Source organism: Paenibacillus sp. J2L1-98, assembly GCF_056269405.1.
The window spans coordinates 115343-173013 of sequence record NZ_JBWDNW010000011.1 but is presented as its reverse complement, the minus strand read 5'-3'; the positions used below and the strand labels follow the sequence as shown (position 1 = coordinate 173013).

The following is a 57671-nucleotide window of genomic DNA, read 5'->3' as shown; positions in this document are numbered from 1 at the left end:
GGCGCGATTATCGGTGCTTTCATTTGCGGATTTTTCTATTTCCGCTACAAGGGCTATAACTTCTGGCGATTGGTGGACATTTGTGTTCCAGGTCTGCTTGTTGGTCAAATGATCGGCCGTTGGGGCAATTTCATGAACCAGGAGGCTTACGGCGGTGAAGTAAGCGAATCCTTCCTGCGTAATACGCTCCATCTGCCGTCTTTTATCGTGGATCAAATGCTTGTTGAGGGCGTATATCGCCATCCGGCATTTTTGTATGAATCGGTATGGAGTCTGGTTGGTCTCTGCTTATTGTTCGTACTGCGCCGCCAACGATTTTTACGTGCGGGCGAGCTGATGGCCAGCTACTTTATCTGGTATTCAATCGGCCGCTTCTTCATTGAAGCGCTTCGTACGGACAGCCTTGCATTCATAGGGCCGTCTTGGTTGGCATCGTTCATTAACGGTCTATGGACGCCGATGGAAGTTTTATTCAAACCAGGCTATTTGGATCCGGCTTACGGAAACATAAGAATATCACAAGTACTGGCCCTGCTTCTCATCCTCGGAGCTATCGCGCTTATTATCGTGCGACGCAAGACAGGCCTGGCATCAGCGTATTACCATGATCCGATTGTAACCAGCAAGCCGGAGAGAAACGGCGGCAATGATGCAGCGACAGCGAAATTGGATGATGCTTCTTCTATTAAAGAGGATGAAGCCAGCAAACAATAAGAGTAATGTAGGGAGGATTTACAATGACCGGCAAAATCAAAACAATGCTGTTCGATTTGGACGGCACGATTATCGACACCAATGAGCTTATTATTCGCTCGTTCATAGAAGCCCTGCAGGGCGTAACGCCGGAAGGCTTTGGAAGAGAACATATCATCCCAAGCATGGGACAGCCTCTGACGGATCAGATGAAATTATTTTCGGGTCTGGAAGACGTCACTCATCTTGTAGCAGCTTATCGTGAAGTGAATTTGCGATTGCATGATGAGTATGTTAAGGCGTTTGATTACGTAAATGAAGTCATCGAGAAACTGCATGGACAAGGCATTCAAATCGGAGTCGTCACGACGAAAATGCGTCTGACAACGGAACGCGGCTTAAAATACACAGGTCTGTTTGATTACATAGATGCTATCGTTACGATTGATGACGTTGTTAATCCTAAGCCGCATGCTGAGCCGGTGAGCAAAGCGATCAAGCTGCTCGGAGCCGATCCGTCTTCGACGATTATGGTTGGCGACAGCATTGTCGATATCCAATCCGCGATTGCGGCGGGTACGATCGCGGTTGGCGTCGCATGGTCGCTGAAGGGTGAGCAGATTCTGAAGGAAGCGGGAGCTCACCATGTCATTAACGACATGCGCGATCTATATGCATTTGTAGGATTGGAGCGGGAGACGCTTGCGTAAAGTTGAACGATATCCGGTGGAAGGACCAAACGCGTTATGGCAGGTATATTCGACGGTAAGCCGAGTCAAATCAGTCCGTAATTTTATTTTTATCCAGCTCGCGCGTTATTGCCCGGTCCTTCCGCTCAAAAATTGGATTTACCGCCGCTTGCTCGGCATGAAGGTCGGAGAGCATACCGCATTTGCGCTTATGGTCATGGTCGATGTCTTCTTCCCCGAACGCATTACGGTCGGTAATAATACGATTATCGGATATAATACAACGATTCTGACCCATGAATATTTGATCAAAGAGTACCGGCTGGGCGATGTCGTCATCGGCTCCCATGTCATGGTCGGTGCGAATACGACGATACTGCCGGGTGTAACGATTGGCGATCATGCGGTAGTAGCCGCCGGCTCTGTCATCCATAAGGATGTGCCGGCTTATGCATTCGTAGGCGGCAATCCGATGCGGGAGATTAAGCGGAGCGAGACGGTTATGGCAAGCTTGTCCGATGAGAGCGTGCACAGCATTATAAACAAATAGAATAAGCTGCAGAAAGCTTCGTCCAGACGAGTTCGTTTCGTAACGGGACGGGGCTTTCTTTTTGGGCAAACAGGATGGCTTTTTGCTTGACGAGGAGAAGCTATTCATGCTAAGATTACGACTAAACTCTTTAATTTGTTAGTATGGTAACATGGTAGTACTTTAAACCACTAAAGTAAGTGAAGGTGAAAATACATGTCTAAACCAAAAGTATTCGAGAAGCCGATAGGCGTTAAAGATTATTTACCGAGCGCGGTTGCGAAGCTGCGTCATATTGAGCGCCAAGTGCTGGCCTGTATGCAAGGCTGGGGCTATGAGCAAATTATAACACCAACGATGGAATACTACGATACAGTGGGCGTTGCCAGCTCAACGTCGGATCAGAAGCTGTTCAAGCTGCTCAATAACCGCGGTACGACGCTGGTATTGCGCTCCGATATGACTGCACCAATCGCCCGCGTTGTGTCATCGCTATTGAAGCAAGCGGATTTCCCGCAGCGCTTGTCCTACCACTCCAATGTGTTCCGCGCTATTGAGGAAGAGGCTGGCCGCGAGGCGGAGTTTTTCCAAACGGGCGTAGAGCTTGTCGGCGACTCATCGGCGGAAGCGGATGCGGAGGTCGTCGCGCTTGCGATAGCATCACTGAAGGCGGCAGGCGTTGAACGCTTCAAAATAGCGATCGGGCATGTCGGGTTCCTGAACGGCTTAATGGAGGAAGCGCTGCCGGGCCGTACGGAAGCTCAGGAGCAGCTTAAGAGCTGCTTGCTTGGCCGTGATTTTGTAGGCTACCGGCAGCAGCTGCGCGAGCTTTCCATCGATGAATCGGTGCAGCGCGAGCTTGAAGGGATTTTGCGCTTGCGCGGCGGTCAGGAGATTTGCGATCAGGCGCTGCAGCTAAGCGTGGATGATCACGCACGGGCATCGATCCGGCATTTATGCGAAATTTGGGATGTGCTTAAGGAGTATGGCGTATGCGAGCATGTGCTCATCGACCTGACGATGATCGGGGATTTCTCCTATTACACAGGCATGACATTCGAAGGCTACGCAGCTGATTTAGGGTTCCCGGTTGTGAGCGGCGGACGCTATGACAATCTGCTGGCACAGTTCGGCAGACCGGCGCCTGCAACGGGCTTTGCGCTAAAGACGACACGCATCCTTGAGCTGCTTGGCGATAACGATGAGAACGAAACGGAGCGTACACTGGTCGTCTACAACACGGCGGGACGAGGCGAAGCGCTTGTTAAAGCGCAGGAGCTGCGCGCGCAGGGCGTTAGCGTTGTAACGGAGCGTTCAGATGAGAAGATCAATGCGCTGGATGAAGTGCTGGTATCGAAAGAGCAGCGCTCTTTTACACATAAAGGCGTGACTTATACAAAATTGCTGTCGTTTAACGGAAATGGAATGAAAGGAGGAAGCGTCATATGAGCGGAGAGACAAAAGATATTTTGAAAGTGGCGATGCCGAAGGGCCGCATTTATAAGGTGGCATCGAAGCTGTTTCGCGAAGCGGGACTGCCGATTCCAAATGATTTTGATGATACGCGCAAGCTGATCATTGAGCTTCCAGAAGCGGGCATGGAGTTCATTATGGCGAAGCCGGTCGATGTGCCGACTTATGTGGAATATGGCGTAGCTGATATCGGCATTGTTGGCAAAGACGTGCTGATGGAGGAAAATAAGGACGTTTACGAGCTTCTCGATCTAGGTATTGCCAAATGCCGCATGTCGGTAATCGGCATGCCCGACTGGAAGCCGACGATTAATCCGCGTGTAGCGACCAAATACCCGAACGTGGCTTCAGCGTATTTCCGTGAGCTCGGCCAGCAGGTTGAGGTGATTAAGCTGAACGGATCGATTGAGCTTGCGCCGATGATCGGCCTTGCGGACCGCATCGTCGATATGGTGGAAACGGGCCAAACGCTGCGCGAGAACGGACTCGTGGAGATGGAATCGATCTTTGGCATTACGAGCCGTTTAATTGCGAACCGGGTTAGCTACCGGATGAAAAATGACGTGATTCAGAGCCTGTGCGATCGGCTGCAAGAGGCGCTGGCTGTACGGGCGTAAAATTATAGATATTCAAGCACGTGGAAGGAGTGGGCAATATGCGCATCATGCGAGCGGAGCAGTTTGGTTTGAAGCGCGAGGTGGAGTATGGCACACCGGAGCAAAATGAAGCGGCCCTGCGGATCGTTGCAGACGTGAAGGCCGAGGGGGACGCGGCGCTGCTGAGGTATACGGAGCAGCATGACCGCGTTAAGCTGGATGCGGCGTCGCTGCGCGTGACGCAGGAGGAGATTGAGGCGGCATATGATCTTGTCGACGCCGATTTTCTCACGGCCATTCGCGAGGCGGCCGTGAACGTCCGCGTATTCCATGAGAAGCAAATGCGGAACTCGTGGATGGATCTGCAGCAGGACGGAACGCTGCTCGGGCAAATTATGCGGCCGCTGAAGCGGGTCGGCGTATACGTGCCCGGAGGCAAGGCGGCTTACCCGTCGTCCGTGCTGATGAATGTCATTCCGGCACAGGTAGCCGGCGTGCCGGAGATTGTGATGGTGACGCCGCCTGCAACCGGCGGCACAGCGGGCATCGACCCGTATATTCTCGTTGCCGCCGCAGAAGCGGGCGTCAAGGAGATGTACCGGGTCGGCGGCGCTCAAGCCATTGCCGCGCTTGCGTACGGCACGGCCAGCATTGCCCCGGTCGACAAAATTTGCGGACCGGGCAACATTTACGTGGCGCTGGCTAAGCGCGCCGTGTTCGGTGCCGTCGATATCGACAGCATCGCCGGGCCAAGTGAAATCGTCGTGCTTGCTGACGATTCTGCCGATCCCGCGTATGTAGCCGCGGACCTGCTGTCGCAAGCGGAGCACGATGAGATGGCTTCGGCGATTCTCATTACGCCGTCGCAGCAGCTTGCGGAAGCGGTCGCAGCGGAGGTCGAGCGTCAGCTTTCCACGCTGCCGCGCCAAGCTATTGCCCGCAGCTCCATCGACAGCTACGGCGCTGTCCTGCTCGTCGATTCGCTGGAAGCGGGTATCGACGTTGTCAACCAGCTGGCGCCTGAGCACCTTGAGGTGCTGACGGTCGATCCGATGCGTCTGCTCGGCTTCATTCAGAACGCCGGCGCGATTTTCCTCGGGCCTTACAGCTCGGAGCCGGTAGGGGATTATTTTGCAGGACCGAATCACATCATCCCGACCAATGGCACGGCACGCTTCTCCTCGCCGGTTAACGTCGACGATTTCTTGAAAAAGTCGAGCCTGATCTACTACAGCAAAGAAGCGCTGCTTGCGAATGGCGACAAAATTATGACGCTGGCGCGTCACGAAGGGCTTGAAGGACATGCTCGCGCGATCGGGATCCGCCTTGAGAAGGAACGCGGGTAACACGGTCGGTCGCAGCGCATTGAACGATGCAGCAACAATACAACGGTAAAAAAGGGCGCTATAGTGTATAAAGCCCTTTTTACCGCTAACTAATCAGCTGAGGAAACAACCATAGAAACCATTAATAAATTGTAGGAAGAGGGAATGGAAATGTCGGAAAATCGGGTACGTGAAGCATCGGTGGAACGTAAAACCAGCGAGACGGATATTAAGCTTAAATTTGCAGTAGATGGTACAGGCGAGACGAAGATTGACACGGATGTGCCTTTCCTTAACCATATGCTTGATTTGTTTACGAAGCATGGCCAATTCAATCTGGAAGTTGAAGCGCGCGGCGATATCGACATCGATGATCACCATACAGTAGAGGACATCGGGATTTGCATCGGGCAGACGCTTCGCGAGGCACTCGGCGACAAACGCGGCATTAAGCGTTACGCCAGCGTATTCGTCCCTATGGATGAGGCGCTCGCACAGGTTATTATCGACGTCAGCAACCGTCCGCACTTTGAATACCGCGCAGAATATCCATCTTCTCAGGTAGGCAGTTTCTCAACGGAGCTTGTTCATGAGTTTCTGTGGAAGCTGGCGCTAGAATCGCGCATCACGCTGCATGTCATCGTTCATTACGGCGTAAACACGCATCACATGATTGAAGCGGTGTTCAAGGCGCTAGGACGTGCGCTTGATGAAGCAACGAGCATTGATCCCCGCGTGCAAGGAGTGCCTTCGACGAAGGGAGTGCTGTAGTATGATCGCGATTATTGATTACGGCATGGGCAATTTGCACAGCGTAAGCAAAGCGGTCGAGCGTCTTGGCTACGAGGCGGTTATTACGGCCGATCCGCAAACGATCGCGGCAGCAGACGGGGCAATCCTTCCGGGCGTTGGCGCTTTCGGGGATGCGATGCAAAACCTGCGCGAAACGAAGCTGGACGAGGTGGCAAAAGCGTATGCGGCCTCCGGCAAGCCGATGCTCGGTATTTGCCTTGGTATGCAGCTGCTCTTCAGTCAAAGCGAGGAATACGGCACAAACGACGGATTAAATCTGCTGCCGGGCAAGGTCGTTCGCTTCGCAGGCGATTATAAAATCCCGCATATGGGCTGGAACAAGCTATCGTTTCTGCAGGAGCAGTCGCCGCTGTTTAGCGGGCTGACGGAGGGGCATGTTTATTTCGTGCATTCGTTCCACGCGAAGCCGGAACTGGCCTCCGACCTGCTGGCGACGACGGATTATTATCAGCAGGTAACGGCGATTGTCGGCCGCGGCAATGTGTACGGCATGCAGTTCCACCCGGAGAAGAGCGGTGAGCTCGGCATGCAGCTGCTCGGCAACTTCCTTGCGCTGACAAGCAGCGAACGCTCTTAGTCTTTAAGTAATATTAAGTATTACCGAGTAACACCGAATATATAGATTAAGCTCGGCTAAACGGGCATAAAGGAGAGGGCAACATGCTGGCGAAACGTATCATTCCGTGTCTTGACGTGAAGGATGGCCGCGTTGTGAAAGGCGTTAACTTCGTGAACCTGCGGGATGCGGGCGATCCAGTCGAGCTGGCGGCCACCTATGACCAGGAGGGCGCTGATGAGCTTGTATTTTTGGATATATCGGCTTCCGTCGAAGGGCGCGCCACGATGATAGAGGTCGTCAAGCGGACGGCTGGAGAAATTACGATTCCGTTTACGGTAGGCGGCGGAATTTCCCATGTTGACGATATGAAGCGGCTGCTGCGCGCAGGCGCGGACAAAATCGGCATTAACACGGCGGCTGTCTTAAACCCGGCGCTCGTGCAGGAAGGCTCGCGCAAGTTCGGCTCGCAGTGCATCGTGGTGGCGATTGACGCCAAGTTCAATGCCGAGTGGGGCGAGTGGGAGGTTTACACGCACGGCGGACGCAAGACGACAGGCATTAAGGCGCTGGAATGGGCGCGCGAAGTGGAGCGTCTCGGCGCAGGCGAAATTTTGCTGACGAGTATGGATGCGGACGGCACGAAGGACGGCTTCGACATTAAGCTCACGCAGGCAGTGTCGGATTCGCTGGGCATTCCGGTTATTGCGTCAGGCGGAGCGGGAAGAATCGAGCACTTTAACGATGTATTCCAGCAGGCCCATGCGGATGCGGCGCTGGCCGCTACGATTTTTCACTATAAGGAAATGACGATTCGTGAAGTGAAGGACGACTTGCGGTTGAAGGGAGTAGAGGTACGGTGACGGAAATCAGCCAGAGCGAGATTATCTCAAAAATCAAATGGGACGACGCAGGGCTAGTGCCTGCCGTTGTACAGGATGTGCAGAGCAAAGAAGTGCTTATGCTCGCTTATATGAACAAGGAGTCGCTGCAGCTTTCCGTAGAATCCGGCGTAACCTGGTTTTGGAGCCGTTCGCGGAATGAGCTTTGGAACAAAGGGGCGACAAGCGGCCATACGCAGCGCATCGTCTCAATGGCTTATGACTGCGACGGCGACACGCTGCTTGTTAAAGTAGAGCAAAAGGGGCCGGCTTGCCACACAGGACGTTACAGCTGCTTCTTCAATCCGGTTGAGGTGAACGGAAATGCGCCAGCATCCGCAGAAGCCGTACCGGCTTCTGCAGACCGGTTCGCTACGCTGGGACAGCTGGAGAGCGTTATCGCCGAGCGTTACGCAGAGCGGCCTGAGGACTCTTACACCTCCTACTTGTTCGATAAAGGCGTAGATAAAATTTTGAAGAAGGTTGGCGAGGAAGCGTCGGAGGTCATCATAGCTTCGAAAAATCAGGATAATGACGAGCTTCGCAGCGAAGTCGGCGATCTTATTTTTCATCTGATGGTATTGCTCCGCGAGCGCGGACTGCCTCTGGATGATGTAATCAGTGAAATCAACAGCCGTCACGGCAAGCCAACCACGAACAAAATGAGATAAATGAAAGCTGGTTATAAATTTCCTTAGAAAGGCCGGTATGCATATGTTTATCGATTACCATACCCACCATGCCCGCTGCGGTCATGCCGTCGGCGAGCTAGAGGAATATGTACGGAAGGGAATAGAGATCGGACTCGTGCAGCTTGGCCTCTCCGACCATATGCCGCTGCTCCATGTTGATCCTGCCGCTTACTATCCGGAAATGGCGATGCCGATGGATGAGCTTCCGCGTTATGTGGAGGAATGCCTTGAGCTTAAACAGAAGTATAAAGGGCAAATCGACATCCGCGTTGGGCTTGAAGGCGATTATATCGAAGGCTGCGAGGAGCAGATCTCAGCGATCGTGAATGCTTATCCTTGGGATTACGTCATCGGCTCCGTTCATTTTCTCGGCGAATGGGACATTACGGATTTCCGGCAAACGGGGGGCTGGGAAGGCCGCGACCGCATGGCTGTATATGAGCAATACTACGATGCGATCGGCAAAGCGGCTGCGACCGGTTTCTATGACTATATAGGGCATATTGACGTGATCAAGCGTTTCGGCTTCCAGCCGGACGGCGATGTTACGCATTTGGAAAATGCTGCGCTGGATGCGGTTAAGCGGCACGGGCTCGCTATCGAGCTTAATGCTTCCGGACTCCGCACGCCTGCCGCAGAGATGTTCCCAAGCCGCAGAATGCTGGAATATGCGCGGCAATTAGGCATTCCGCTGACGGTTGGCTCGGATGCTCATCAGCCTGAAAGACTGGGCCAATATTTGGATCAAGCCTATGCTTTGTTGAAAGATGTCGGATTTTCGCAGCTGGCGACATTTAATTGTCGAAAATTAGTGATGATTGATTTTTGAAATATGGTAAAATCCATGTATAATATAGATGATCAAATAAGCCTTGTCGAATGATCTGGCAAGGACGAATACTTGTTCCGTAAAATTAATTGGTTTTAACGCTCAGGAGGGTATCATGTTAAGCGACAAGGTGCGTATTTTTTCGGGTTCGTCTAATCCGGTATTGGCTCAGAAAATTAGTGCAGAGCTTGGTCTGACGCTAGGCGAGATCAAGATGTCCCGTTTCAAAAGCGGTGAGATTTACGTGCATTACGAGGAAACGATTCGGAATTGCGATGTCTTCCTCGTGCAATCATTCTCGCATCCGATCAACGAGCATTTTGTCGAATTGCTTGTCATGATTGATGCGGCGAAGCGTGCTTCCGCAAGAACGGTCAACATCATCATGCCGTATTACGGTTATGCGCGTCAGGAACGCAAAGCAGCACCAAGGGAGCCGATTTCAGCGAAAATGCTGGCGGATGTGCTCACTACAGTTGGAGCGAACCGCGTAATCACAATCGACCTGCATGCTCCAGCAATTCAAGGCTTTTTCAACATTCCGGTCGATCATATGACTGCGCTTGATCTGATCAGCGATTATTTGAAGTCCAAAAACATCAAGAACCCGGTTGTTGTATCGCCGGATGCAGGCCGCGCTTCAACAGCAGAGAAGCTGGCAAACTACTTGGATACATCATTTGCGATCATGATTAAGAAACGCCCTGCGCACAATGAATCGGTTATCACACACGTAATCGGGGATGTCGAAGGCCAGACTCCGATTATCATCGAGGATCTGATCGACACGGGATCTACGATTATCAACGTTGTGGAAAGCTTGAAGGAGCGCGGAGCTGAAGATGTTTACGTATGCGCTACGCACCCGTTATTCTCCGGCTCGGCCATTGAGCGTTTAGATCATCCAAATATTAAAGAAGTTATCGTCACGGACTCCATCAAGCTGCCGGAATCGACGCCGGAACGCTTCAAAGTGCTCTCAGTTGCGCCGCTGCTTGCGGAAGCAACCCGCATTATTTTGGAAGGCGGATCCATCAGCACCTTGTTCAAAAGCAGCGGCGTATAAGCGTCCGAACGATGCTTAATATGCGAATTGAATAGTATTGCCGCGGGAAATCGCGGGCGGTGTATTTGCCGTCCGCGATTTTGCCACATATTCTTTCGTGTTCTGATGGGTAGTGCTATGGTATAATCGTAGAAAATCGGAAGTAACGGGAGGTGCCTTGCCAGTGAAAGGGAAGAAACGTGTTGCCGTAGATCAACAGACGAAAGTCATACCGATTCAATGGGACGCCACGTTTTTTTTCGAACGTGCGGTTCGGTCGCTTGATCGATTCCATTATGACAAGGCACTTAAATATTTTCGTCGCGCCGTAGAATACGAGCCGGAAAATCCGGTAAACCATTGCAATATGGCCGGCATTCTTTCTGAAATGGGCAATTATGAGGAATCGAACCGGATCTTAGGTTGGATTGTGGATGAGCTCGATCCGACAATGACGGAATGCCATTTCTATATGGCGAACAATTTTGCCAATATGGAGCAGTATGAAGCGGCCGAGAGCTCGCTGATCCGGTATTTAGAAGAGGATTCCGAAGGGCAGTTTCTCGACGAAGCGGAAGATATGATGGATTTGCTGCATTTTGAGCTGGAGCGCCCTACGCGTCTGACGAACATTAAATCGCGTGAAGGCATGGTCGAGCATGACTTGGCCCGGACGCTTCTTGAGGAAGGCAAATTCACCGAGGCCGTACGCATATTGGAAAAGATCATCGAGGGCCAACCGGATTTTCTGGCTGCGCGCAACAATTTGGCGTTAGCCTATTATTATATGGGCATGTTCGATAAGGCGATGGACACTATTCATGAGGTGCTCGAAATCGAATCCGGCAATTTGCATGCGCTGTGCAACCTTGCCATTTTCTATCAGCATAAGAATGACGAACAAAGCTTGAAGCCGCTCGTCGAGCTGCTTACGAAGACGGTGCCGTTCCATCAGGAGCATGTGTTTAAATTGGCAACTACAATGGGCATCTTAGGAGAGCATGGGGCTGCTTATAAGCACTTTATTAGGCTGCTTAAGGACGCCGAGCTGCATCAGGATCCTAGTCTGTATCATTATGCGGCTGTCGCCGCATGCAATATCGGGCGTTTACAGGAAGCCGAGCGGCTGTGGAAGCAGACGATTAAGCTCGATCCGACATCGGGTATCCCCCATTATTACATGGAACAGCTTGAGCTCGTCCGAAACGGGCAGCAGACTGGATCAATAAGCTACCACTACCATTTGCCGTTTGAGGAGCAATTTAAGCTATGGGAGAAGTCTTCGGACGGCATTCCCGATCACCTCAAGCGCGATCCGCTTGTTCGGTCGTCGTTTTTCTGGGCTCTGCGCCATGGCGACCAGCATACGAAGCTCCAGGTTATTCAAGCGCTCGGCATGATTGCCGACAGTGAAGTAAAGGATGTGCTGCAGACATTCCTGCTGGAGCGGGATGAGGATGATTACTTAAAGCGCATTGCCATCTTCGTACTGCGGACGATAGGCGTTCAAGAGTCTTTGCGTGTCGTGCTGGAAGGGAAAGAAACGGTAATCGAACCGAATCGCGTACCCTCGAGACTGCCTGTGTGGGAAGAGAAATGGCAAGCTGTTGTTGAAATGGCGCTGGGCCGCATGAGCAAGCAGTACGATTTGGTTCAGCAGCATGATTTGATGACCTTATGGGTAGAGTTTTTGTCGCGGGTGTATCCGGACGTTCCGAAGCTGACAAAGCCGGAGGGCTGGGCAGCCGCGTTGGAATATTTGACAGCTAAGATGCATCGGCGGGCGATTTCGTATCATGAGGTATCGATACGTTACGGCACATCGATCGCTACCGTAAGCAAGAACGTCAAGTTGATTGACGAGGTATGCGGCATAAAAGAAAAGATGAGAACGATAAGCTCCGTCTTCTCGACACAGGAATTGCAGGACGAATAAAATTTTACGAGGTGAATGTGATGTACAAATCCATTATTATCGGTACCGGACCGGCAGGACTTACAGCGGCTATTTATTTGGCTCGCGCCAACATGAACCCGCTTATTATTGAAGGTCCTGAACCGGGCGGACAGCTCACGACAACGACAGAAGTTGAGAACTTCCCCGGTTTTCCGGAAGGCATCATGGGCCCTGAGCTCATGGAAAACATGCGTAAACAAGCAGAGCGCTTCGGCGCTAAGTTTATCACCGGTTGGGTGAATAGCGTGGATATGTCAGAGCGTCCATTCAAGCTTCAAGTGGAAGGTCACGGAGAGCTTGTAGGAGAGAGCGTTATTATCTCTACCGGTGCGTCGGCCAAATACCTCGGCATTCCAGGGGAGAAAGAAAATGTTGGACGCGGCGTAAGCACATGCGCAACTTGCGACGGCTTCTTCTTCCGCGGCAAGAAAATCATCGTAGTAGGCGGCGGCGACTCCGCGATGGAAGAGGCTGGCTTCCTCACTCGCTTTGCAACGAACGTTGAGCTCGTTAACCGCCGTGACGAGCTTCGCGCTTCCAAAATTATGCAGGACCGCGCTCGCGAGAATGAGAAAATTAGCTGGAGCCTGAACCGCACGCCTGTTGAAGTCGTTGCAAGCGGAATGGGCGTTACCGGACTTAAAGTTCGCGACAACACAACGGGCGAAGAGGACGTCATTGAAACAGACGGTATCTTCATCGCGATCGGCCATACGCCGAATACGAAATTTCTTGCGGGCCAAATCGATACGGACGAACATGGTTACATTCAAGTGAAACCGGGTACCTCCGAAACGAATATACCGGGCGTATTCGCATGCGGCGATGTTCAAGACAGCAAATACCGTCAAGCGATCACAGCAGCTGGTAGCGGTTGTATGGCTGCGCTGGATTGCGAAAGATTTTTAGAAGGCGCCGTTACACATGATTGGAGCAAATCGGTTTAATCATAGCGAGCAGCAGTATAAGATACAGTAGGAGGGCTATACCAGCAGAGCGATATGCTTGACGGTATAGCCTTTTCATTAGCCGATAGCGCACGATTTCCCTGTATTCCGCTATCTTGACCGGAAGATAAAGGTCGCTTATAGTGTTACAGAGAAGATTAACATATTGATGAGGTGGACTAGTGATGTCTGAAAAGATTTACGTTGGGGTCGATGTCGGTGGAACTGCTATTAAGGTAGGCATTTGCAATGCGGATGGACAATTGCTCCAAACGTATGAAGGGCCGACGGAGTCAAGTAAAGGAACGGACACTATCCTACAAAATATTGCGAAATATGCACAGCAAATCGTAGTTGAATCGGACTACGATTGGGAGCAGGTTGACGGGGTGGGCGTCGGTATTGCCGGATTCCTTGACATTCCGAACGGCATTGTGAAATTTGCGCCGAACTTGGATCTTGAGAATGTCAATTTGAAGGGTTATTTGGAGCAAAAGCTCAACAAGATGGTTAAGGTCAATAATGATGCAAATGTTGCCGCACTAGGCGAAGCTTGGGGCGGAGCGGGTAAAGGCATCGCGCACTGCGTATGCTACACGCTCGGAACAGGCGTAGGCGGCGGCATTATTATAGAGGGTAAAATTGTCGAGGGTTACATGGGAATGGCAGGCGAGTTGGGCCATATGGCAATCGTGCCGGATCTAGAAGCCATTCAATGCGGATGTGGTAAGATGGGCTGCTTGGAAACGGTATCTTCGGCAACGGGCATTATCCGTATGGCAAAGGATGCTGTGGAACGCGGCGATCGTACGTCGCTCTCACAGGTAGAAAACATCATGGCTAAGGACGTTCTTGATGCAGCGAAGGCTGGAGATGAAGTGGCAACTCGCATTGTTAATCGCGCAGCTTATTATTTGGGTAAATCGATGGCGATGATCGCGATCGTGTTGAATCCGCAATATTTCATTATTGGCGGCGGCGTGTCGAAAGCGGGAGATTTCCTGTTCGACCAAATTCGCGAAGTATTCGAGAAGTATACTCAGGATCAAGCGAAAGAAAACGTGAAAATCGTGGCAGCAACGCTCGGCAACAACGCTGGCGTAGTAGGTGCGGCAGGTCTTATTCTAAGAGGTTAAGCTGTTAGGTTAATCCTTACGAAGTAGGTTTGCATTAGCAAACCTTATCGTATCCTGACGAAGTGACTTTGCATCCGCAAAGTCTTTAGGAGGTTTATTCATGGAAAAGGCGGCAACAGTAGCGAAGCTTGTCATTATAACCGGGATGTCTGGCGCGGGCAAGACCATTGCTGTCCAAAGCCTGGAGGATCTCGGTTTCTTCTGTGTAGATAATTTACCACCCGTTCTTATCCCTAAATTTGCGGAATTGATCGAACAGTCGAAAGGTAAAATCGGAAACGTGGCGCTCGTTATCGATTTGCGCGGGCGGGAATTTTTTACGGCGCTGTCCGAATCTTTAGCTTACATCAAAGAGCATTATACGATCAGCTGCGAAATATTATTTTTAGATGCAACCGACTCTGTACTTGTTCAGCGCTATAAGGAAAGCCGACGTCGTCACCCGTTGGCGCCGGAGGGAATGCCGCTTGAGGGTATTCGCAACGAGCGCAGGCTGCTTGAGGATTTAAAGGGCTGGGCATCGCAGGTCATTGATACGAGCATTTTGAAGCCGGCTCATTTGAAGGAACGTATTATTACACACTTCACGAATTTGGAACAGAACAGCCTGTCGGTAAACGTAACCTCCTTCGGCTTTAAATACGGCATTCCGATTGATGCCGATCTTATCTATGACGTTCGCTTTCTGCCTAATCCGCATTATGTGGAGCATTTGCGCCCGAATACCGGTCAAAACCCGGATGTATACGATTACGTAATGAAATGGCCTGAAACACAGCAGTTTCTGACGAAGCTGCTGGATATGCTGCAATTCCTTATTCCTCTTTACCGAAAGGAAGGAAAAAGCCAGGTTGTTATCGGCATTGGCTGTACAGGAGGGAAGCATCGTTCCGTTGCCATTTCTGAATATTTGGGACGCATGCTCGGCAGCAGTGATACGGAACGTGTGCGTGTCAGCCATCGCGATGCCGAACGTGACAAGCATTGACGGGGTGAGAGAATGCAGAGTAGACACAAGATAATGAGACGCCCGAAGATCGTCGTCATTGGCGGCGGTACAGGTCTCTCCGTCATGCTGCGAGGGCTTAAGGAGAAGCCGCTTGATATTACGGCTATCGTTACGGTAGCCGATGATGGCGGCAGCTCGGGTATTTTACGCAACGAGCTTCAGATTCCTCCGCCCGGCGATATTCGCAACGTGCTGATGGCATTAGCCGATGCAGAGCCATTGCTAACCGAGGTGCTTCAGTACCGTTTCAAATCAGTGCCAGGACTTGCAGGGCATAGTCTCGGAAACCTTATGCTTGCGGCGATGACCGATATTTCCGGCGACTTCGTCACCGGCATTCGCGAGCTAAGCCGTGTCCTCGCCGTTCGAGGGCGGGTGCTCCCGGCTGCCGGCCGGGCGATTGTGCTTAAAGCGGAAATGGCCGACGGATCGATTGTCACCGGGGAATCAATGATTCCGAAAGCGGGCAAGGTAATTAAGCGGGTGTTTTTGGAGCCGACCAATGTGGAGCCGCTGCAGGAGGCGGTCGAAGCGATTGAGCAGGCGGACGCCATTTTGATTGGACCCGGCAGCTTATATACAAGCATTATTCCGAATCTGTTAGTTCCGAAGCTTGCGAATGCGATAGTGGATTCGGAAGCGGTAAAGCTGTTTGTTTGTAATGTTATGACGCAGCCTGGAGAGACTGATAACTATTCGGTAGGAGATCATTTGGACGCGATTCATGCTCATATCGGCCATCATTTATTTGATTACGTGATCGTGAACGATGGCGAGATTCCGCCGCAAATCGAAAGCAAATACGCAGAGATGGGTGCGAAAGCGGTTCATCTGGATTTGGACGCGGTGACCCAAAAGGGTTATGAGGTAATTGCGGACCGTCTTGTTTTATTCCGTACTTTTTTGCGGCATGATGCCGAACGTTTAAGCCATCATATATATAAATTAGTTGAGAATTGGATGTTACGAAAGAGGTGATACATAATGTCATTTGCGGCGCAAACGAAGAAGGAGCTAACATTAATTGAAGCGGACGGCTGTTGTGAGAGAGCGGAGCTATCCGCGCTCATACGGATGAATGGTTCGGTTAGCGTATCCAGCCGCAAAGTCGTTTTGGACATCTCAACGGAGAATGCAGCGATTGCCAGAAGAATTTATTCCCTGCTCAAAAAGCATTATGAGGTGCACGTTGAGCTGCTTGTCCGCAAAAAGATGAGACTCAAAAAAAATAATGTCTATATCGTCCGTATCCCGGCGGGGGTACAGGAAATATTGAGCGAGCTTAAAATTGTATCCGAAGGCTTTATGTTCAACCTTGGCATCGACAAGGATATCGTACGAAAGCCCTGCTGCAAACGTTCGTATTTGCGCGGCGCTTTCCTTGCAGGCGGTTCCGTCAACAATCCGGAAGGCTCTTCTTATCATCTGGAAATTTCCTCGATGTATCAAGAGCATTGCGAGGCGCTCGTTGACCTTGCGAACAAATTTGATTTAAACGCCAGATGCATTGAACGGAAAAAGGGTTTTATCTTCTACATCAAAGAGGGCGAGAAAATTATCGAGCTTCTCAATATTATCGGTGCGCATCAAGCTTTGTTCAAGTTTGAGGATGTCCGAATTATGCGCGACATGCGTAATTCAGTAAACCGGATCGTCAATTGCGAAACGGCTAATCTGAATAAAACGATCGGAGCGGCTGTTCGTCAGATCGAGAACATTAAGCTGCTGCAGCGTGAAGTAGGGCTGGATAGTCTGCCTGATAAATTGAAGGAGGTTGCCGAAATTAGGCTGCAGCATCCCGATATGAATCTGACAGAGGTTGGCGAAATGCTGGGAGGCAAGGTCAGTAAATCAGGCGTAAATCACCGTTTGCGCAAAATTGACGAGCTTGCTGAAAAAATCCGCGGTGTGTGAGCTTTCATCCTAGTGCATCAGCTGGTATAATGATATAATAATTCAAGGTGAATTTATTTAAAAAGATAAGAACGTATGAGTCTCACCTTGTACGAGGCTTATCTTTACCCGGAAAACGAGCTTTTGCAGCCAGAAGACGGCAAATAGAGCCGTTAACGCTAGTGCCGCATGCTAATGATTGAGTAAAATATAGGGGGTATGGTTTCCATGACAAGGCTTCCGGTAGTAGTTCGTCTTAAGACGGGACTTCATGCAAGACCTGCAGCATTATTCGTACAAGAAGCGAACAAATTTTCCTCCGAGGTATTTGTAGAGAAAGACGACAAAAAAGTGAATGCTAAATCCATTATGGGTATAATGAGCTTAGCAATCAGTTCTGGCACTGAAGTATCCATAAGTGCAGAGGGTTCGGACGCAGAACAGGCTGTAAACGCTTTAGTCGCTTTGGTAAGCAAAGAAGAGCTGGAAAACCAATAATGCAGAAGGGGAGAAGTCACGCAGGTTCGCATATGAGCTTGCGGCGGCAGCTCTTTTTTTTGTGTGAGAGGCGTATAAGTGTTTGATGATGAGGCAAAAAAAGAGCAGGCCCGGAGTTGTTCTCCGGCCTGCTCTTTTTTACTTTAAGCTTCTATAAGCGTTTATGCCAGCTTCTCAATAACCTTATCGACAAGACCGTATGTTCTCGCTTCTTCCGCGCTCATGAAGTAATCGCGGTCGGTATCTTTCTCGATGCGCTCAAGCGGCTGTCCGCTGCGCTCTGCCAAAATGCCGTTCAGCTTGTCACGCATATTAAGGATGCGTTTCGCGCGAATGGCGATATCGCTCGCTTGACCTTCTGCGCCGCCGAGCGGCTGGTGAATCATTACTTCGCTGTTTGGAAGCGCGTATCGTTTACCTATAGCGCCTGCAGTTAGCAGGAAAGCACCCATGGAAGCGGCCATGCCGACACAAATTGTGGACACGTCCGGTTTAATGTATTGCATCGTATCGTAGATAGCCATGCCTGCCGTGATCGAACCGCCTGGGCTGTTAATATAAAGTGAAATGTCTTTCTCAGGATCGTCTGCAGCCAAGAAGAGCATTTGAGCGATGATGGAGTTGGCCACCACGTCATTTACACCGGATCCTAGAAAAATAATGCGATCTTTCAATAGGCGAGAGTAAATGTCATACGCACGCTCACCCCGATTGTTTTGCTCAATAACCATAGGAACGAAATTCATATCCAACGTAAGCCCCCTCCTCAAAACAATGAATGGTTAAATCGTATTCTCATAATAACGGATGAAAAGTCAAAAGTCAAAGATAGTCAAACGAGTCCGCTAATTGAAATAAAAAAACCGTTCCAGTGTATAGGAACGGTTAGTATGTATCATGATAGGTGTTGCATGCTTATGCAGTTAAAAAGTGTTGTGGCGCGCCCGCAAGGAATCGAACCTAGATCTCAGCCTTCGGAGGGCTGCGTCATATCCATTGGACCACGGGCGCATAAGCTAAACGGCTGAAGCCGTCCTTAATGACAAGGCTAACGTTTTGCGGCGAAATATAAGTCCAGCATATGGTGAAACCTATGCCTTCTTATATTTGAAAATAGTCGCAAAATTTATTATATGTTATTGAAGTTGTGAAAGCAAGAGCAATTCTAAAATTAATTTTGTGAAAAATGTGACGGAAACCGTTTTCAAATGAAAAACGGCTATTGCTACAATTACATATTTCCGATAAAATAAAGGTGGGACTTGAAATGAAGACGCGGGACATAATGAGTCCAGTGTATTTAAACCGAATACGCTGTAGGCCGATGGAGTGAAGGATGAGAGATGCGTCAGATCGTTGAACTGCAGCAGCAGCTTGTGCCGGATCTGCTCGACGTCATGAAGAAACGGTATTCGATTCTGCACCAGGTAATGCTATCGGATTTAATCGGACGTCGAACGTTGGCGGCGGCATTATCGATGACGGAGCGGGTGCTTCGGGCGGAGACCGATTTTCTGAAAACGCAAGGACTGCTCGAGATCCATACAGGGGGCATGCGAATTAGCGATTCAGGCAAGCTTTTATTAGAACAGCTTGAACCTTTCTACAAGACCATGTTCGGACTATCCGAGCTGGAGGAAAGGATACGCAGCCATTACGGACTGTCGCAGGTCATTATTGTAGCAGGCGATTCTGAAATCTCAGCACAGACGAAGCGAGAGCTGGGCCGTGCTGGATGTCAGGTGCTCACTAAGGTCATGCAGCCTAATGACGTTGTGGCGGTTACAGGCGGAACGACAATTGCGCAGCTGTCGAATCAATTGTCCAGTTCCACACAGCTGAAGACGAATTTTTTTGTACCGGCTAGAGGCGGTCTTGGCGAGAGCCTGGATTATCAAGCCAATACGATTGCTTCCATGATGGCGAAGCGCACAGGAGCGCAGTACAGGCTTCTGCACGTACCGGATCATCTAGGCGAGGAAGCGTTCGCGTCCATTATGCAGGAGCCTAACATTCGGGAAGTTGTGGATGTCATTCGCAGTGCCCGCATCGTTGTACACGGAATCGGAGATGCTATCGTAATGGCAAGACGCAGACGGCTGGACAATGAGATCATCGATGCTATGGAAGCTGAAGGTGCGCTTGCAGAGTCGTTCGGGTTTTATTTCGACCGCAAAGGCGCTGTCGTGCACAAAATGCAGACGGTAGGGTTACGACTCGAGGATATTGTTAAAACTGAAGTTGTTATAGGCATAGCCGGCGGCAAGAGCAAAGGCGAGGCTATAGCGGCGATTATGCGCTTCGGACACAATGACGTGCTCATTACCGATGAAGCGGCAGCACTGGAAATTGTAGCCTTAATCGAGCAAGAGAATGATTAGGCAGCAAGCAATGAGGAATCATGATGATTTGCAAGTGGTCTAGCCATGTCCACAGCAAAACATCTTGAATTATATATATTAATCTTTTAAAAACGCTTAGGAGGAAACAAAAATGGTTAAAGTTGGTATTAATGGTTTTGGTCGCATCGGTCGTAACGTATTCCGTGCAGCATTGAACAATCCTGATGTTCAAATCGTGGCAGTAAACGATCTTACAGACACTGCAACACTGGCACATCTTCTGAAATATGACACTACACATGGTCAACTAGACGGTACTGTTGAAGCAAAAGAAGGCGCGCTTATCGTAAACGGACGCGAAATCAAAGTATTCGCAGAGCGCAACCCTGCAGACCTTCCTTGGGGATCCGTTGGCGTAGAAATCGTAGTTGAATCAACTGGTATTTTCACAGCTAAAGAAAAAGCTGAGCTTCACTTGCAAGGCGGCGCTAAAAAAGTTATCATCTCCGCTCCAGCAACGAACGAAGATATTACAGTGGTTATCGGCGTTAACGAAGACAAATACGACCCTGCGGCACATACCATTATTTCCAACGCTTCTTGCACAACAAACTGTCTTGCTCCTTTCGCAAAAGTATTGAACGACAACTTCGGTATCGTAAAAGGTATGATGACAACTACTCACTCCTACACTAACGATCAATCCGTTCTTGACGTTCCTCATAAAGACCTACGCCGTGCTCGTGCTGCTGCGGAAAACATCATTCCTTCGTCTACTGGCGCTGCGAAAGCTGTTTCCCTCGTATTGCCTGAGCTTAAAGGTAAATTGAACGGTATGGCAATGCGTGTTCCTACGCCTAACGTATCCGTAACTGACCTTGTAGCTGAGCTTAAAGTTAACGTAACGGTTGAAGAAGTTAACGCTGCTTTCAAAGCGGCTTCTGAAGGCCCGCTTAAAGGCATCTTGAACTACAACGAATTGCCGCTTGTTTCGAGCGACTACAATAGCGACCCTGCTTCCTCCACAATCGACGGTCTTTCGACTATGGTTGTTGAAGGCAACATGGTTAAAGTTATTTCCTGGTACGACAACGAGTGGGGCTACTCGAACCGCGTAGTTGATCTTGCTGCTTACATTGCAAGCAAAGGTCTGTAAGCAAAGAAGGCGGACGGACTTTGGCCTCTCGCGCATGCGGAGCTAAAGTCCTTGATTTGCGGCTTCTAGGAGTCGTGAATCATGGGGGCGTTTCTTCTTTGAAGGAGCGCCCCTCTTTTTTTTGTAGTCTTATTTTTATACCTTTCCATAACAATTTTCCGGGAGGTTTCATTGATGAATAAGAAAAGTGTACGTGATGTAGCAGAATTAGCTGGTAAACGGGTATTTGTTCGCGTTGATTTCAACGTGCCGCTTGAGAACGGCAAAATTACGGATGACAAACGAATCCGTGAAACGCTTCCTACGATCAACTTCTTGATTGAAAAAGGCGCTAAAGTTATTCTTGCAAGCCACCTTGGCCGTCCGAATGGTCAAGTGGTTGAAGAGCTTCGTCATACGGCTTCCGCAGTGCGTCTGTCCGAGCTGCTCGGCAAGCAGGTAACGAAAGCGAATGAAGCAATCGGCGAAGCGGTTGAAGCGCAAGTTGCGGCACTTAACAACGGAGACGTTCTGCTGCTTGAAAACGTACGTTTCTACGAAGGCGAAGAGAAGAATGATCCGGAACTGGCGAAAGCTTTCGCTAAGCTTGCTGATTTGTTCGTAAACGACGCATTCGGCGCCGCTCACCGCGCTCACGCATCGACTGAAGGCATTGCGCATATCCTTCCGGCTGTATCGGGTCTGCTTATGGAGAGAGAGCTTGAGGTGCTAGGGAAGGCGCTTAACAACCCAGAACGTCCTTTCACAGCAATCGTTGGCGGTTCCAAAGTAAAAGACAAAATCGCGGTTATCGACAAAATGCTTGAAATTGCTGACAATGTTATTATCGGCGGCGGCTTGTCTTATACTTTCTTCAAAGCACAAGGCCATGAAATCGGTAAATCGCTTGTTGATAACAGCAAACTTGATTTGGCGCTTGAGTTCATGGAAAAAGCGAAGAAGCTCGGCAAAAACTTCTTAATCCCTGTTGATGTTGTTGTAACGGACGATTTCAGTGCGAATGCCAACACGCAAATCGTTGACGTTGACAGCATTCCTGCTGATTGGGAAGGTATCGACATCGGACCTAAAACGCGTGAGCTTTATGCTGATGTGATCAAAAATTCCAAGCTGGTCGTATGGAATGGGCCAATGGGCGTATTCGAAATTGAGCCTTTTGCGCATGGTACAATAGCGGTTGCTCAGGCATGTGCTGAAACAACCGGCTACACTGTAATCGGCGGCGGCGATTCGGCTGCAGCAGCTGAGAAATTCGGCCTGGCTGACAAAATGGATTTCATCTCGACAGGCGGCGGAGCTTCCCTAGAGTTTATGGAAGGTAAAATTCTTCCTGGCGTTGTAGCACTTAACGATAAATAATAGCTTTTCCATAAACGAATCAACTGAGGAGGTTTACGCATGAGTACTAGAAAACCGATTATTGCAGGTAACTGGAAAATGTTCAAAACGGTATCCGAGGCTGTAACATTTTTCACCGAAGTTAAAGGCAAGGCTGAGGTTGACGGTGTAGAGAGCGTGATCTGTGCTCCTTTCACGGCGCTTCCGGCGCTTGTAGAAGCAGCAAAGGGCACTACGATCGCAATCGGAGCGCAAAACGTTCACTTTGAAGACAACGGCGCATTTACAGGTGAAATCAGCGGCGTTATGCTGAAGGATCTTGGCGTGAAATACGTCATTATCGGTCATTCCGAACGTCGCGCTTATTTCGCGGAGTCGGACGAGATCGTAAATAAGAAAGTTCACGCTTCGTTTAAAAACGGCTTGCTGCCGATCGTCTGCGTAGGCGAGAAGCTGGAAGAGCGAGAAGCAGGGCAAACGAAGGACGTATGTAAAGTACAAACAGAAGCGGCTTTCCAAGGCGTTTCCGCTGCGCAAGCGGCTGAAGTCGTAATTGCATACGAGCCAATCTGGGCAATCGGAACTGGCAAATCGTCTACTTCCGAGGATGCACAAGACGTGATCGGTTACATCCGCGGCGTTGTTGCAGGACTTTATGATCAAGCGACTGCAGATGCAGTTCGTATCCAATACGGCGGCAGCGTGAAGCCAAATAACGTTGCTGAGTACTTGGGACAAGCCGACATCGACGGCGCACTTGTAGGCGGCGCGAGCCTTGAGCCTGCATCCTACATCGCACTGGTCGAGGGGGCCAAGTAAGATGGCTGCTCCAAAACCTGTAGCGCTGATTATTCTTGACGGCTTCGGTTTGCGCGATGATGTAACGGGCAATGCAGTAGCGCAAGCGAAAAAACCAAATTACGACCGTTACTGGTCGACATATCCTCATACTACGCTGACGGCATCCGGCGAAGCGGTTGGTTTGCCTGAAGGTCAAATGGGCAACTCCGAGGTTGGCCACTTGAACATCGGCGCAGGCCGCATCGTGTATCAAGACTTGACTCGCATCAGCAAATCGATCCGTGACGGCGAGTTTTACGAGAATGAAACGATTCTTGGCGCTGTTCGTCATGTGAAAACAAATAACAAAAAGCTTCATCTGTACGGCTTGCTGTCAGACGGCGGTGTACACAGCCATATTGAGCACTTGTTCGCTTTGCTTGATCTAGCGAAGAAGGAAGAGCTTGAGGAAGTGTACATTCACGCATTCCTGGACGGACGCGACGTGTCTCCGGACAGCGCGAAGGGCTACCTGGAACGTCTGCAAGCGAAAATCGAAGAAGTTGGCGTCGGCCGCATTGCGACGGTACAAGGCCGCTACTATGCGATGGACCGCGACAAACGCTGGGAGCGTACGGAGAAGTCCTACCGCGCTATGGTATACGGCGAAGGTCCTCAATATTTCGATCCGGTTAAAGCGGTAGTTGAATCCTATGAGAAATCGGTTTATGATGAATTCGTTATGCCAACGGTTATTGTAGACGGAGAAAACAAGCCTGTCGGTCTTGTGGAATCCGAGGACGCCGTCATTTTCTTCAATTTCCGTCCTGACCGTGCGATTCAATTGTCGCAAGTGTTTACGAACGAGGACTTCCGCGGCTTTGACCGTGGCGAGAAACAACCGGTTAACCTGTATTTCGTCTGCTTGACGCTATTCAGTGAAACCGTTGGCGGATTCGTTGCGTATTCACCAAAGAACCTTGATAATACGCTTGGCGAAGTGCTCGTGCAAAACAACAAGACGCAACTGCGTACAGCAGAAACAGAAAAATATCCGCACGTAACGTTTTTCTTCAGCGGCGGACGCGATGCAGAGCTTCCGGGTGAAACTCGCGTGCTTATCAACTCCCCTAAGGTCGCAACGTACGATCTGAAGCCGGAAATGAGCGCGTATGAGCTTGCCGAGTCGACTGTGCGCGAGATTGAATCAGACAAGCACGACGCAATCATTCTAAACTTCGCTAACCCTGATATGGTGGGTCACTCCGGTATGCTGGAGCCAACGATCAAAGCGGTTGAAGCTACGGATGAATGCCTTGGTAAAGTAGTGGAAGCTGTACTTGCCAAAGGCGGCGTCTGCATCATCACGGCTGACCACGGTAATGCTGATATGGTATTCGACGAGAATGGCCGTCCGTTTACGGCACATACGACGAACCCGGTACCTCTTATCGTAACGAGAGCAGGAGAGACGCTTCGCGAAGGCGGCATTCTTGCTGATATCGCGCCGACGGTTCTTGATTTGCTTGAGCTGGCTAAACCAGAAGAAATGACTGGCGTTTCACTTATTAACAAATAAAACTTTTAAAGGAGTGTTTTTCTCATGTCAATTATCGTTGATGTATACGCACGCGAAGTGCTGGATTCCCGCGGAAATCCAACTGTAGAAGTAGAAGTTTCTCTTGAGTCCGGCGGCAAAGGCCGTGCAATCGTTCCATCCGGCGCTTCCACTGGCGCTTACGAGGCTGTTGAGCTTCGTGACGGCGACAAATCCCGTTACCTTGGTAAAGGCGTTCTGAAAGCTGTTGAAAATGTTAACACGGAAATCGCTCCTGAAATCATTGGCTTGGATGCTCTTGATCAAGTAGCAATCGACCGTAAAATGATTGAACTTGACGGTACTCCGAACAAAGCTAAGCTTGGCGCTAACGCAATCTTGGCTGTTTCGATGGCAGTAGCTCGCGCAGCAGCTGACGCTCTTGATGTTCCTCTTTACACTTACCTTGGCGGATTCAACGCTAAGACGCTTCCAGTTCCAATGATGAACATCATCAATGGCGGCGAGCACGCTGACAACAACATCGACGTTCAAGAATTCATGGTTCTTCCTGTCGGTGCAGAAAACTTCAAAGAAGCGCTTCGTATCGGCGCTGAAATTTTCCACAACCTGAAAGCTGTATTGCATGACAAAGATCTTAACACAGCTGTAGGCGACGAAGGCGGCTTTGCTCCTAACCTTGGATCCAACGAAGAAGCAATTACAACAATCATCTCCGCTATCGAGCGCGCAGGCTACAAGCCAGGTGTTGACGTATTCCTCGGTATGGACGTTGCTTCGACTGAATTTTTCAAAGACGGCAAATACGTGCTTGCAGGCGAAGGCAAATCGTTCACACCTGCTGAGTTCGTTGACCTGCTTGCATCGTGGGTTGACAAATACCCAATCCTTACAATCGAAGACGGCTGCTCCGAAGATGACTGGGATGGCTGGAAATTGCTCACTGAAAAGCTTGGAAACAAAGTACAACTCGTTGGTGACGATCTGTTCGTAACGAACACTGAGCGTCTGTCCGACGGTATCGATAAAGGCGTAGGTAACTCCATCCTCGTTAAAGTTAACCAAATCGGTACGCTTACTGAAACATTCGATGCGATCGAAATGGCTAAACGCGCTGGTTACACAGCAGTTATCTCCCACCGTTCCGGCGAGAGCGAAGACAGCACAATTGCTGACATCGCAGTAGCTACAAACGCTGGCCAAATCAAAACAGGCGCGCCTTCCCGTACAGACCGCGTTGCTAAATACAACCAATTGCTTCGCATTGAGGACCAGCTTGGTTCGACTGCTCAATACGCAGGCAAAAAAGCATTCTACAACTTGAAAAACGTTTAATAAGACGCGTTAGCGGCTTATTGAGAAGGGTATGCCTCATGGGGCATGCCCTTCTTTTTTTTACATGGATAGTCCGGAGGCGCACGTAAGACATTAAAAGCAGATAAAGCATAAAGCGATTAGGCGGTGTCCAGTTTGACAAAACCGGTAATAGGCATTCAGTTGTACGCGCTGAGAGATCAGACGGAAATCGATTTTCTGGGTACGCTTGAGAAAGTGGCGGAGATCGGCTATAAGGCAGTTGAATTTGCAGGATATTTCAAAACGCCGGCCAATGAGCTGAAAAGCAAGATGGATGAGCTTGGGCTGATCGCGCCCTCCGCCCATGTGCCCCTCAACTATAGCGATTCGAAGCATATGGAATCCGATCTTGCAGGACAGATCGATTATGCGAAGGAGCTTGGCTTAACTTATATCATTTCGCCATGGGCACCGCTTCCGGAGCAGCCGACTATGGACAATGTGAAGCATCTGGTTGATGTGCTTACGAAATGTGGCAATCAGGTGAAGGCTGCGGGCATGCAGTATGGTTATCATAATCATGATTTTGAGTTTAAGCTGGTGGATGAGAAGCCCATTATCGATCTTGTCCTGTCACAGGTTCCGGCTGAGCTTCTGACCATGCAGTTTGATCTGGGCTGGGTGCATATGGCTGGCTTTAAGCCTGCCGATTATTTGAACAAATATAAGGGCCGCGTGCCATTAGTGCATCTCAAGGATTTCCATAAGGGCCGGAAGGATGCGGAGATCGGTAAGGGTGAGGTTGGTTATGACCGGCTGCTGCCCGAGCTTGAGCCTGCTGGCGTAGCGTTCATGATCGTGGAGCAAGAGCAGTTCGTATCGAGTTCGCTTGAGAGCGCCGTTAACAATTATCAATATTTGAAGGAGCAAGGGTTTGCGTAAATGGTCGAATTGCGGGTTGTCCTATTGTAATTAGCGCCCAGCTATGGTAAACTCAATCTACGTGTTTTTACGGAGCTCCTATGCTGGAGGTGGAATAAATGGAAATCTTATTGAAGATCGTGCTCGTTATATTTTCTGTCGGCCTAATTGCTGTCGTATTGCTGCAAAAGGGTAAGAGTGCAGGCTTGTCCGGAGCTATTACGGGCGGCGCTGAGCACCTGTTCGGCAAACAGAAAGCGCGCGGTTTGGATTTGTTCTTACAGCGTTTGACAGTTGTTCTGGCAGTTGGCTTCTTCATATTTGCGCTTGTTGTTTCTTACTTCGTAAAACAATAATCGATACACATGCAGAAAGCGAGGATATTCCTCGCTTTTTTTGTATTTTCAACATATTCGCGGATGCGCGGCATCTATTTCGTGTATACTACATGTTATATGATAATCTATCAACCTGTTGCAGGCGACACTAGAGTATTCGGGCAGGTTTGCGAGGAGAAAAACAATTATGGCCATTAACGAGCAGGATCTGCTTGATTTTATGAGAGAGACGGCTTATAAGCCGATGAATTACCAAGAGCTCGAGAAGCACTTTGGTATTGAAGACGCAGCGGAGTTTAAGGAGTTCCTTAAACTGCTGAATAAGCTGGAGGATGAGGGTAAAATCATTCGAACACCAAATGATCATTACGGTGTACCGGAACGAATGAACCTTTTGCGGGGCAAGCTGCAATCGCATGCGAAGGGCTTTGGCTTCCTGATCCCGGATGAGAAGGATCATGGCGATGTGTATTTGCATGCCAATGACTTGAAGAGCGCGATGAACGGCGATATCATTCTCGTTCGCGTCACTTCGAGAAGCGAGCATGGCGGACGGATGGAGGGCGAGGTTGTCCGGATCGTTGAGCGTGCCGTTACGCAAATCGTCGGAACGTTCGAGGATCATGAGGCGTACGCTTTCGTCGTTCCGGATGATAAACGGATTAACCGGGATATTTTCATACCAAAGGGCGGCTATACAGGAGCTGTATCCGGTCAAAAAGTCGTTGTTAAAATTGTATCCTATCCCGAGGGCCGTTCTGCTGCCGAGGGGGAAATTGTCGAAATTTTAGGACATAAGAACGATCCTGGCGTCGACATTTTGTCGATTATTCGCAAGCATCAGCTGCCGGAGGGCTTTCCTGATGAAGTGATGAGCGAGGCTGAAGCAGCGCCGGATTCCATTACAGACGAAGAAATTATACAACAAGGCAGACGGGACCTGCGCGGCGAAATTATCGTAACGATTGATGGCGAGGATGCAAAGGATCTCGACGATGCGGTGCATGTGAAGTGGCTGGAGAACGGCAACTATTTGCTTGGTGTACATATTGCGGACGTCGGCTACTACGTGAAGGAAAATTCGCAGCTTGACCAGGAAGCATACAGGCGCGGGTGCAGCGTTTATTTGGTTGACCGCGTCATTCCGATGCTGCCGCATCGCTTGTCGAATGGCATTTGCTCCCTTAATCCGCAGGTTGACCGTTTAACGCTCTCTTGTGAGATGGAATTCGATGCGGCTACCTTGAAGCGCGTGCGCCATGATGTGTTTACGAGCGTGATCCGTACAAAAGAGCGTATGACTTATACAAATGTTAAGAAAATTTTGACGGCCACGGACGAAGAGCCGCAAACGGAGCTCAAGGAGCGGTACGCCGGCCTTCTTGATATGTTCGGGCTGATGGAAGAATTGGCAATGCATCTGCGCTCGAAGCGGATGAAGCGCGGCGCTATCGATTTCGACTTCCAGGAATCGAAGGTCATCGTTGATGAGAACGGCAAAGCGGTTGATATTGTGAAACGCGAGCGTTCGGTAGCCGAGCAAATTATCGAAGAATTCATGCTGGTGGCGAATGAGACAGTAGCCGAGCATTTCCATTGGCTGCGCGTTCCGTTTCTTTACCGGATCCATGAGGATCCGAATCAAGAGAAGCTGCTCAATTTCGTGCAGTTTGCAGCGAATTTTGGTTATGTGGTGAAGGGCAAAGGCAATTCGGTTCATCCGAAGGCGTTGCAGACGCTGCTGGAAGAAATTCGCGGCACGAAGGAAGCGACCGTTATTTCGACCGTTATGCTTCGTTCAATGAAGCAGGCCAAATACGATGCGGAGAGCTTAGGGCATTTCGGTCTGGCAGCTGAGTTCTATTCACACTTTACATCACCGATCCGCCGATATCCCGATTTAGTCATTCACCGGATCATTCGCGAGGTGCTGGATGGCGGCGGCCAATTGACGGAAGCCCGCCATGAGGCGTTATCCGCACGGATGCCGGATATTGCGCAGCATTCATCGGAACGCGAGCGGGTGGCGGTTGATGCGGAGCGCGATACGGATCAGCTGAAAAAATGCGAGTTCATGCTCGATAAGGTTGGGGAAGAGTTCGAGGGCATAATTAGCAGCGTTACAAGCTTTGGGATGTTTATCGAATTGGATAATTCGGTCGAGGGCTTAATCCGTTTGAGCGACATGTCGGATGATTACTACAATTTCCACGAGCAGCATATGATTTTGGTCGGCGAGCGTACTTCTAAGGTATATCGGATCGGCGATGAAGTGAAGATTCGCGTAACGCGCGTCAGCATGACGGAGCATACGATCGACTTTGAGCTTGTCGATATGAAGTCGCGCGGCGGTTTTAAAGGAGTACCGGGCGATGGTTTTGGCGGAGGTAAGAAACGCGGCAAGTTAGGTGATGCCCGCGGTGGATTCGGCGATCGCGGCAGAGGCGGCAAAGACGGAAATAGACAAGGCGCAGACAACGGCGGCGGCCGGGGCGGAAGAAACGAGCGAGGTGCCGGCGCGGGCGGCAAGGGCAGGGGCAGCAAAAATAAAGGCGGCGCCGGCCGGGGTGGATTTGGCGGCGGAGGCGCGGATCGCGGCGGCGACAGTATTGGCATTGTCGAACAGGCGAATCCATGGCGGCTCGATGCACCTGATAGCGATCGCGGTCGAAGCAAGCGGCGCGGTCGGGGTGGCGTGAACGGCGGCGGGAATGCGCCGGCGGAGCGCGGGCCGGGGCAAGAGGCGGATTTGTCGCCGGGCCAAGGCAGTGAGCAGCCGCGCGGAAGCGGAAGCGGTGCGCGCACGGATATGTGGGGCCTGCCCATCCGCAGCGGCGGCGGGCCTGGCGGCAATGGCCGCGGTGCAGGCGGGGGGAACCGGCGGAGCGATAGCAGTGGTGGCGCGAAGCGGAAAAATACGTCGCAGAGCGGTGTGTTTAATGGCGGCAGGAGCTCAGATTCTCCTAGCCCCGATGGCAGCGGCGGCGGTCACGGAAAGAGCAAGCGGAAGAAGAAGAGTGGAGGCGGCGGAAACACTACAGCTGCTTTTGTCCGCAAAAAACGCAAATAAAAATAGGGGCGGCGATTTCCGAACTATGGAATAAATGGGAGTCGCCGTGTCCTGGACGATATGGGAAAATATATTTAAGCTCGTCGCTTGCTTTTTAATTCTGGGTATAGTACACTCAAATCAATCGATAATATGAACCTGAATTCACATATTGAAAAGGGTGTCATTATAGTCATGAAACCCTTTCCAATGTGTGAATTTTTTGTTTAAAGACAAACCAGGCGCATATTAATATTATTTTTTTGGAGGTTTTTACACATGCAACAAGGTACAGTTAAATGGTTTAACGCAGAAAAAGGTTTCGGCTTTATCGAAGTTGAGGGCGGCAACGATGTATTCGTACACTTCTCCGCAATCACTGGCGAAGGCTTCAAAACTCTTGAAGAAGGACAACGCGTAGAATTTAACGTTGTTCAAGGCAACCGTGGACCACAAGCAGAAAACGTTGTAAAGCTGTAATAGCTTAAGAACGTTGATAAAACCGCCTTTAACCTTCGGGTTGAGGGCGGTTTTTTTTGTATCCGGGTGAGGAATTTTTATTGGAATAGATCAAGAGAATGACGGGCTTGCCGCACAAGTGCGCCTTCGACAGGAGCAGTTATTCCGCCGTTTCTTACACCGGTTCCAAGATGCACGGCGCGTGCTCCCGTTGCTTGAATGAAAGCAGGCAAGGAGGATACCGTTAATCCGCTGCCAGGCATAATTGTGACAGCATGTCCTTTGCTTAGCTCAATTAGTCGGCTAATTTGGTCTACAGCCTCAAGTACGCTTGGCTTTCCTCCGGAGGTCAGCACCCATTTGATCTGCGGATACCGGGTAAGAGTGGATAAAGCGGCTTCTTGATCAGCAGCTTCATCAAATGCCCGGTGAAAGGTGACCAGACAGTCTCCGGCAGCCTCTAATAGTCTCTCTAAAGAATCTGTATCAATCAAGCCATTAGGCCTCAAAGTGCCTAGTACGAATGCGTGAATTCCTAATAATCGCATTCTTTTTATGTGAGCGGCCATGACGCTAAGATCCGCTTTATCATAAACGAAGGATTTGCTGTGCGGTCTGACCATCGCATGTACGGGAATGATTTTGGAAACGGATGTGTTATCTGATTGTTCGAGCCGTTTAAGCGCATCAAGCACCGAAATCGTATCGGCTTCATGAGGGGTTAGACCACCTTGGTCAAAGGCAGAGATAAGCTCTACGCGGTCAGCTCCGTGCAAGGCGGCTGTAACCGCTTCATCGGCAGTGGTAGCAATGATTTCAAGCAGCATGAGAATTCTCCTTTTTGGCGGTGGCTGTAGAGAGAATCATTCAACCGCAGCCTTGATTTCCGTTCCTAAAGTTGTTACAATGAACACCAGAATGCGTGCAACAACTATTTTAGCTTAAATAAGCCGAGGTGACTAGCATGGGTAAGAAAAGTGACGGCAAGCAGCTCGCCCAGAACAAAAAGGCTTCCCATGACTATTTCATTGAGGAGACGTTCGAAGCAGGCATGGTGCTGCTGGGTACGGAAATTAAATCGCTGCGCAATGGCCGTGCGAACATTAGTGATGCGTTTGCGACTATTCGTAACGGGGAAATGTTCATACACAATATGCACATCAGTCCGTTCGAGCAAGGGAATATGCATAATCCCTCTGATCCAACGCGTGCCCGCAAGCTCTTGATGCATAAGGCTCAGATCAGTAAGCTGTTCGGTTTGTCCAAGCAGGAAGGCTATGCGATCGTGCCATTGAAGATTTATGTACGCAACGGATATGCGAAGCTGTTGATTGGGCTTGGTAAAGGTAAGAAGCAATACGATAAACGGGATACGGCTGCTAAGCGCGATGCTCAGCGCGATATCCAGCGTGCCCTGCGCGAGAAGCAGAAGGTCGCACGTTAATCTGTTGATTTCCATGGAAGATGATAACCAATGCTGCCAATAACAAATATGCACGGAAGCTGTCCTTTCGTGGTATACTAAAACAGTAGCAACGGCAACAAACGAATCAAGTGCATTCGTGCTAGACAATCGGAACAGCTTAACAGATTGATTTTCTCGATCTGACGGAACTGCTCCTTAATCCTAAAGCTTCAATCGAGCTAAACGTTAGTGCCGATTTAATACTCTGAATCAGAGTGGGTCTGCAGCTAATCGTTTATGCAAAATTGGGGGCGTTTATGGATTCGACGGGGATTGTACGAGCGCGGGTTGCGGGTAGCAGGGAGTCGTCTGCTTCATCAACGCTAAAGCCTATTAAACGGCAAACAACAAACAAACTACGCTTTCGCAGCCTAAGAAACTGTGTGCGTGCTTCTACCCAGCATCGTCCATGTGACTGGATTAGGGGCTAACAAGTAGTGGAATACGCTGTCTCATCTCCGCCTGCGGTGAGCTGAAGAAGATAATCAGGCTGACCTTAGCGAAAGCCGGTTACGGGGCGTTTGCTTGGGTGACATCAAAACTGTGACTACACCCGTAGAAGCCTGTGTGGCGTGATTTTCGGACAGGGGTTCAAATCCCCTCGCCTCCACCAATATGTAGAACCCCGACCGCAAGAGGTCGGGGTTTTTGCATACCTAGTGACGATATGGGGTGAACATTGTTAGTCCGAAGAAGAAATATTTTTGCTTATTAGCCTATAGCAGCACCTACATACTCGATCAGTATATTTTCAATCTCTTTTGCATCGTCAGGGTGAAACATATGCGAAGACTTCTCAACCCAGAACAAATGTTTTGATTTCGTCGCACTCAAATGATCAAAGTATGTTTGAACGAGGCTGCCATAAACATGAACATCTTTACGACCATGAATAAAGTAAATGGGTATATCGATTTTTTTTGTAGACTTTATAAAGTTAACTGTAGAAAAATCTTCGATCATTTGCTGTGTGAAAGAAAATATGAAGCCTTTATAAAATGAATTGAAAATGTCCTTAATCGTATAATCAGGCGAATGAAGCATAATCTTCACTGCGTCCATGAGGCGAGGATGCTGAATCTCTTTATCTTTATAGATCATGGAATTATATTTCATTAACCACTTTCTCAACTGCCCCCATTGCTTAAAGCTTTTCGTGTAAGGCGGCTCTCCTAATCCGATTAATTCGTCTATTGCCTTTTTGTTTCTTCTCTTTTTTGCTTCGTTTATTGCCCATTCTCGACATAATCGGTCGTTTTCAGGCCAATCTACAATCTGAGAAATTCCTATGTAAGCATGCAATTTATCAGGGATTTTTGCTGCAAGAGATAGACCGATAACGCTTCCCCACGAATGCGCAGCAATGACTATCTTATCTTGGTTAAAACGTTTCCTGAGATAATCTACAAGCTCCTCTGCGTCAGAAATGAACTGAGAGAGTTTTATTGATTCTTTGGGAATGCTTGGGTGATATGACTTCCCTGTTCCTCTCTGGTCCCAAAACACAAGTACATAATGTTGAATGAGTTCCTTGGTGGTAGTTGCCACCGTATAATCCCGAGATCTACAGCTTACACCAGGCAGCGGCATGCTTGGACCTCCATGTATGAATAGAAGCACAGGTTTGTCGATATATTCGGCTTGTATTAAAATGGTTTGCTCAATCCCGCCAATTTTCAATATCTCAACCGTGCTGATTCCAGTTTCTGATATTTCAAATTCCCTCTTTCTAGAGAGTAACTTCAAATCGCACACCATCCTCGTTTTATGTATGATCAGGACTATTTTACATAGGGGGCGTTTGCTTGGGTCTTGTGTGGCGTGATTTTCGGACAGGGGTTCAAATCCCCTCTCCTCTACCATGAAAAGCCCGACCGCGTGAGGTCGGGCTTTTGTATATATGCGAAAAAGGCAAAATTCTATTTTGCGTTCTCATCCGGTTGATGAATGCCAAATACATTTCCTTCAGTGTCCATGTAATACCCTTGCCACGCCATCCCGGGCAGTGCATACTTTGGCAATGCGAGCTTGCCTCCAAGACTTAGAATTTTTGCTTCAGTAGAATCGTAGTCTCCCACTCCCATTGTACACGCATAACCATTCATAGCCTGGCCTGGTTGCGGGGAAGCGCCTTGACGCTGCATCAAAGCTCCGTTGATTCCAAGTTCATTTGCATCGCCCGTCACAGCTCCAAAATAGGGCATTCCAGCATAACTGCTCCAATCCTCAAAAGTCCATCCAAAAACCTCTCCATAAAACTTCTTTGCACGTTCCATGTCATCTACATGAATCTCGAAATGAACTAATCTTCCCATGATATTACCTCCCATGTTTTGACTTCCCTAACTTCTTTCTTTTATTATGGCCTCCTTTCCTACTTGATAATTAAAAATTATTGAATATTTTACCTTTCCAAGGCAGGCAGCTCCGTCGAGGCTAAAGCTTACTGAAAAAATCGATGACGAATTGGCGGAAATGAATGGCTGCCTGCGATAAAAAATGATTCCTGTTCCATGCGATCCCGAATGTGCGCTGACAAAGAGGCTCCGTTATTCTTAATTGTACGGTTGCTAGATTAGAGGCCTGCCTCCCTAAAGAGAGGGGGAGGGTAAAGGTGATGCCCAATCCCATTTCAACTAAAGTTTGTATGGCGCTCACTTCTTCGAGCTCGAATGCGATTCGGGGCTCAAAGCCGGCCTGCCGGCAAAATCCATCCGTAATTTCCCGGAAGTTGGAGCTGGAAGATACAGAGATAAACGGTTCATTGGCCACCTCAATGAGAGAAATGCTTTTTCGGGAAGCTAAACGATGTCCCTTCGGCACAGTCAAGCACAATTCCTCTCTAACCAGCGTCAGCCACTCGATGTCCGGTCCATTAATTGGAGTGCTGGAAATGCAGAAATCGATATCGGCGTTTTCCAGATCGTTTTTCATCTCTAAAGCAGAGCTTACCTGACGCTGTATGATTCGTACGTGAGGGTACATCGTGAGAAAATCTTTCAGGAGAGTCGGCAGAACATACGGGAGCGTCACCGATATGGATATGACGCCACGGTCAAGTCCCGCCATATCCGAGATCTCACGTTCTCCTTCTTCGAGCTCCAGAAAAGCCTGCTCAACCCGCCGAAGATATGTTTTTCCGAATGCGTTCAAAATGACACGTCTGCCTTGGCGCTCGAACAAAGGAACGCCAAGTTTTTTCTCTAAACGCTGGATCGAGTTGCTAAGCGAGGGCTGGGATATATTTAACTCCTTGGCCGCCTTCGTGATATGCTCCAGCCGCGCTACCGCCTGGAAATATTTAAGCTGAAGAAATTCCATAACAAGTTCGCTCTCCATTCATAGCTTTCATGTGATAATTCAATCATAAAATAAGTATTATTTTTAATAAAGTATCGACTTTATAATATGACTACATACAGTAAAGCTGGTGGAGAATGGAGAGAGGCTGTTGGCTAGAGATAGAATTTGGACGAGAAATTTTATATTCGTTTGTTTGAGCAGTTTTTTTATGTTTCTCACTTTTCATATTCTCGCGACCGCATTCCCGTTATATGTGAAAGATAGTATGAACGGAAATCAGCAGCAGATGGGATTAATCATTACTATTTATGTGATCGGAAGCGTGTTGATCAGGCCTTTTTCGGGTAAATGGGTAGACCGGTACGGGAAAAAGAAAATGGCTGTTATCGGGCTGGTCATTTTTCTGATCGCCTGTATAAGTTACTTCGGTGCCGCAGGAATTTTCCTGTTTTTAATGATTCGTCTTATTCACGGCATGAGCTATGCGGTAGCCTCGACGGCGACGAGCACGGTTGCTTCCGCACTGATTCCCGACTCACGGCAAGGTGAAGGCGTAGGCTATTTCAGCATGTTTATGAGTATTGCCATGGTTGTCGGGCCTGCCCTCGGGCTTCTTCTGTGGCAAGATAAAAACATTCATGTACTGCTGTTGGCCGTTTGTGCGGTTGCTGCGCTTTCTCTATTATTTACAATCGGATTGCGTTTGCCTCAGCAAAAGGAGAGTCTATCGGAGCCTTTACTGAAAGCAGAGACCGGCCGGGGAAGCAAGCGCATGATATTGAGTGACTTTATTGAACCGAAGGCGCTGCCGATTTCGTTGGTCGGGTTTGTTCTTGCCTTTTCTTACAGCGCATTATCCGGATTTATTGCTTCTTTCACGGCTGAGATTCATCAACAATATGTAACGGGTTATTTTTTTGTTGCCTTTGCGCTTATGATCGTTTTGTTCCGTCCCTTTATCGGCAAAGTGTTCGATAGATACAAAGAACATTATTTGTATTACCCCGGCATTTTGTTGTTTGCGGCCGGCATGCTTTTAATAAGCGCAGCTCATTCCGGAACGATGGTTCTGGTGGCCGGCGTCATTATGGGAATCGGTTATGGGGCCCTCTTTCCTTGTTTTCAAACACTCGCTATGAAGCTGGCCCCGGTGCACCGCAGGGGGAGCGCTGCAGGGACATTTTTCTTGCTGTTTGATTTAGGCTATGGATTAGGCTCTTATTTTATGGGATTAATCGCTTCCATCACGGATTACAGAATGATGTATGTAGTCGCAGGACTCATTCCTTTGCTATCCGCTGCCTTGTATTATGTGCTCCATCACCGTCCTCGTGCTAAGCTGTCCCTTCAAAATCGCAATGTTGAAGCAGCCTAATTACGAATATGTATAGCCACGGTTCGCCTCCAACGTGTAAACCCCGACCAAATGAGATCGGGGTTTTTGCTATTTCGGTGATATTCTCGACGATGCTTAACTGAGAGCTTACTCACAAAAAAATGTGTCGTAAGCTGTACTCATTGGAAGAGGTTAGGGAATAAAATTTAAGCAGGAAGCAATTAATGAAATGTTTCCACTCCCATGTTTTGGGAATCATTGCCCCTGTTTTAGAAGATATTTACCAATCCTTATGGTCTCTAAATTGATTACTTAGGGAGTGCTAATATGAAATCAAAATTAGTTTTTCCGAAAGCGCCAACTTTTAACTCAATCGAAGAAGAAAGGCAGCACCGGAAAGAACGTTTGGCAGCGGCTTTTCGTTTATTTGCAAAATACGGTTTTGATGACGGCTTAGCAGGCCATATTACCGTTCGCGATCCTGAAAAACCGGATCATTATTGGGTTAACCAATTTGGTATGCATTTTAGTCAAATTAAAGTTTCCAATCTGGTTTTAGTTAATCACAACGGCGATATTGTTGAAGGCAGTTCTGAGGGTACCGGTATCGTAAACGGTGCTGCCTTTGCGATACACTCTCAAATTCATGCGGCCCGTCCAGATGCTGTTGCAGCCGCTCACTCTCATTCCACTTACGGTAAAGCTTGGTCTTCGCTTGGACGTCTGCTTGATCCGATTACCCAGGACGCTTGCGCTTTTTATAAAGATCATTCTATTTACGAAAATTATAATGGGGTCGTTCTTGATTACGAGGAAGGGAAACGAATAGCTCTTGCATTAGGGAACCATAAAGCGGTTATTTTACAGAATCACGGTCTTTTGACGGTCGGAAAATCTGTAGATGAAACAGCTTGGTGGTTTATTACGATGGAAAGATGCTGCCAAGCTCAATTATTAGCGGAAATGGCAGGAAAGCCGATTCAAATTCAAGAGGACCATGCGGAAATGACAAGCCGCCAAATTGGTTCGGAGCGAGTAGGTTGGTTCAGCTTTCAACCCCTATGGGATATGATTATAAAAGAACAGCCCGACTTATTAAATTAAGCTTCACCAAATATCCGTATCATCACTCGAAGGCGGACAGGGGATTTGCATGTCCACGGTTCGCCTCCACCAAACCATGAGAAAGAGCACCGCGAGAGGTGCTCTTTTTGCTATGCAAGAGTATGATTTGGAATGAAGATAAATATACTTCACAATTTACATTACGTACAATGCGGATGTAGAAGGAGCAAACCCGGGTTTAGGCAATGCGCAGGGAGCAAGGTGGAGAAGCCTCTATCGGTCACAAACGGATAGAGGCTTCTTACTGTGTTCAAACGACCGATCGAAAGCCCAATTTAATTACAATAAACCCATCCCCACCCAAGACCTTCACAGCTTAATTTGACCTCATACATATTCACGCTGCCGGCCACGCGCTCCTCTGATCGATATTTTTTATCGTTAAGTAGGGTTTTGGAGAATAATGTCGAATTTTAATGCTTATGTCCTATTGTGTCAAGTTTACGTACCCCGGGAGGGTTAAAATGGATAAAGTAGTCATCACAGGTTATGGGATCAAAGCCCCAAATGTAGAAGATAAGCTGCAATTCAAAACGGTATTGGAGCATGGAATATGTACTCATCGGGTCATGAAAGACCGGGTAAACGGTTTAAACATGGTTTGCGGTGTTATTGATGATGATTTTAAAGTGATCCGCGGGAAAAATCTGAAACGTTATCCAAGGTTGAGCCGATTTGCGATGTCGGCGGCTGATGATGCGATGGATATGGCCGGATTTACAGACAAAGACTCCCTTCGAATCGCAGTCATTTTGGGAACCTCAGCGGGGGGGATTTCCGAGATAGAGCAATATACCTCGGGTGGAGCGGTATATGAGAAAATCCCTTTACATAGTGTGGCATTGGCTAATACGCACAGTTTATCAGCCGCTGTAGCCCAGCATTTGGACATAAAGGGTCAGGTTTTTACCATTACTACCGGCTGTACTTCGAGTTCGGACGCGATCCTGTTAGGGAAGCTGCTGCTTGAAAGCGGACAAGCTGATGCCTGTGTGGTGGGCGGCTCGGATGCAGCGAATACCGATTGGAGCTTCAAGGGGTTTTTAAAAATCCAAGGGGTTACTCCCAATGTTGACGTTTTTGAAACCGGGGTTCCTTTCTCCAATGCTCATCAAGGATTCGTAATATCGGAAGGAGCGGGTATTCTCCTATTGGAACGCGAAAAAGAAGCCAGAGCGAGAGGCGCGTCAATTTACGGGGTATTAGAAGGGGTTGCTTCCCTTAACGAGGGAAAGTCCATTTATCAAAGCGATGAAACGGGACAAAGTATGCTGAAATGTCTTAAGGCCGCAGTAGGCGAATATACTCCGTCCTACGTGAACAGCCAGGCCCTTGGCTTAACGGTGAATGACAGGATTGATCGTACGGTGCATCAGACGTTATTCGGCCAATCCGTGCCGATTACTTCGATTAAAGGGATGACAGGACATATGCTCGGGGCGATGGGGGTCATTCAGGTGATATCGTCTCTACTGAGTCTGGAGTACGGCTTTATACCTCCGACCATTAAAACTAGGGCTGAAGGGTTTGAAGAACTGCCTATTGTGCTTGAAACCCAATATCGGGATATTCACAGTGTAGCGATTACAACACATGGATACGGAGGTAATGATACTTGTTTATTTGTCACCAAGATTAGCTGAGAGGTGGTCTCCGTGTTTCTCTTATTGCTGTTTATTGTTGCTTTAGTTCCATTTGTCGTCGGATTGATCACGTTATATATTTTCGAGAAGACAGAGATGGCGAAAGCTATATTTTGGTTTTTATTGTTTGCTTCGATGTGGGAGCTGGATTCAGCTTGTTTATATGCGCATCATCTTCTGCCTGAAGCGGTAGTTGAAATTTTATTTCGCCTCTTCCGTATTGGTCCAATTATGCTTACTCCCTGTCTGTTTTATGTTGCATACAGTATGTCCAAGGAAGTGGCAGAGGATCGGAAACCCTTATGGCTTCGCTTTGCCGTTCATAAGACCATGGTGTATCTGATCTTTGCCTGGGGGCTGATTGTGTATCTCGTCGGGTGGACGAAGCTTGGGATCGAGGGCATATATCTTGTCCAGGCGGACCGATCTACTGATTTTATGTTTCCGGCTAACGGATCTTGGGCTGGTCTTTTTATTGTAAACGTGCTGCTGTTTATGATTAGTATATTGATTTCCTTTTCGATCAGCTTGAGAATATCGGATCCGAATAAACGTGTTTTTCTGCTTGTTTTTAGTTTAGCCGTAGCGATTGGGTACGGGGTTGGGATATTGAATTTTTTCCAGGGCAGCAGATTGTTCCCGAGCGCTATTGCCGTGATGATTTTTGCGGTTACGACTTTCAGCGCTTTCACTTACATGCATACGAAAATTGTCAGGCATATGGCTTATCATGATGCATTAACGGGACTGCCTAACCAAAGATTATTCAAAAACAGGTTAACCCTTGCATTAGAAGAGGCGAAGCGAAGCGACCACAGCATTGCGGTTATGTATATGGATTTGGACCGCTTTAAGCTTATCAATGACACATTGGGACACAATGTTGGAGATCTGCTGCTTCAGCATGTGGCTGAGAGAATAACCGGTTGCTTGCGTAAGCAAGATACGGTTTCACGCCAAGGGGGGGACGAGTTTACGTTTTTATTGCCAGGTCTTACGCATCGGGAAGCAGAACAAGCGGTGCAAGATGTTTTGAATGCGATTAACAAACCCTTCACATTGCAGGGACATCAATTATATGTCACCCCGAGCATTGGCATCAGTTTATATCCGTCTTGCGGTGACCAAGTGGACATCCTGATAAAAAATGCCGATACGGCTATGTACCGCGCCAAAGAAAAAGGGAAGAACACCTATCAATTCTTTAATGAGAGGATGGGGTTTCAGAGCCTTCAAAAGCTCAACATGGAAAATGCCCTTCGCGCGGCCTTGGAGAATGATCAATTTGTTCTGCATTATCAACCAAAGGTGGATTTGAAAACAGGAGGGATGATCGGGGTCGAGGCTTTAATCCGTTGGCAACATCCGGAATTGGGATTTGTCGCTCCCGATGAGTTTATTCCTTTAGCTGAAGAGACGGGATTAATTGTTCCAATTGGTCAATGGGTGCTATACAAGGCATGTGCGCAATGCAAAGAATGGCACAATAATAAAATGACTCAAAACCTGTCTGTAGCTGTTAACCTGTCGATGATGCAGTTGAAGCAGGAAAATCTTGTAGAAATGGTAAAGCAAGTATTGAATGAAACCGGACTTGATCCGCAGTTTCTGGAGATCGAAATCACGGAAAGTATGGCAATGAACAATATGGATAATTCCATACAAAAATTAACAGAGATAAAAAATATGGGAATCGGCATTTCGATTGACGATTTTGGGACAGGTTATTCTTCGTTCGGCTATTTAAAGCAGTTGCCTATTGATACCTTGAAGATCGACAGGTCGTTTACCAACGACATAACCAATTCGGAAGAAGATGATGCGATCGTACAGGCGATTATCGCGATGGCCCATGTTTTAAGACTCAAGGTCATTGCTGAGGGTGTCGAAACGAGCAAACAGCTCACGCTTTTACAACAGTATAAGTGTGACGCCGTGCAAGGATATTATTTGAGCCGACCATTGGCGGCTGAGAATATTGTGGGGATCATAGGGGGCAGCTTACCTGCTAAGATGTGAATGTATAATGAAAAATCGCAGCATTACGCGGCGGCGGATTGTGGTTTTACACAGCCACGGTTAGCCTCATATCGCTACGAAATTTATGAGCTTACTCATCAAGTGGAGCATCAAATAAAACTTGCAGAGGAATTCGCAGTATCGGGTGAATATAGTTATTACTTGCGTTTAAAAGAATTGTATAGCAAGGATGAATGGGAAGCGGCATACGAGGGGTTAATAGACAAGTTAGAAACGAATTGTGATAAGAACTGGAATACGGCTTCTTTATACACCCGAGTGCTTATTGAAGAAAAGGAGACGCTGAGACTGCTGAAATATGTTCATAAGCACAAACGGACTTTAATGGACTACTATCCTCATCTCGTCGGCGAGCATGAAGAAGAAGTTTTTCTTTTGTTTACACAAGTCATATCAGAGGAAACTGTCCGGTCTTCGAATCGAAATGAGTATCGGAAAGTATGCGGTATTATTCGCCATCTCATTAAGGCAGGCGGGAAAGCCCAAGCGAAAAGGATCATTGAGCAGCTATGTCTTACTTATCAGAAGAGGCCTGCTCTCATGGACGAGCTGCAAAAGATTAAACTAATTTAGTGTAAATCCACAACCGCATGCGGTTGTGGATTTTTTTTATTTTTACAAACCTCCTGTTTCTGTTTTATGTATCGCGGGTAAGGTTAGTTAACAACCCAAATTGAACCTATTTTAATTTTATTTATCCGCACCTGTCCGTACTTCGAGCATAGTATGTACGAAGGTGGTGATGATAAATGACATTTACAGTTTCAGACTGGATTCTTTATACCATGTGGGCCGTACTTGGGCTGCTGATTATTGATTTTCTTATCTCCTTTGTCAAGGCATTCTGGGCAGGCTCTTTCGATCCGTATTTTGCGCTAGGTTATTTGAAGGATGTCCTATACTACGTGCTGCCATTAAACGTTATTTTAACGTTAAGATCGGTTGATCCCACGAGTTGGATTCTTGTAAGTTTGTATTTCATTCTTGCTCTCGCTGTAATTCTCCATTATTTATGGGACATTAAAAGGAAATTTAAATAAATTTAAATAAATTAAATACATTTGCGGCCTTCTTTCATAGAAGGCTTGCTTTTTATTATACAATGGGGTTCCTATAAACCGCCGATGAGAAAGTCTAATGTACCTATAAAATAAATTGTTCAGCATAAAATAAGAATAGTTTTTGAAAAGATAGATATAAATTTACAAATGGACTTCATTTTGCATAAGAGAGCAATCCAAACCTTCTGTATAGGAAGTGAGCCGGCCATGGGGAGATATCGTTGGATTAAGTGGCGTAAAGTCCTTCTCTGGCTTGCAGCACTCGTTTTCATCGGTGTGCTGTTGCGTGCAGGAGGGCCGACATATTGGAGGGCTGCGCTCAGTATTCTGGGCATTATGCTGCAGCTGCTCTACGCCGTATTGTTTATCATTATCCAGTTCGTAGCCCTCTTCTGGTTTCTGGCGCGGGGACGAACGTACTGGATTTTGCCTGGCGAGACCGGTGCCTCTTGGGATGATTACCGGGGTAATCCAGAGATCGTTGAGAATGCGAAGCGGATCGTTACACTGCTCAAGGGCGTCAAGGAGTTCAAGGATATGGGCGGCGAGGCGATCCGGGGATTCTTGCTCTGCGGGCCTCCCGGGACCGGTAAGTCCTATCTGGCTCAGGTCATCGCCAACGAAGCAAAGGTACCGTTTGCTTACGCATCGGCACCCAGCTTCCAAAACATGTTCTTCGGCGTCGGAAACCTGAAGGTAATGGGCATCTACAAGAAGGCCAGGAAGCTCGCGCGCGTTTACGGCGCCTGCATCATCTTTATCGACGAGATCGACGCCATCGGCATGAGCCGGCAGTCGGGCGGCGGAGGAGGAGGAATGATGTTCGGTATGGGGGGCGGCTCCGGCTTGCTCAACGAACTGCTATTGCAGATGGACCCGCCGAACATCGACAGCTCCCGTTTTGCCAGACTGCTCCGTTCGCTCGGGCTACGGCGGAAGAAGGCGGAGCGTCCGGCAGTGCTGACGGTTGCAGCGACTAACCTGCCTGATGTGCTTGATCCTGCGCTGCTCAGGCCCGGCCGTTTTGACCGGCAGCTCTGGGTTGACACCCCTGACTATGATGGAAGGGTGGATGTTTTCCAGTACTACCTCGAGAAAGTGAAGAGGGACTCTTCCTTTACCCCGGAACGGGCGGCGCTCGACACGTTCGGATACAGCCCGGCGCAAATAAAGCACATCGTCAATGAGTCGGTAGTGATCGCTCACCAGCGGGGCGCCCCAGAAGCAGGTTATGAGGACTTCCGGGCAGCCATGGAGACTTATGAGTGGGGGCTCAAGCAGCCGCTCCGCTCCATGAGCGAGGAAGAGAAGAGAAACGTGGCATACCATGAAGCCGGCCATGCGGTGGCCCAGTTCCTGCTGAAGCCCCATGAACGGCTCTGGAAGGTGACCATCATCCGCCGGGGCGGTGCGTTAGGACTCGCTGCTACCAAGCCGACGCATGAGAGGTACAATAGAAGCGACAGCGAGATCCTGGCGGAGATTCAAGTTTGTTTGGCGGCCCGTGCGGTAGAAGAGGAGTTCCTGGGTAAAAAATTAAACGGTGTTACCTCGGATCTTCGGCAGGCTACAGAGCTGGGCGGCGCCTACCTTGGTGTGGTCGGTATGGGCGATGAGCTGTTCAGTTGGCTTGCATTAGGCTCCCGAGCTGAAGGGCTTAAGGCACTCCGGCCGAAGATCAATCAGCTTTTGAAGGAGCAAATGGTTCAAGTGAAGAAGCTTGTAAGAGAACGCGCTGAATTTGTTCATGCCATTGCCGAAGAGCTGTTGAAGCGTGGCGATCTGACCGGTGAGGAAATTGAAGAGATTTATGAGGGTTTATATGGCCTTCAACGGCCGGGGCCGCCTGAGATCAAAGCCGTGAAACTTATCGATCTATCGGACGAAGCGGCTTCCGAGCAGCTGATTGAAGAGACCGGCGTTGACGAGAATGACCCGGAAATAAAGTCAGATTGAATGATCATCACGCTGCGGGAATGTGGAAATGCACAGCCGCGGCCCGTCTCTAACAAGTAAATCCACAGCCGAAAAAGGCTGTGGATTTTTGCTGTCTTTACGCAGCGAGAAATGAAACGGAACCACATATGGCATCGATCATATTTACGGCCGCAAGACACTCAGAATGGTTTCAGATTGGTTTCAGGGTTAGTTCAGGTTGCCTTGATACTTTAAAAACAGATCAATTGTATTCAGGAGGTGCGTCAACCGGAAGCGACGCGGACGGGCTATATACGGATGACGAATATCAAGAGGGAGCTAATAGCGTAAGCATGACCCTCTCTAACGCTGTGACTCATTTAAATGAATCAGGGGTAACAAGCGGCAACGCATCTAATCCGGGGGGAGGCCGCAAGGGCCGCAAGGGTGGCGGCGGACAAGGCTAGAGCGATGACTTATGAAGGATCAGGAGCAAGGCTGTACAGCCCCTTGACCTGAAATAAAGAGGGGGTTGTCTCAAACGCCAAATGGCGGCAGTGGCTCTCTTCACTACAGGCATAAGCATCGTCCATCGTAGGGCAGCCTAATTCGGTTTTCTGAAACTATTGGAGGATCATTTTCCAAATACGGCGATTTAGTTTGGTTTTGCCTAATTAAACAGCGTATGGGGAGAGCCGCTTCTAAAAGTGACCGATTACGTTCGCAAAATGGAGCTAATCCTCCGCACTCGCACTACGAGCGCTTTTTAGTTTTGTGAAATCGAACGATTAAACAAAATTTTGCCTCCCAAAATAAAGAAATGGCGGAACAGGACTGAACTGTAACCCGTGAAATAGACGCTTTTTTCAAAGTGTCCATTCCACGGGTTACAGTCCAGGACTCCCCCCTGGACCGCCATTTTTTCATCTTTTCACGTCATTGTTGATCAAAGTGAGCAGCCTCTTTTTCGTGTTAGGTTTTCCGATAAAAGGAAGGGCTCACCCCGTCCATCTTCTTAAACGCTTTACTAAAGGTATGGATATCGGGGTATCCAAATTTCTCTGCGATCACGTTTAACGGCTCTAAAGTGAACTGGACCATCTCCTTGGCCTTCTCGATTCGAAGCAGCTGATGGTATTGGATGGGGCTCATGCCGAATGTTTTTTTGAACAAATGGATTAAATAGAATTTACTGATTCCCGACACGCGAACGAGCTCGTCCAGCGTTACTTTCTGATCGACATGATGCTTTAAATAATTGCGGAGCTTGACCAATTCATCCATGTTCGTTAGCAGGCGGGGGTTTTGAATCCAGTAATTTTCCCTCAGCAGATGAATGAACAGCTGGATGAACATGCCTTTGACATTCGTTTCGTAATAAGGCATCTTCATTTGAAATTCATGGATGATATCAAAGATCATCTTCTCGATAATAATCGGGTTACGCAGGCGTAGATGACTTGCCAAATGCAGAGAAAATTGGTCAAGGTGGTCCTCCCGGAACCAGCGCATCTCCTCGCTCGAAATCTCCTTCAACGGCTTGAAGGAGATTTTTACGTCCGGGCTGTCCTCCGTGTAGTATAAATCGAAATGCAAATGGGGCTGGCGCAGCGGACTTGTTCCGATCTTTCTGATCGTATGGCGCTGTTTGGGGCGGAACAGAAACAAATCTCCCGGCTCGCCCGTATAGCACTGATCCTCAATGGTAACTTTGACTCTACCTTCTTTTACATATAGAAGCTCATAGTCAAACAAGACCCTTTCCTTCAGATGCCATGGAAAGTTTATTTTGCTGTCCATAGCAACTCGTATATAAGGGGAAAGCTGCTCTATCAACATCCTGATCGCCTCCGGGAAAATAAAAGCAATATATGACAACAATTTAAAAACCTTTGCCAACGACATCTATTAATTCTTACTATACAATAAACACATGGAAAGCAAAAGATAGCACTTCCAAGTAGTAAACAAGGTAGAGCAATCAAGCGCTATCAAAACCATCAACGGGAGGAAAAACTATGAACGTATGGCAGCCGAACAGTCCGCTCGGCGGACTGCCGATGATCAAGAACGTACGCAGTCTTCGTGAATCCAGTTATGACAAGACAGGGGGGCAACCGGGATTTCAAAGTCGTCCCGGCCGGTGAAACCTTTGTCGTTGCCGATATAAAAGGATCCGGAAGCATTAAGCACATCTGGCTTACAACACGCTGCTACGCGCCGAAATATTTGCGTAAAGTGATTATCGAAATGTACTGGGACGGCGAAGACAATCCGAGCGTAAGAGCGCCTCTCGGCGATTTTTTCGGAATCGGGCACGCGACCTGCAAGCATTTCGTATCGCTGCCGCTGAGCATGGTGTTCGGAGGGTACCAGCTGGAGCCGCATAAACCGCAGCAAGAGTTGCCACCAGTAGAGCAAAGACTGCCGCGCAGATGGCCGGAGCATGGTTTGTGGGATCGGTAAAATAAAAATCTAGGGGGAACGGTCATGTCTTATCGGAAAAAAATCGGGTTAGCTGTAGTAGCTGTTATGCTGGTATTATCATCTATTTTAGCGGGATGCAGCGGTAAAAACGCTAATAACACCGGTGAAGGTACGGCTAACACAAGCAATGCGGGCAATAACGGAAAAGAAGCAAAAGGCGGATCTATTACCGTGCTCGTGGAAGGCGGAAGCCCCGCTTTCAAAGTAGCTGAAGCAACAGCTGAACAATTTAAAACGCAAACCGGCTATGAAGTCAAGATAGAGGCCGTTCCTTATATAGGTGTTTATGACAAGCTGAACGCGGAACTGAAGGCAAAAGCTGGTTCCTACGACGCAGCGATTATCGACATCCTATGGTTTCCGGCGCTGGCATCCGGATTGGCTCCGCTAGATGAACTGTTTTCGGATGAGGTAAAAAGCGACCTGTACCCTAACTTGATTGATGGTGCTAACGTTGACGGCAAGCTGCTCGGTATGCCGGTTTGGACCAACTCGAAAACGATGCTGTACCGTAAAGACCTGTTTGAGGATGCGAAGGAAAAAGAAGCATTTCAGAAAGAATACGGCTATGAGCTAAAACCGCCTGCAACCTGGCAGGAGTACCGTGACGTTGCTAAATTTTTTACACGCGATACGAACAATGACGGAACAATGGATATGTACGGCACAGGCGTATTGGGTAAAAACAACGGCGACTCCGTTGCAAGCTGGCTGGATCACGCTTTGCAGGCCGGGGCAGACCGCCTCGTTGTCGGTGAAGACGGTAAAGCGAATGTCAATACGAAACCGTATGTAGACGCTTTGGAGTTTCTGACCAAAGTGCTCAGAGAAGACAAATCTGCCCCGGAAGGCGCTTTGAATATGGCATCCGACGAAATTGCGGAGCTGTTCTGGAACGGAAAAATGGCTATGATGCTCGAGTGGGGGCATTTCTTCGTCCCATCTAATGATCCAGCCAGATCCAAAGTAGCCGGCAAAGTAGGGACGGCTCCTATGATCGGCGGAGAAAAAGGCGTCGGCGTCGTGCCGGGTCCTTGGTATCAAGTCATCCCTGCCTCTTCCAAGAAGCAGGATATCGCAAAGCAGTACATTCAATTCCTGTATGAGCGTAATGATCAGTATTTGGCGGCAATCGGTGTCGCTGCCCGCAAATCGATTCTGGAGACCAGCGGCAAGAAACCGGAATACGCTCATCTGATTTCCCTTGGCACAACGTTGTCGGCTCCGCAAACGAAAAACCGTCCGGTTCTCGAGCACTGGAACGAGATCGAGAGCGAAGCGCTTGTTCCAGCCGTACAAGCAGCATTGTCTGGCAAAAAATCTCCGCAAGAGGCACTGGATGAAGCGGCCGGCATCATTAATGAAATTCAAGGCCAATAACAATGAATAGGAGAAGCGGAGGCTAGGCTTGCCTAACCTCCGCTTCTTCCTATCGATAGGAAAAGGATGTGGCACCATGACCAAGAGTGATCGGCGGACGGCTCTGCTTTTCTTTTCTCCAGCTGCCGGGTTCATGATTTTGTTTTTCGTTTATCCGATGTTTCTGCTCGTAAGAGACAGCTTGTTCGATTCGAAAACAGGGACAGAGTTTGTCGGTGCGGACAATTATGTGAACGCTTTAACCTCAGAGCGCTTTTATAAGTCCTTGTACAACACGGTCATTTTTGTAGTTGGAGCGGTATCCATCGAGCTTATCATCGGACTGATTTTGGCGCTGCTGTTAAGTACGGGGTTCAAAGGCAGTAATTTTGCGCGCACATTGTTTCTAAGCCCGCTTATGATTGCCCCGCTCGTAGCCGGTTTAATCTGGAAGTTCATGCTTAACGATCAATTTGGGATACTGAACTCCTTTCTCTTCAAGCTGGGTCTTATCGATAGCCCGCAGAGCATACTGTGGCTGTCGGATGAAAGGTATGCTCTGCTCTCCTGTATGATCGCGGATATTTGGCTCACAACGCCGTTCATGATGCTGGTTCTGCTTGCAGGCATACAAGGAATATCGGGCAGCCTGTACGAAGCGGCGAATATCGACGGAGCAAGCAGAATGCAGCGCTTCTGGTATATCACATTGCCGAGCCTAAAGCCTGTAATCGTCGTAGCCGTCCTGATTCGTATGATAGACGCGGCCCGTTCCTTTGATATTATTTGGGTGCTGACGCAAGGCGGTCCTAACTTCGCCTCTTCGCTTCTCAGCACGATGATTTACAACACGATGGCCCGCTATAATCAGGCGGGATATGCAAGTGCGCTTTCTATTTTATTTATAATCATCTTAATATCAATTTGCGGGGTTTTCATGCTGCGGTTATGGAATCCGAACAAAAAAGCAGTATGACACAGGGGGGTTATCGATAATGACTGCGTTGATGAAGCAAAAACGAACGGTAAGCTCCATGCTGGTCCTTTTGTTAACGGGATTGTTTGTACTTGCCTTCTTATTCCCTTACATATACTTGGTGATGACATCTCTGAAGCCCGGTACGGAAGTGGTGTCCACTACGCCGACCTTGTTCCCTACGGTGTTTACTATGGACAGCTTTCGGAAGATGTTCGATGTGCTTCCGATGGTCAAGTACTTCGGCAACAGTTTTTTTACCGCGATCGCCAGCACCTCGGTAAGCGTATTTCTCGGATCGCTTGCCGCATATGGCCTATCCCGGTTTTCTTCCAAGCTCGGAAATATGTTTCTGCTGCTGACGCTTACCGTCCGAATGGTGCCGCTGATCAGCGTAGCGGTTCCGATGTACGGTATCATCAATAAATTGGGGTTATATGACACAAAACTGGCATTGGTCCTCATTTATACGAGCATTAATATTCCGTTCGTTATTTGGATGATGATCGGGTTTTTCGACGGATTGCCTAAGGAGCTGGATGAATCTGCCCGCGTGGATGGATGCAGCAGGCTGGGCGCTTTTTTGAAAATCATCCTCCCGATCTCGCTTCCGGGCTTGGCAACAACGGCAATCTTCAGCTATATGATGTCATGGAACGATTTTCTGATGGGATTGATGATGACCAGCACGAACGCGAAAACGATGCCTGTCGGACTTTCTGAATTTTTAGGGGCATACAACCTTGATTTAGGGCCGATGACGGCTGCCGCTGTTTGCTTCAGTTTTCCGGTATTAATCTTCTCGATTATGATCCAAAAGTATATTGTAAGCGGAATGACAATGGGTGCGGTTAAGGAATAACCGGTATGTTCAAATATAAGAATTTTAAGGTGGAGCTCATTTCTCTTACTTTCGGCCCAATCGATATTGATCCGAGCAGCTCCCATTATGGCTATGTGACTACAACTCCGAAGCCGGGCTGGGTGAATTATCCCTTCTTGGAAACGTTGAAAAAGGCTTTCGATGTTCCTTACGAATGGGACACGGATGTAAACGCAGCCGCATTCGGAGAAGCGACATGGGGGGCTGCCCGACGGTTTTGAAGGGCTATGTCCGTATCATGGAGATTGTCTGGAAGGTATGGCATCGGGGCCGTCGATTGAAAAAAGATGCAACATGAAGGGAAGCGAAATCCCTGCAGATCATCCGGCATGGGCTGTACAGGCCTTCTGTATCGGTCAGGCGGTTACAACGGCAATCCTGATGCTTTCGCCAAAAAAGGTCATTTTGTGCGGAGGCGTTATGCAACAGAAGCAACTGCTTCCGATGATACGAACCGAGGTGCAGAGAAATTTAAACGGATGCGTTAGTGCGGAAGCCATTCTTACGAATATCGATAAATACATCGTTCCTCCGGGTTTAGGGGATAATGCCGGACTGTGCAGGGCGTTGGCGCTTGGTTTGAAGGCGTTGAAAACATCTAACGAATAAACCGAAGGGCCTATTGTTTCTGTGAAAGTAAGAAAATCGCCTCATCCTGCCTTCTTGGCAAGGATATTAGCGATCTTTTTGACCATATGAGAATTTATAACTTTCCGAGTCTACGGAATCGACCAATAAACCGAAACGTTCTTCAAAGGATAGTTCATTCATTCGTGGATCTTGAAGCTGCCGTAAGTAAGCGTCGGCTAGGCCCTGCAAGCGCAGTTTGCGTAGGCAGGAAAAGCACGAATTCGTAAGGCTTTACTTCCAGCTATATCAAGGAAAAAGTAGTTTATGAACAAACACACTAAATTGATAGGAGAATTTATTTATGGCTAGTAAAAATTATTACGACGTAACAGAGTGGCCTGTCGGTAATCCGTATGAGGATATTGGTGAGGTAATCAATAGCATTATAGCAGATATTAAAAGTAGGCAAACGGACACTGATGTGAATAAAGGCGGAAAGCCGGGTGCGGTTATCTATATTCCACCGGGAGATTATCATCTTGGCAGTCAAGTAGTTATAGACATCAGTTATCTTAAAATTATGGGTTCTGGACACGGGTTTACATCTTCGAGTATTCGTTTTAATACTACTGAGAATGAATGGGCGGATTTGCATGAATTGTGGCCGGGAGGAAGTCGCATACTCGTAGATATTCCCCTAGAAGTAAATGACGAGGAATATAAAGGAGCTGCATTTTATGTTGAACGAAGTGGAAATCCCCGAATAAGTTCGGTAGAGTTTTCTGACTTTTGTATTGATGGTTTGCATTTTATTGAAGATGGTTCAGGAGAAACAAATCCGGAAAACACATACACTAACGGGAAAACGGGTATTTATGTTGCAAGTGCTTGTGACTCATTTCGGATTACAGGCATGGGGTTTGTGTATTTAGAGCATGGAATTACTATTTATCATGCAGATGCACTGACTATACATGATAATTTCATAGCTGAATGTGGTAACTGTATAGAACTACGAGGTTGGGGACAGGCTTCAAAAATAACCGATAACTTGATAGGAGCCGGTTTTAAAGGATATTCAATTTACGCTCAAAATTTTGGTGGACTTTTGATTACAGCGAATAATGTTTTTCCACGAGGTGCGAGCAGTATTTATTTTGATGGTGTGACACGTTCCAGTATCACCAATAATAGACTTCATTCATTTTATCCAGGAATGGTGGTATTCAGGGAAAATTGTTCGGAAAACTTGGTTTCTTCAAATCACTTTTTACGTGACCATGAACCTTGGACTCCTTTTCTGGGAATAGACAATGGTTTAGATGATTTGTATGGTCTCCTCTATATCAGTGGCAATAATAATTCTGTAATTGCTAATCACTTTTCTGAAGGAATTAATACTCAGAACATCAAGCCGGTAGGTGCAACACCTGTAATCATACGTATGGTTTCGGGTAATGGAAATTATATTTCTAATAATCATGTTGTTGCCACGGAGGTTCATGCCAAGATAAGTGATTCTTGTTTCTCTGCGCAAGTAGACGCTTTGTTGACTACCGAAGCATCAGAGCCGCTTACCGTAACAACAGTATTGGTAGAAAAAGAATCGCTTCAAAATACGATTCTTGATTCGGGAAGTGATGCACAGGTTGTTATGGACAAGACTGTAAATGCATTCAGAGCCACTCCAACGCCAGGAGCATAAATAATATATTCAACTATGTTTTTGTGGTAGTTTTGTTCCAAAGTTTCAATTGCAAGTAGGACACTTGAATTATTTCGTTTGTCATTTAATTTTTGGGGTGCTTCCTAGCGATGGAAGTGCCTCTTTTTATAGTGTTTCCCATATTTGGATAAATGCTAATAAAGTAGACAGAAAAATTTTACTCTGTTATCTTCATTTGGTAAATGGCTTGCGCCTATTTGTACAAAAACGTTCACAGATGCCGTGGCAGAGTGCCAGCAGGATAAAAGTAAATATGCGTCTGACCTTTCTCGGCGAACAAGAGGTCATTCCGGAGAAGGCGACGATAACCGCACCTTTGATTTCCGATCTTTGCGGATTGGAATAATTTAATTTTTCCTTACTGCAAAATATAACATCAAATTAGAGATCATCAATATTCATCAACGGTTATTGACTTCCCATCCCTAACAAGGTATGATAGTTTCTACAACATTGTATACGCTTTCATTACCAAATCTTGAAGAAGGGAGTCGAATGTCTTAAATTATCTGAAAATTCTATCTATTTCGAGTAAATGGCAGAAATTTCTCACAGAGGGGAGAGAGCCGAATGAAGAAACAAGAGTGTGTCGCTATGCTGCTTGCAGGTGGTGAAGGCAAAAGACTAAGCCATCTGACGACAAAGCTGGCAAAGCCCGCAGTGCCCTTCGGCGGTAAATACCGGATAATCGATTTTACCTTGAGTAATTGCAGCAATTCAGGTATTCATACGGTTGGGGTACTGACCCAGTACCAACCGATGGTACTGAATTCCTATATAGGAATCGGCAGTTCATGGGATTTGGACCGCAAAAACGGCGGGGTCACTGTTCTGCCTCCTTTTATGGAACAAAGAGGAGGCAGCTGGTATAAAGGAACGGCACATGCTATATATCAGAACATTCATTATCTCGAGCAGTACGATCCCGAATATGTGCTGGTCATTTCCGGCGACCATATATACAAAATGAATTACGCTCTCATGCTGGAGCAGCACAAGGAAACAAAGGCCGACGCCACTATCGCGGTTATAGAGGTGCCGATACAAGAAGCCAGTCGATTCGGCATTATGGATGTGGACAAGGACGACCGGATTATCGAGTTTGAAGAAAAACCGAAGCAGCCGAAAAACAATCTTGCTTCCATGGGAGTTTACATCTTTACCTGGGATGTTTTAAAAAGGAACCTAATCGCCGATGCGCAAGACCCCGGATCAAACAATGACTTCGGTAAAGACATCATTCCAGCGATGCTGGAGAGCGATAATCCGATTTATGCTTACCGTTTTGACGGGTACTGGAAAGATGTCGGAACCGTTGAGAGCCTGTGGGAAGCGCATATGGACCTGCTTATGGAAGATCCGCCTTTTACGCTCCATGACCCCCAATGGCGGGTTTACGCGAAAAATCCAAACAAGCCTCCTCATCATATCGCCGCAACCGGCAAAGTTACAGGTTCGTTAGTGAATGAAGGATGTATGGTATTCGGGAAAGTTGACCATTCCGTATTGTTCTACGGTGTTCATGTCGGTGAAGGCAGCGTGATTAAAGACTCGGTCATTATGCCATACGCCCAAATCGGGGAGAACGTTACGATCCATAAAGCCATAATCGGCTCGGGTACCGTCATCCAAGACGGCGCGTCTGTCGGAAGCCCGGATGAATCGGCGGAAATCACTTTAATCGGCGAGAACATGGTCATTTCTTCTCAATTGATATAGGAGTGATTGCGATGAATAATGTGTTAGGTGTCATCAATCTCAGCATCAACCAGCCGCTCTTGCATGAGCTGACGTACTCACGGGCAACTGCAACCGTTCCCTTCGGCGGCAGGTACCGCTTAATTGATTTTGTGTTATCCAATATGGTCAATTCAGGGATTAACAATGTGGCGGTACTCGCCCACAACAGTTACCGTTCCATCATAGATCATTTGGGCTCGGGAAAAGAATGGGACTTGGATAGAAAACACCGGGGACTGTTCATTTTGCCTCCAAACAATAGCCATGCGCCGGGTTTTAACGGCGATTTGCAAAACTTTTACGGTTCACTCGAATATTTTGACCGCAGCAGCGAAGAATACGTAGTCGTGTCAAGCAGTCACATGATCTGTAATATCGACTATACCGAAGCGGTAGAGAACCACCGGAGGACGAACGCGGATATTACCGTCATCTACAAGGAAATGGACGATGACAGCGAGGATTTCGCTAACCTTATTACGCTTGATTTTGCTGAGGATGGACGGGTCGTACGGATGACAGAGAACCAGCAGACGAAGAAAAGCAACAAGGTATATATGCGAATGATCATCATTAAGAAGGATCTGCTCATTACTTTGGTTAAAAAAAGTGTGAACCAAAATTACTATGATCTGGTGCGGCATGTCATTATCCGTAATCTGAACGTATTGAAGGTGTACGGCTACGAATACAAAGGATATTTGGCCATTATCAATTCCGTCCAAAACTATTATAAATATAGCAAAGAACTATTAAACCCCGAAGTATGGAAATCGCTCTTCTACCAGCCAGGATTGATTTATACCAAAATTAAGGACGAACCGCCAGCCAGATATGCAAACAGTGCTGTCGTAACGAATTCGCAGGTGGCTAACGGCTGTATCATCGAGGGGACTGTAGAGAACAGCATTTTGTTCCGGGGAGTCCGAATCGGGAAAGGGGCAGTCGTTAGGAACAGCATTCTGATGCAGAAGTGCGTGATCGAAGAGGACTCTAGTCTGGATCATGTCATCCTCGATAAAGAGGTATATGTCACGCGAGGAAATAAGCTGGCAGGGGAGGAAATGTCGCCTACGGTTTTCACCAAAAAGAGCATCATTTAAATATAGAAAAATCCACAGCCGTATAAGGTTGTGGATTTTTTATTTCCGCTACTCTCATGGCATGCAGCGCCGGAATGAATAAGATGAGCTCTGCCTTTTTACAATAATGGTTTTAATGAAAGTGTATTAATAAGCTCATCCTGCGAAAATGGCTTCTTTCTTCCCCATCGGATGACACGGACTAAAAAGGGTCTCTTAGGATTTTTCATATGAAAGAAGCCGGGTATGCGCATCACTCTTGCTAAATTTGTAACGGCTGGGTCAGCTTTAAATTTCCGGACTAATGCTTTCTGAATAGGAATGAATTTATTTATAGATCCCCCTGCTATGATCCAATAAATGTGATATCCGTTGTTCGTTTCGACGATCATGGTATTCCTGATTTGTTTCCAATGCTTGTAGAGAAATTTTTTTTTCAATTTTTGGATTTGTTTTATCGGTCGATGGGCTGAAAATAAGTATTGACCTTGTCTATTCTTTCTGATGGTAAGTGATTGAAACTGCTCTGCGGGATTGGCTCGCAGCGCTTTGATTTTCTTCCATACTTCCTCTAAGGTGTCAAAACGTTCCGAGATTTTATTTAGATCGACATCGATAAACTGCGCTCTGATTTCTTTAATATCACTATCCTTTGTCCCCCCATAATTAATGCCCATAAAAACGGCATACCCATTCGCGTTTTGTGTGAGCAAGTGGACGGATTCGGATTTGTAGTTATACGCATAAAGTTTGAATTGAGGTATTCTTTTTTCCATACGTTCTAGAGGTTTATGCAAGTGGATTGCCTGTTTATGATTTGAACCATTTGAAGAGGAATTATAACTGCGTTTATTGCGGTCGGCATCATGGACTAAAATAAAATGAACGCTTTCATTCTCTTTGTAGCGTAGTTTTTTAATGAATTTATGAGTATGACTGGAACTTTGCCGAACTAGACGGGAATAAGGTTTCTGGTCAAATTTCATGAAAATACTGCCCTCCTATAGACTCACCGCAGTCGTCGATTTCTTTTCTAAAAATCATATTCCTAAAAAGGACAACGAGTGCAGATGACAGAACCTATTTTGAGCAGAGAGCTTGTTATACGATTCGAACATAACCATAAAGCCGGCTGCGAACGGAATTAATGCGACAAGCTTTCAACACTCCGATTATTTCGATATTGTTTAGGAGTGATCCCGGTATGTTTTTTGAATATCTTATTGAAATAGGTTTGATCGTAAAAATTTAAGCGGGAGCAAATATTCGCTATCGGGTTATCGGTTAGGACAAGCAGTTTCTTAGACTCTTCTATCCTCTCCCGCTGCATGTAATGACTCAGTGTCATTCCGGTTTCTTTCTTGAACAATTGAGATAAATAATTGGCGTTTAATCCCGTTAAATCCGAAAGGCTGGAGAGGGTAATTTCTTCGTAAATATGGTTGAAAATATAGTTTTGACAGGATGCTATCGGTTTCGAGACGTTCTGTAACTTATTCTTCCGCACACGCTCCGCAAAGTCCAGACACGCGTCCACATAGGCATTTTCCACATGTATGACTTCCTTCAATTCTTCAATGTGCTGAATATGAAAATCACTTAAAGTATAAGCGGTCTCCACGTGCAATCCTCCTTCGACTGCCGCGCGCGTTGCGAGCGTAATGCCGCAATAAGAAAGGTTTTTTTGGCTTCTTAAACGGCTTCGCTTCGAAAGAACACCAATTTCTCCTTGCGGAATGGCGTTTAATGCTTCCAAGAGCCCGTTTTTGTCACCATTTTTAATCTGCTGCAAAAAAGAACTTTCTATAACCGGATTCATATGGAACAGAGAGTTCTCTCTGCGCGTTGACAGATTCAGATCGACGTTGTCTACAGGAATAAACCGCTGCTCGAAATCATGGTTGTTTTCAAGTACATCCGTAATTTCTAATGATTCCTTATAGACCAGAAAATGAGCAAGCAAGCTTATATGGAAAAGGCGCATTTTGGAGATGACAGGAAGATGTCTAAGATATTCACTCCATTGATGACGGTGTTTATTCGGAACATGATTGTCATACATGAGGCTCGTAATGGTCTCGTCGGAAAGCGATGAATACACGGAAGGGCCGATGATGAGTGTGCCTAAAAATTGTCCCTTCCGATTGACAGAAAGCATAA

Annotated in this window: 53 protein-coding genes, 1 tRNA gene, 1 other RNA gene and 1 pseudogene (2 of these 56 running past the window's edge); 47 read left to right on the top strand and 9 right to left on the bottom strand. The window is 47.9% G+C overall.

Annotated features, from left to right (window positions below; genetic code table 11):
* The 19 genes from lgt to AC0YNZ_RS19800 all read left to right on the top strand — a co-directional run.
* Positions 1-714, top strand: partial view of a prolipoprotein diacylglyceryl transferase gene (gene lgt, locus AC0YNZ_RS19890; RefSeq protein ID WP_475828246.1) — the 3' portion only. Its footprint begins 285 nt before the window's first position; the window shows 714 of its 999 coding nt (coding positions 286-999); its start codon lies off the left edge, out of view; the stop codon is at positions 712-714.
* A 23-nt stretch (positions 715-737) separates the two neighbouring features.
* Positions 738-1403 carry a pyrophosphatase PpaX gene (gene ppaX, locus AC0YNZ_RS19885; protein ID WP_110774268.1) on the top strand — a complete coding sequence of 222 codons (666 nt, stop codon included), beginning with the start codon at positions 738-740 and terminating at the stop codon, positions 1401-1403.
* Positions 1396-1932: an acyltransferase gene (locus AC0YNZ_RS19880; RefSeq protein ID WP_475828245.1), complete on the top strand. Its 537-nt coding sequence runs from the start codon at positions 1396-1398 to the stop codon at positions 1930-1932. Before ppaX ends, AC0YNZ_RS19880 begins: the two co-directional genes overlap by 8 nt.
* A gap of 195 nt (positions 1933-2127) precedes the next feature.
* Positions 2128-3360 carry an ATP phosphoribosyltransferase regulatory subunit gene (locus AC0YNZ_RS19875; RefSeq protein WP_475828244.1) on the top strand — a complete coding sequence of 411 codons (1233 nt, stop codon included), beginning with the start codon at positions 2128-2130 and terminating at the stop codon, positions 3358-3360.
* The gene (gene hisG / locus AC0YNZ_RS19870; RefSeq protein ID WP_475828243.1) at positions 3357-4001 is read left to right on the top strand and encodes an ATP phosphoribosyltransferase; all 645 of its coding nucleotides are present in this window, start codon (positions 3357-3359) and stop codon (positions 3999-4001) included. Before AC0YNZ_RS19875 ends, hisG begins: the two co-directional genes overlap by 4 nt.
* A gap of 38 nt (positions 4002-4039) precedes the next feature.
* The gene (gene hisD / locus AC0YNZ_RS19865) at positions 4040-5326 is read left to right on the top strand and encodes a histidinol dehydrogenase (RefSeq protein ID WP_475828242.1); all 1287 of its coding nucleotides are present in this window, start codon (positions 4040-4042) and stop codon (positions 5324-5326) included.
* Between the two features lie 150 nt (positions 5327-5476).
* Positions 5477-6076, top strand: a complete 600-nt coding sequence (gene hisB, locus AC0YNZ_RS19860; RefSeq protein ID WP_110774273.1) for an imidazoleglycerol-phosphate dehydratase HisB — start codon at positions 5477-5479, stop codon at positions 6074-6076.
* 1 nt (position 6077) lies between these two features.
* Positions 6078-6695, top strand: a complete 618-nt coding sequence (gene hisH, locus AC0YNZ_RS19855) for an imidazole glycerol phosphate synthase subunit HisH (RefSeq protein WP_110774274.1) — start codon at positions 6078-6080, stop codon at positions 6693-6695.
* Positions 6696-6778: 83 nt separating this feature from the next.
* Complete coding sequence (hisF, locus tag AC0YNZ_RS19850) at positions 6779-7537, top strand: imidazole glycerol phosphate synthase subunit HisF (RefSeq protein WP_110774275.1); 759 nt, start codon at positions 6779-6781, stop codon at positions 7535-7537.
* On the top strand, positions 7534-8226 hold the full coding sequence (hisIE, locus tag AC0YNZ_RS19845) for a bifunctional phosphoribosyl-AMP cyclohydrolase/phosphoribosyl-ATP diphosphatase HisIE (RefSeq protein WP_475828241.1): 693 nt from the start codon (positions 7534-7536) through the stop codon (positions 8224-8226). The genes hisF and hisIE overlap by 4 nt, the downstream gene beginning before the upstream one ends.
* Positions 8227-8269: 43 nt before the next feature.
* Positions 8270-9076: a histidinol-phosphatase HisJ gene (hisJ, locus tag AC0YNZ_RS19840; RefSeq protein ID WP_475828259.1), complete on the top strand. Its 807-nt coding sequence runs from the start codon at positions 8270-8272 to the stop codon at positions 9074-9076.
* Between the two features lie 115 nt (positions 9077-9191).
* The gene (locus tag AC0YNZ_RS19835; protein WP_056631289.1) at positions 9192-10142 is read left to right on the top strand and encodes a ribose-phosphate diphosphokinase; all 951 of its coding nucleotides are present in this window, start codon (positions 9192-9194) and stop codon (positions 10140-10142) included.
* Positions 10143-10305: 163 nt separating this feature from the next.
* Positions 10306-12057, top strand: coding sequence for a tetratricopeptide repeat protein (locus tag AC0YNZ_RS19830; protein WP_475828240.1), 1752 nt, complete (start codon positions 10306-10308; stop codon positions 12055-12057).
* 20 nt (positions 12058-12077) lie between these two features.
* Positions 12078-13025: a thioredoxin-disulfide reductase gene (trxB, locus tag AC0YNZ_RS19825; protein ID WP_475828239.1), complete on the top strand. Its 948-nt coding sequence runs from the start codon at positions 12078-12080 to the stop codon at positions 13023-13025.
* Between the two features lie 185 nt (positions 13026-13210).
* Positions 13211-14161: an ROK family glucokinase gene (locus tag AC0YNZ_RS19820; protein WP_475828238.1), complete on the top strand. Its 951-nt coding sequence runs from the start codon at positions 13211-13213 to the stop codon at positions 14159-14161.
* A 100-nt stretch (positions 14162-14261) separates the two neighbouring features.
* On the top strand, positions 14262-15149 hold the full coding sequence (gene rapZ / locus AC0YNZ_RS19815; protein WP_110774280.1) for an RNase adapter RapZ: 888 nt from the start codon (positions 14262-14264) through the stop codon (positions 15147-15149).
* Positions 15150-15182: 33 nt separating this feature from the next.
* Complete coding sequence (locus AC0YNZ_RS19810) at positions 15183-16148, top strand: gluconeogenesis factor YvcK family protein (protein WP_475828237.1); 966 nt, start codon at positions 15183-15185, stop codon at positions 16146-16148.
* A 6-nt stretch (positions 16149-16154) separates the two neighbouring features.
* Positions 16155-17084 (top strand): DNA-binding protein WhiA, encoded by a 930-nt coding sequence (whiA, locus tag AC0YNZ_RS19805; RefSeq protein ID WP_475828236.1) that lies wholly within the window; start codon positions 16155-16157, stop codon positions 17082-17084.
* Positions 17085-17291: 207 nt separating this feature from the next.
* The gene (locus tag AC0YNZ_RS19800) at positions 17292-17561 is read left to right on the top strand and encodes an HPr family phosphocarrier protein (RefSeq protein WP_028609180.1); all 270 of its coding nucleotides are present in this window, start codon (positions 17292-17294) and stop codon (positions 17559-17561) included.
* A 161-nt stretch (positions 17562-17722) separates the two neighbouring features.
* Here the strand turns inward: AC0YNZ_RS19800 and clpP are convergent, their stop codons facing one another.
* On the bottom strand, positions 17723-18307 hold the full coding sequence (gene clpP, locus AC0YNZ_RS19795) for an ATP-dependent Clp endopeptidase proteolytic subunit ClpP (protein ID WP_475828258.1): 585 nt from the start codon (positions 18305-18307) through the stop codon (positions 17723-17725).
* 190 nt (positions 18308-18497) lie between these two features.
* Positions 18498-18572 (bottom strand) — tRNA-Arg (locus AC0YNZ_RS19790).
* A 332-nt stretch (positions 18573-18904) separates the two neighbouring features.
* Between AC0YNZ_RS19790 and AC0YNZ_RS19785 the strand changes: the two genes are divergently transcribed.
* The 10 genes from AC0YNZ_RS19785 to AC0YNZ_RS19740 all read left to right on the top strand — a co-directional run bounded on the left by AC0YNZ_RS19785 (position 18905) and on the right by AC0YNZ_RS19740 (position 30819).
* A complete protein-coding gene (locus AC0YNZ_RS19785; RefSeq protein WP_475828235.1) occupies positions 18905-19942 on the top strand; it encodes a sugar-binding transcriptional regulator in 1038 nt (345 codons plus the stop codon).
* A 112-nt stretch (positions 19943-20054) separates the two neighbouring features.
* Positions 20055-21059, top strand: coding sequence for a type I glyceraldehyde-3-phosphate dehydrogenase (gene gap / locus AC0YNZ_RS19780; protein WP_475828234.1), 1005 nt, complete (start codon positions 20055-20057; stop codon positions 21057-21059).
* Between the two features lie 174 nt (positions 21060-21233).
* Positions 21234-22418 carry a phosphoglycerate kinase gene (locus AC0YNZ_RS19775; RefSeq protein WP_475828233.1) on the top strand — a complete coding sequence of 395 codons (1185 nt, stop codon included), beginning with the start codon at positions 21234-21236 and terminating at the stop codon, positions 22416-22418.
* A gap of 39 nt (positions 22419-22457) precedes the next feature.
* Entirely contained in the window at positions 22458-23216 is a 759-nt protein-coding gene (gene tpiA, locus AC0YNZ_RS19770; RefSeq protein ID WP_110774287.1) for a triose-phosphate isomerase, read from the top strand.
* A gap of 1 nt (position 23217) precedes the next feature.
* Complete coding sequence (gene gpmI, locus AC0YNZ_RS19765) at positions 23218-24756, top strand: 2,3-bisphosphoglycerate-independent phosphoglycerate mutase (protein WP_475828232.1); 1539 nt, start codon at positions 23218-23220, stop codon at positions 24754-24756.
* A 24-nt stretch (positions 24757-24780) separates the two neighbouring features.
* Positions 24781-26070: a phosphopyruvate hydratase gene (gene eno / locus AC0YNZ_RS19760; RefSeq protein ID WP_110774289.1), complete on the top strand. Its 1290-nt coding sequence runs from the start codon at positions 24781-24783 to the stop codon at positions 26068-26070.
* Positions 26071-26205: 135 nt separating this feature from the next.
* Positions 26206-26973, top strand: a complete 768-nt coding sequence (locus AC0YNZ_RS19755; RefSeq protein ID WP_475828231.1) for a sugar phosphate isomerase/epimerase family protein — start codon at positions 26206-26208, stop codon at positions 26971-26973.
* Positions 26974-27071: 98 nt separating this feature from the next.
* Positions 27072-27308 carry a preprotein translocase subunit SecG gene (secG, locus tag AC0YNZ_RS19750; RefSeq protein ID WP_110774291.1) on the top strand — a complete coding sequence of 79 codons (237 nt, stop codon included), beginning with the start codon at positions 27072-27074 and terminating at the stop codon, positions 27306-27308.
* Between the two features lie 169 nt (positions 27309-27477).
* A complete protein-coding gene (gene rnr / locus AC0YNZ_RS19745) occupies positions 27478-30360 on the top strand; it encodes a ribonuclease R (protein WP_475828230.1) in 2883 nt (960 codons plus the stop codon).
* Positions 30361-30618: 258 nt separating this feature from the next.
* Positions 30619-30819: a cold-shock protein gene (locus AC0YNZ_RS19740; RefSeq protein WP_028609190.1), complete on the top strand. Its 201-nt coding sequence runs from the start codon at positions 30619-30621 to the stop codon at positions 30817-30819.
* A gap of 77 nt (positions 30820-30896) precedes the next feature.
* Here AC0YNZ_RS19740 and AC0YNZ_RS19735 read toward each other — a convergent pair whose 3' ends face one another.
* Positions 30897-31625 carry a copper homeostasis protein CutC gene (locus tag AC0YNZ_RS19735; protein WP_475828229.1) on the bottom strand — a complete coding sequence of 243 codons (729 nt, stop codon included), beginning with the start codon at positions 31623-31625 and terminating at the stop codon, positions 30897-30899.
* Between the two features lie 137 nt (positions 31626-31762).
* Here AC0YNZ_RS19735 and smpB point away from each other — a divergent pair, with 137 nt between their 5' ends.
* The gene (smpB, locus tag AC0YNZ_RS19730; protein ID WP_475828228.1) at positions 31763-32242 is read left to right on the top strand and encodes an SsrA-binding protein SmpB; all 480 of its coding nucleotides are present in this window, start codon (positions 31763-31765) and stop codon (positions 32240-32242) included.
* Between the two features lie 268 nt (positions 32243-32510).
* Positions 32511-32876, top strand: a transfer-messenger RNA (tmRNA) gene (gene ssrA / locus AC0YNZ_RS19725).
* A gap of 98 nt (positions 32877-32974) precedes the next feature.
* Here ssrA and AC0YNZ_RS19720 read toward each other — a convergent pair.
* The 3 genes from AC0YNZ_RS19720 to AC0YNZ_RS19710 all read right to left on the bottom strand — a co-directional run bounded on the left by AC0YNZ_RS19720 (position 32975) and on the right by AC0YNZ_RS19710 (position 35584).
* Entirely contained in the window at positions 32975-34009 is a 1035-nt protein-coding gene (locus tag AC0YNZ_RS19720) for an alpha/beta fold hydrolase (RefSeq protein ID WP_475828227.1), read from the bottom strand.
* A 173-nt stretch (positions 34010-34182) separates the two neighbouring features.
* A complete protein-coding gene (locus tag AC0YNZ_RS19715; RefSeq protein WP_475828226.1) occupies positions 34183-34578 on the bottom strand; it encodes a VOC family protein in 396 nt (131 codons plus the stop codon).
* Positions 34579-34699: 121 nt separating this feature from the next.
* Entirely contained in the window at positions 34700-35584 is an 885-nt protein-coding gene (locus AC0YNZ_RS19710; RefSeq protein WP_475828225.1) for a LysR family transcriptional regulator, read from the bottom strand.
* Between the two features lie 109 nt (positions 35585-35693).
* On the opposite strand from AC0YNZ_RS19710, the gene AC0YNZ_RS19705 reads away from it, so the two are divergent.
* From AC0YNZ_RS19705 to AC0YNZ_RS19675, 7 genes are all read left to right on the top strand, one after another.
* Positions 35694-36941 (top strand): MFS transporter, encoded by a 1248-nt coding sequence (locus AC0YNZ_RS19705; protein WP_475828224.1) that lies wholly within the window; start codon positions 35694-35696, stop codon positions 36939-36941.
* Positions 36942-37229: 288 nt separating this feature from the next.
* Positions 37230-38006, top strand: coding sequence for a class II aldolase/adducin family protein (locus AC0YNZ_RS19700; RefSeq protein WP_475828223.1), 777 nt, complete (start codon positions 37230-37232; stop codon positions 38004-38006).
* 485 nt (positions 38007-38491) lie between these two features.
* A complete protein-coding gene (locus AC0YNZ_RS19695; protein WP_475828222.1) occupies positions 38492-39670 on the top strand; it encodes a beta-ketoacyl synthase N-terminal-like domain-containing protein in 1179 nt (392 codons plus the stop codon).
* A gap of 495 nt (positions 39671-40165) precedes the next feature.
* Complete coding sequence (locus AC0YNZ_RS19690) at positions 40166-41689, top strand: putative bifunctional diguanylate cyclase/phosphodiesterase (RefSeq protein WP_475828221.1); 1524 nt, start codon at positions 40166-40168, stop codon at positions 41687-41689.
* Positions 41690-42283 (top strand): hypothetical protein, encoded by a 594-nt coding sequence (locus tag AC0YNZ_RS19685; protein ID WP_475828220.1) that lies wholly within the window; start codon positions 41690-41692, stop codon positions 42281-42283.
* Positions 42284-42459: 176 nt separating this feature from the next.
* Positions 42460-42750, top strand: a complete 291-nt coding sequence (locus tag AC0YNZ_RS19680) for a hypothetical protein (RefSeq protein WP_475828219.1) — start codon at positions 42460-42462, stop codon at positions 42748-42750.
* 228 nt (positions 42751-42978) lie between these two features.
* Positions 42979-44727 (top strand): AAA family ATPase, encoded by a 1749-nt coding sequence (locus AC0YNZ_RS19675; protein WP_475828218.1) that lies wholly within the window; start codon positions 42979-42981, stop codon positions 44725-44727.
* Between the two features lie 933 nt (positions 44728-45660).
* Here the strand turns inward: AC0YNZ_RS19675 and AC0YNZ_RS19670 are convergent.
* A complete protein-coding gene (locus AC0YNZ_RS19670; protein ID WP_475828217.1) occupies positions 45661-46527 on the bottom strand; it encodes an AraC family transcriptional regulator in 867 nt (288 codons plus the stop codon).
* Positions 46528-46706: 179 nt separating this feature from the next.
* Between AC0YNZ_RS19670 and AC0YNZ_RS19665 the strand changes: the two genes are divergently transcribed.
* From AC0YNZ_RS19665 to glgD, 9 genes and pseudogenes are all read left to right on the top strand, one after another.
* Complete coding sequence (locus AC0YNZ_RS19665; protein ID WP_475828216.1) at positions 46707-46835, top strand: hypothetical protein; 129 nt, start codon at positions 46707-46709, stop codon at positions 46833-46835.
* Positions 46786-47154, top strand: a complete 369-nt coding sequence (locus tag AC0YNZ_RS19660; RefSeq protein ID WP_475828215.1) for a DUF2961 domain-containing protein — start codon at positions 46786-46788, stop codon at positions 47152-47154. Before AC0YNZ_RS19665 ends, AC0YNZ_RS19660 begins: the two co-directional genes overlap by 50 nt.
* 24 nt (positions 47155-47178) lie before the next feature.
* A complete protein-coding gene (locus AC0YNZ_RS19655; protein WP_475828214.1) occupies positions 47179-48555 on the top strand; it encodes an ABC transporter substrate-binding protein in 1377 nt (458 codons plus the stop codon).
* Positions 48556-48631: 76 nt separating this feature from the next.
* Positions 48632-49510, top strand: a complete 879-nt coding sequence (locus AC0YNZ_RS19650) for a carbohydrate ABC transporter permease (protein ID WP_475828213.1) — start codon at positions 48632-48634, stop codon at positions 49508-49510.
* A 19-nt stretch (positions 49511-49529) separates the two neighbouring features.
* Positions 49530-50372 (top strand): carbohydrate ABC transporter permease, encoded by an 843-nt coding sequence (locus AC0YNZ_RS19645; RefSeq protein WP_220039083.1) that lies wholly within the window; start codon positions 49530-49532, stop codon positions 50370-50372.
* 14 nt (positions 50373-50386) lie between these two features.
* Positions 50387-51002: pseudogene (locus AC0YNZ_RS19640) on the top strand (ROK family protein); the annotation flags it as partial.
* Between the two features lie 322 nt (positions 51003-51324).
* Positions 51325-52668 (top strand): NosD domain-containing protein, encoded by a 1344-nt coding sequence (locus AC0YNZ_RS19635; RefSeq protein WP_475828212.1) that lies wholly within the window; start codon positions 51325-51327, stop codon positions 52666-52668.
* 591 nt (positions 52669-53259) lie between these two features.
* Positions 53260-54408: a glucose-1-phosphate adenylyltransferase gene (locus tag AC0YNZ_RS19630; protein WP_475828211.1), complete on the top strand. Its 1149-nt coding sequence runs from the start codon at positions 53260-53262 to the stop codon at positions 54406-54408.
* Positions 54409-54419: 11 nt separating this feature from the next.
* Positions 54420-55532, top strand: a complete 1113-nt coding sequence (glgD, locus tag AC0YNZ_RS19625) for a glucose-1-phosphate adenylyltransferase subunit GlgD (protein ID WP_475828210.1) — start codon at positions 54420-54422, stop codon at positions 55530-55532.
* 98 nt (positions 55533-55630) lie between these two features.
* On the opposite strand, the gene AC0YNZ_RS19620 is transcribed toward glgD, so the two are convergent.
* Both AC0YNZ_RS19620 and AC0YNZ_RS19615 read right to left on the bottom strand, forming a co-directional pair.
* Positions 55631-56497, bottom strand: a complete 867-nt coding sequence (locus AC0YNZ_RS19620) for a DNA-primase RepB domain-containing protein (RefSeq protein WP_475828209.1) — start codon at positions 56495-56497, stop codon at positions 55631-55633.
* A gap of 158 nt (positions 56498-56655) precedes the next feature.
* Positions 56656-57671: the 3' portion of a helix-turn-helix domain-containing protein gene (locus AC0YNZ_RS19615; protein ID WP_475828257.1), read on the bottom strand. The gene runs 238 nt beyond the window's last position; only the last 1016 of its 1254 coding nucleotides appear in the window; its start codon lies off the right edge, out of view; it ends in the stop codon at positions 56656-56658.

Coding starts and splice junctions, on each gene's coding strand:
- ppaX (WP_110774268.1), top strand. CDS start 738: ATGACCGGCAAAATCAAAACAATGCTGTTCGATTTGGACGGCACGATT.
- AC0YNZ_RS19875 (WP_475828244.1), top strand. CDS start 2,128: ATGTCTAAACCAAAAGTATTCGAGAAGCCGATAGGCGTTAAAGATTAT.
- hisG (WP_475828243.1), top strand. CDS start 3,357: ATGAGCGGAGAGACAAAAGATATTTTGAAAGTGGCGATGCCGAAGGGC.
- hisD (WP_475828242.1), top strand. CDS start 4,040: ATGCGCATCATGCGAGCGGAGCAGTTTGGTTTGAAGCGCGAGGTGGAG.
- hisB (WP_110774273.1), top strand. CDS start 5,477: ATGTCGGAAAATCGGGTACGTGAAGCATCGGTGGAACGTAAAACCAGC.
- hisH (WP_110774274.1), top strand. CDS start 6,078: ATGATCGCGATTATTGATTACGGCATGGGCAATTTGCACAGCGTAAGC.
- hisF (WP_110774275.1), top strand. CDS start 6,779: ATGCTGGCGAAACGTATCATTCCGTGTCTTGACGTGAAGGATGGCCGC.
- hisJ (WP_475828259.1), top strand. CDS start 8,270: ATGTTTATCGATTACCATACCCACCATGCCCGCTGCGGTCATGCCGTC.
- AC0YNZ_RS19835 (WP_056631289.1), top strand. CDS start 9,192: ATGTTAAGCGACAAGGTGCGTATTTTTTCGGGTTCGTCTAATCCGGTA.
- trxB (WP_475828239.1), top strand. CDS start 12,078: ATGTACAAATCCATTATTATCGGTACCGGACCGGCAGGACTTACAGCG.
- AC0YNZ_RS19820 (WP_475828238.1), top strand. CDS start 13,211: ATGTCTGAAAAGATTTACGTTGGGGTCGATGTCGGTGGAACTGCTATT.
- rapZ (WP_110774280.1), top strand. CDS start 14,262: ATGGAAAAGGCGGCAACAGTAGCGAAGCTTGTCATTATAACCGGGATG.
- AC0YNZ_RS19810 (WP_475828237.1), top strand. CDS start 15,183: ATGAGACGCCCGAAGATCGTCGTCATTGGCGGCGGTACAGGTCTCTCC.
- whiA (WP_475828236.1), top strand. CDS start 16,155: ATGTCATTTGCGGCGCAAACGAAGAAGGAGCTAACATTAATTGAAGCG.
- AC0YNZ_RS19800 (WP_028609180.1), top strand. CDS start 17,292: ATGACAAGGCTTCCGGTAGTAGTTCGTCTTAAGACGGGACTTCATGCA.
- clpP (WP_475828258.1), bottom strand. CDS start 18,307: ATGAATTTCGTTCCTATGGTTATTGAGCAAAACAATCGGGGTGAGCGT.
- AC0YNZ_RS19785 (WP_475828235.1), top strand. CDS start 18,905: ATGCGTCAGATCGTTGAACTGCAGCAGCAGCTTGTGCCGGATCTGCTC.
- gap (WP_475828234.1), top strand. CDS start 20,055: ATGGTTAAAGTTGGTATTAATGGTTTTGGTCGCATCGGTCGTAACGTA.
- AC0YNZ_RS19775 (WP_475828233.1), top strand. CDS start 21,234: ATGAATAAGAAAAGTGTACGTGATGTAGCAGAATTAGCTGGTAAACGG.
- tpiA (WP_110774287.1), top strand. CDS start 22,458: ATGAGTACTAGAAAACCGATTATTGCAGGTAACTGGAAAATGTTCAAA.
- gpmI (WP_475828232.1), top strand. CDS start 23,218: ATGGCTGCTCCAAAACCTGTAGCGCTGATTATTCTTGACGGCTTCGGT.
- eno (WP_110774289.1), top strand. CDS start 24,781: ATGTCAATTATCGTTGATGTATACGCACGCGAAGTGCTGGATTCCCGC.
- secG (WP_110774291.1), top strand. CDS start 27,072: ATGGAAATCTTATTGAAGATCGTGCTCGTTATATTTTCTGTCGGCCTA.
- rnr (WP_475828230.1), top strand. CDS start 27,478: ATGGCCATTAACGAGCAGGATCTGCTTGATTTTATGAGAGAGACGGCT.
- AC0YNZ_RS19740 (WP_028609190.1), top strand. CDS start 30,619: ATGCAACAAGGTACAGTTAAATGGTTTAACGCAGAAAAAGGTTTCGGC.
- AC0YNZ_RS19735 (WP_475828229.1), bottom strand. CDS start 31,625: ATGCTGCTTGAAATCATTGCTACCACTGCCGATGAAGCGGTTACAGCC.
- smpB (WP_475828228.1), top strand. CDS start 31,763: ATGGGTAAGAAAAGTGACGGCAAGCAGCTCGCCCAGAACAAAAAGGCT.
- AC0YNZ_RS19715 (WP_475828226.1), bottom strand. CDS start 34,578: ATGGGAAGATTAGTTCATTTCGAGATTCATGTAGATGACATGGAACGT.
- AC0YNZ_RS19710 (WP_475828225.1), bottom strand. CDS start 35,584: ATGGAATTTCTTCAGCTTAAATATTTCCAGGCGGTAGCGCGGCTGGAG.
- AC0YNZ_RS19700 (WP_475828223.1), top strand. CDS start 37,230: ATGAAATCAAAATTAGTTTTTCCGAAAGCGCCAACTTTTAACTCAATC.
- AC0YNZ_RS19695 (WP_475828222.1), top strand. CDS start 38,492: ATGGATAAAGTAGTCATCACAGGTTATGGGATCAAAGCCCCAAATGTA.
- AC0YNZ_RS19690 (WP_475828221.1), top strand. CDS start 40,166: ATGATTAGTATATTGATTTCCTTTTCGATCAGCTTGAGAATATCGGAT.
- AC0YNZ_RS19685 (WP_475828220.1), top strand. CDS start 41,690: ATGTATAATGAAAAATCGCAGCATTACGCGGCGGCGGATTGTGGTTTT.
- AC0YNZ_RS19680 (WP_475828219.1), top strand. CDS start 42,460: ATGACATTTACAGTTTCAGACTGGATTCTTTATACCATGTGGGCCGTA.
- AC0YNZ_RS19675 (WP_475828218.1), top strand. CDS start 42,979: ATGGGGAGATATCGTTGGATTAAGTGGCGTAAAGTCCTTCTCTGGCTT.
- AC0YNZ_RS19670 (WP_475828217.1), bottom strand. CDS start 46,527: ATGTTGATAGAGCAGCTTTCCCCTTATATACGAGTTGCTATGGACAGC.
- AC0YNZ_RS19665 (WP_475828216.1), top strand. CDS start 46,707: ATGAACGTATGGCAGCCGAACAGTCCGCTCGGCGGACTGCCGATGATC.
- AC0YNZ_RS19660 (WP_475828215.1), top strand. CDS start 46,786: ATGACAAGACAGGGGGGCAACCGGGATTTCAAAGTCGTCCCGGCCGGT.
- AC0YNZ_RS19655 (WP_475828214.1), top strand. CDS start 47,179: ATGTCTTATCGGAAAAAAATCGGGTTAGCTGTAGTAGCTGTTATGCTG.
- AC0YNZ_RS19650 (WP_475828213.1), top strand. CDS start 48,632: ATGACCAAGAGTGATCGGCGGACGGCTCTGCTTTTCTTTTCTCCAGCT.
- AC0YNZ_RS19645 (WP_220039083.1), top strand. CDS start 49,530: ATGACTGCGTTGATGAAGCAAAAACGAACGGTAAGCTCCATGCTGGTC.
- AC0YNZ_RS19635 (WP_475828212.1), top strand. CDS start 51,325: ATGGCTAGTAAAAATTATTACGACGTAACAGAGTGGCCTGTCGGTAAT.
- AC0YNZ_RS19630 (WP_475828211.1), top strand. CDS start 53,260: ATGAAGAAACAAGAGTGTGTCGCTATGCTGCTTGCAGGTGGTGAAGGC.
- glgD (WP_475828210.1), top strand. CDS start 54,420: ATGAATAATGTGTTAGGTGTCATCAATCTCAGCATCAACCAGCCGCTC.
- AC0YNZ_RS19620 (WP_475828209.1), bottom strand. CDS start 56,497: ATGAAATTTGACCAGAAACCTTATTCCCGTCTAGTTCGGCAAAGTTCC.